Origin of the sequence: Amycolatopsis sp. WAC 04169 (genome assembly GCF_003947535.1) — a bacterium.
Lineage (GTDB): Bacteria > Actinomycetota > Actinomycetes > Mycobacteriales > Pseudonocardiaceae > Amycolatopsis > Amycolatopsis keratiniphila.
Genome location: NZ_QHJI01000015.1, coordinates 169,198 through 219,445, shown reverse-complemented (window position 1 = coordinate 219,445; position 50,248 = coordinate 169,198). Strand labels below are relative to the sequence as shown.

Genomic DNA, 50,248 nt, shown 5'->3' with positions numbered 1-50,248 from the left:
ACAACCACACGAGACTGCACTCCACCATCGGCCACAACACCCCAGCCGAAACCCGAACCAACCACTACCATCAGGCCTCTGCCGCCTGAAACCCCGTGTCCGCCTCACCGGGGCAACTCCACACGCGAGTTGTCCAGCTGATCACGCGTGTCGTCCATCCGCGCACGGCGATAGGTGCCAAGGCGTCCTTGGCACGTCCCGGCGATACGCCCGGGTTGGCACACCGAGCGGGGCCGTGACCCGACTGTGACTCGGCGAGCGCTTGACCCGACTCGTGTTATCGCTAACACTTGCGGCACTCGTCACACGGTACCGGGATTGGGAGACAGGCGATGGCGCGGGAAACCACCGAGAGCAAGCAGGCCAGTCTCACCGACGTGGCCGCGCTCGCGGGTGTTTCGCATATGACGGTTTCGCGCGTCATCAACGGCACCGGCCCGGTCCGCGCCGAGACGCGGGTCCGCGTCAACGCGGCGATCGAGCAGCTGGACTACCGGCCGAACTCGGTCGCCCGCGCGCTGGTCACCGGCCGTTCGGGCACGCTCGGCGTGGTCGCGCTGGAGGCCAACCTCTACGGTCCGGCCAGCACTTTGAGCGGCATCGAGCACGCCGCCCGCGAGGCAGGCTACGCGACGACCATAACCAGCATCAGCCGCCCGGGCCGGTCGTCCATCACCGACGCCGTGGAGCGCCTCCGCCGCCAGGCCGTCGAGGGCATCGTCGTGATCGCGCCGCACGTCACCGCTGCTCGCGCGCTGGAGGCGGCGCCCAGTGACGTGCCGCTCGTCGCGGTCGGCGGTGGTGAGAAGGCGCCGGTCCCGGTGATCTCGGTCGATCAGTACGACGGCGCTCGCCGCGCCACCGAACACCTTCTCGGCCTCGGGCACGACACCGTCTGGCATGTGGCCGGGCCCGAAGACTGGCTGGAGGCGCTCGATCGCGAACGCGGCTGGCGCGAGACCTTGGAACGGCACGGCGCGCCGATCCCGCCCGTCGTCCGCGGTGACTGGAGCGCGCGGTCGGGGTACGCGGCGGGGCGGTCCCTCGTCGGTGAAAAAGGACTGGACGCGGTGTTCGTGGCCAACGATCAGATGGCCCTCGGCTTCCTTCGCGCCTGCACCGAGGCCGGCGTGAACGTGCCGGGGGAGATGCGGATCGTCGGCTTCGACGACGTTCCCGAGGCGGCGTACTACACGCCGCCGCTGACGACGGTGCGCCAGGACTTCGTCGAAGTCGGCAGGCGCACGTTCGACCTGCTCCGCCGCCGGATGAACGGCGGTGAGAGCCGAGACCGCGACCTGGTGGTCCCCGAACTGATCGTGCGGGAGAGCACCGGTCTTTCGTAGTGCCGAGGTCCGTCCCTGCGGCTCAAGGCGCGAATGTTAACGCTAACTCAATTGATCAGTGTGGATCTAGGAGTCGATGTGGCAAGAAAACCGTGGACGGCGATCGTGGCCGGAGTGGCCGGGCTGCTCCTGCTCTCCGCATGCGGCGGTGGTGGCGGGACGGGTGGCGGCGGCGCCCTCACCCTCGGCTTCGCCCAGGTGGGAGCGGAAAGCGGCTGGCGTACGGCGAACACGAAGTCGATCCAGGAGTCGGCGAAGGCGGCCGGGATCGAGCTGAAGTTCTCCGACGCGCAGCAGAAGCAGGAGAACCAGATCGCCGCGATCCGGTCCTACATCCAGCAGAAGGTCAAGGTGATCGCCTTCTCGCCGGTCGTGGAATCCGGCTGGGACACCGTGCTCAAGGAGGCGAAGACGGCGAACATCCCGGTGATCCTCACCGACCGGGCCGTCGACTCGCCGGACAAGTCGCTGTACAAGACCTTCCTCGGTTCGGACTTCGTCGCCGAGGGCAAGAAGGCGGGCGAGTGGCTGGCCAAGGAGTTCGGCTCCGCGGCGGGTGACGTCAGCATCGTGGAGCTGCAGGGCACCACCGGTTCCGCGCCGGCGAACGACCGCAAGAAGGGCTTCGCCGACGTCATCGCGTCGAACCCGAAGTTCAAGGTCGTCGCGTCGCAGACCGGTGAGTTCACCCGCGCCAAGGGCAAGGAGGTCATGGAGGCCTTCCTGAAGTCCCAGCCCAAAATCGACGTGCTCTACGCGCACAACGACGACATGGCCCTCGGCGCCATCGAAGCGATCGAGGCGGCGGGCAAGGTGCCCGGCAAGGACATCAAGATCGTGTCGGTCGACGGCGTCCGCGATGCCCTGCAGGCGCTGGCCGACGGCAAGATCAACCACGTCGTCGAATGCAACCCGCTGCTCGGCCCGCAGCTGATGGACCTGGTGAAGAAGGTCGCCGCCGGCGAGCAGGTGCCGCCGCGCATCGAGACCACCGAGACCGAATTCGACCAGGCCGCGGCGAAGGCCGCGCTGCCGCAACGCCAGTACTGAGCCGATGACGGGAACCCCTGCGACGCTGCGGATGAGCCATATCCGGAAGGAATTCCCCGGCGTGGTCGCCCTCGACGACGTCTCCTTCCGGATGTTCCCCGGCGAGGTGCACGCCCTGATGGGCGAGAACGGTGCCGGCAAGTCCACGCTGATCAAGGTGCTCACCGGCGTTTACGGGGTGGACGCGGGCACCATCGAACTCGACGGCGCCCGGGTCGCGTTCAGCGGCCCGGGCGAGGCACAGCGTTCCGGCGTGAGCACCGTCTACCAGGAAGTGAACCTCTGCCCGAACCTGTCGGTGGCGGAGAACATCTGCCTCGGCAAGGAGCCGCGACGGCGCGGCCGCATCGACTGGCGCGAGACGCGCCGCCGGGCGGCCGCGCTGCTGGCCAGGCTGGACGTCGAAGTGGACGTTTCGGCCGAGCTGGGCAGCTGCTCGATCGCGGTGCAGCAACTGGTCGCGATCGCCAGGGCACTCGACGTCGAGGCGCGGGTGCTCGTGCTCGACGAGCCGACGTCCAGTTTGGACGCGGGCGAGGTCGAGCAACTGCTGAACGTGGTGCGTTCGTTGCGGGATCAGGGGATGGCGATCCTGTTCGTCTCTCATTTCATCGAGCAGGTCTTCGCCGTCGCGGACCGGATGACGGTGCTGCGCAACGGGAAGCTGATCGGGGAGTACCGCACCGAGGAGATCACCCCGGTCGACCTGGTGACCAGGATGATCGGCAAGGAACTCGCGGCGCTCGAAGACATCGAGGACGCCGGGCACAGCCGGTCGGACGTCGCCGGGGCGCCCGTCTTCCTCGAAGCGGGCGACGTCGGCCGCAAGGGCGGTGTCGCGCCGTTCTCGCTCGACATCCGGTCCGGCGAGGTCGTCGGCCTCGCCGGGCTGCTCGGTTCGGGCCGCACCGAACTGGCACGGTTGCTGTTCGGCGCCGATCACGCGGACAGCGGCACGGTGCGGATCGAGGGTGAGCCGGTGTCGCTGAAGACGCCGCGGACCGGCCTCGACCACCGCATCGCGTTCTGCTCGGAGAACCGCAAGACCGAAGGCCTCGTCGAGGAACTCACCGTGCGGGAGAACATCGTGCTCGCGCTGCAGGCCTCGCGAGGCTGGGCCCGGCCGATCCCGCGGCGTCGGCAGGACGAGATCGCCGAGCGCTACATCAAGGCGCTCGACATCCGGCCGGCCAACGCCGAGGCGAAGGTCGGTGACCTTAGCGGCGGCAACCAGCAGAAGGTGCTGCTCGCGCGGTGGCTCATCACCGAACCGCGACTGCTGATCCTCGACGAGCCGACGCGCGGGATCGACATCGGTGCCAAGACGGAGATCCAGCGGCTGGTCGCGCGGCTCTCGGGGGAGGGGATGGCCGTGGTGTTCATCTCCGCCGAACTCGAGGAGGTGCTCCGGCTGAGCCATCGGGTCGTCGTGCTGCGCGACCGCGCGGTGGTCGCCGTGCTGGACAACGAAGCGCTGACCGCGGACCAGGTGATGGCGACGATGGCCGAAGGAGTCGCACGATGACCAAACATCGGTTGTTCTGGCCGGTCGTCGCGCTGCTGGCGCTGCTGCTCGGCGACCTCATCGCGCATCCGGCGTTCTTCGCGATCGAGTTCCGCGACGGGCATCTCTACGGGAACCTGATCGACATCCTCAAGAACGGCGCCCCGCTGATCCTCATCGCGATCGGTATGACGCTGGTGGTGGCGACGCGGGGGATCGACCTGTCCGTCGGCGCCGTCGTCGCGATCAGCGGCGCGCTCGCGTGCCTGCACCTCAGCGGACTCGGCGATCAGAACAGTGTCGGCGGGACGCTCGCGGCGGTCGGGATGGCGCTGGGGCTCGCCCTCGTACTCGGTCTGTGGAACGGCTGGCTCGTGGCGGTGCTCGGCATCCAGCCGATCATCGCGACGCTGATCCTGATGGTCGCGGGCCGCGGCATCGCCCAGCTGATCACCGGCGGCCAGATCATCACCGTCAATTCGCATCCGTACGAATGGATCGGCAGCGGGTTCACCTTCGGCCTGCCCAGTGCGATCCTCATCGCGCTGGCGGTGTTCGCCATCGCCGCCGTGCTGGTCCGCCGGTCGGCGCTGGGGATGCTGGTCGAATCGGTGGGCGGGAACCCGGAGGCGGGCAGGCTCGCCGGGCTCCGGTCGGCGCGGCTGATCTGGCTCACCTACGTCTTCTGCGCGCTCTGCGCCGGCATCGCCGGTCTGATGATCAGCGCGAACGTGCACAGCGCCGACGGCAACAACGCCGGGCAGTTCATCGAACTGGACGCGATCCTCGCCGTCGTCATCGGCGGGACGCAGCTGACCGGTGGCCGGTTCTCGCTCACCGGTTCGGTGATCGGCGCGCTGCTCATCCAGACGTTGACGACCACCGTCTACGCGCTCGGCATCGCGCCCCAGGCGATCATGCTGTTCAAGGCCGTGGTCGTGCTGGCGGTCTGCTTGATGCAGTCGCCGGTGTTCCGCCGGAAGCTCGCCCGGCGGCGGAGAACGGCCCCGCCGTCGCCCGCGGTCCGGCCGGAGAAGGTGGAGGCCGGGGTATGACGACACTCGACCGCATCAAGGGTTACCGTCCGCGGCAACGGCATCTGCCGATCCTGGCGACGATGGCGATGCTCATCGGCGCGTACATCTACGGCGCTTCGAGCTACACGGCGTTCGGGTCCGGGCAGGTCGTGCTCGACCTGTTCATCAACAACGCCTTCCTGCTGGTCGTCGCCGTCGGGATGACGTTCGTGATCCTCACCGGCGGTATCGACCTGTCGGTGGGCTCGGTGGTGGCACTGTCCACTGTGGTCTCGGCGGATCTATTGCAGAACCAGGGCTGGCCGGTGCTCGCGGTGATCCCCGCGGTACTGGCGATCGGCGCGGCGCTCGGCTTCGGCATGGGCGTGCTGGTCCAGGTGTTCGAGATCCAGCCGTTCATCGCGACGCTGATCGGGATGTTCTTCGCCAGGGGGCTCTGCTACACCATCAGCACCCAGGCGTACTCGATCGGCGATCCGACGGTCGCGAGCCTCGCGCAGACGCAGATCCCGCTCGGCGGGGAGCTGCACATCTCGATCGGCGTGGTCGTCGCGCTCGTGGTGGTCGGGGCGGCGGCGTACGTCCTGTACGGGACCAGGTTCGGCCGGACGGTGTACGCGATCGGCGGGAACCCGAAGTCCGCGCTGCTGATGGGCCTGAACGTCGGCCGCACGCGGATCACGGTCTACACGCTCAGCGGGTTCTGCTCGGCGCTCGGCGGGCTGCTCCTGGTGCTGTACAAGTCCTCCGGCGATCCGCTCAACGGTGTGGGGCTGGAGCTCACCGCGATCGCGGCCGTCGTCATCGGCGGCACGCTGCTCACCGGCGGCTCCGGCTACGTCCTCGGGACGGTGCTCGGGATCATGGTGCTGGGCATCATCCAGACCCTGATCACCTTCGACGGCACGCTGAACTCCTGGTGGACCTCGATCATCACCGGTGCGCTGCTGTTCGCCTTCATCGTGCTGCAACGCCTCGTCGGGAGGCGGGCGACGTAAGACGGAACACGCGTGATCGAGGCCGTAACTCGCGTGATTGGAGGCGGACCGGCTTCAATCACGCGAGTTACGGCTCCAAACACGGGTGATCGTGGTTTTCGACCAGGAATGTGAACGCTAACAGTACGGGAGAAGAAGTGAGTACAAGGGAGCCGCTGGTCGTCGGCGTCGACTTCGGGACGCTGTCCGGCCGGGCCGTCGTGGTCCGCGTCCGCGACGGCGCGGAACTGGGCAGCGCGGTTTCGGAGTACCGGCACGGCGTGATCGACCGGATCCTGCCGCAGACTGGCCACGGTCTGCCGCCGGACTGGGCGCTCCAGGTGCCGTCGGACTACGTCGACGTCCTCCGCACCGCCGTGCCAGCGGCCGTCCGTGCCGCCGGGGCGGATCCCGCCGACGTGATCGGCATCGGCACCGATTTCACCGCGTGCACCATGGTGCCGACGACGGCCGACGGCACGCCGCTGTGCGAACTGCCCGAGTTCGCCGAGGACCCGCACGCCTACGTGAAGCTGTGGCGCCACCATTCCGCCCAGCCGCAGGCCGACCGGATCAACGCGCTGGCCCGGAAGCGCGGCGAGTCTTGGCTGCCGCGCTATGGCGGGCTGATCTCTTCCGAGTGGGAGTTCGCCAAGGCACTGGAGGTCTTCGAAGAGGCGCCCGAGGTCTATGCCCGGATGTGCCACTGGGTCGAACTCGCCGACTGGATCGTCTGGCAGCTCACCGGAACCTACGTCCGCAACGCCTGCACCGCCGGCTACAAGGGCATCCTGCAGGACGGCCGCTACCCGAGCGCGGAGTTCCTGGAGGAGTTGGCTCCCGGCTTCGGGTCCTTTGTGGACGACAAGCTCGTGCATCCGCTGGGTGCCCTCGGCGACAAGGCGGGCGGCCTGAGCGCTCAGGCGGCGGAATGGACCGGGCTGCCCGAGGGGATCGCGGTCGCCGTCGGCAACGTCGACGCGCACGTCACCGCGCCCGCCGTCCAGGCGGTGGAGCCGGGGCAGATGGTCGCGATCATGGGCACCTCCACCTGCCACGTGATGAACGGCGCCGAACTGCGCGAGGTGCCGGGGATGTGCGGTGTCGTCGACGGCGGGATCGTGTCCGGGAAATGGGGCTACGAGGCCGGCCAGAGCGGCGTCGGGGACATCTTCGCGTGGTTCGTCGAACACGGCACGCCCGCGTCCTATGTGGACGACGCCAGGGAGGCGGGGATCTCGGTCCACGAACTGCTCACGCGGCTCGCCTCGATACAGGAGATCGGCGAACACGGACTGGTCGCACTCGACTGGCACAGCGGGAACCGGTCGGTGCTGGTCGACCACGAACTGTCCGGCGTCGTCGTCGGGCAGACCCTCGCGACCCGCCCCGAGGACACCTATCGCGCGCTCCTGGAGGCGACCGCGTTCGGTACCCGGACGATCATCGAGACCTTCGAACGCGCCGGGGTGCCGGTCACCGAACTGATCGTCGCCGGTGGCCTGGTCAAGAACCCGCTCCTGATGCAGATCTACGCCGACGTCACGAACCTGCCGCTTTCCGTGGCCGGTTCGGCGCAGAGTCCCGCGCTGGGCTCGGCGATCCATGCCGCGGTCGCCGCCGGGGCGCATGCCGACGTCCCGGCCGCCGCGCTCGCGATGGGTTCGGTCCGCCGGGCGGTCCACCGCCCGATCGCCGAGAACGTCAAGGCCTACAACGACCTTTACGCCGAGTACGCCGCGTTGCACGACTACTTCGGCCGTGGGGCCAACGACGTCATGCACCGGCTCGCCGCCCGGCGCCGTACCGTCCGGAAAGGACTGCACCGATGAGCCTCGCCGTGGAGATCACGGACACCTTCGAAGAACTGCGCGACACCGTCGCCCGCTTGCACAGCGAGCTGACCCGCTACGAGCTGGTCATCTGGACCGCGGGCAACGTGTCGGCGCGGGTCCCCGGGCACGACCTGATGGTGATCAAGCCGTCCGGGGTGTCCTACGACGAGCTGAGTGCCGACACGATGGTCGTCACCGACCTGTACGGCGAAGTCGTCCACGGCGACCTCGCGCCGTCCTCGGACACGGCCGCGCACGCCTACGTCTACCGGCACATGCCGGAGGTCGGCGGGGTCGTGCACACGCATTCGACGTACGCGACCGCGTGGGCCGCGGTCGGGGAACCGATCCCGTGCGTGCTCACGATGATCGCGGACGAGTTCGGCGGCGAGATCCCGGTCGGCCCGTTCGCGTTGATCGGCGACGACTCGATCGGCCGGGGCATCGTCGAGACGCTGCGGTCCAGCCGGTCGCCCGCGGTCCTGATGCGCAACCACGGCCCGTTCACCGTCGGCCGCACCGCACGCGACGCGGTCAAGGCCGCCGTGATGGTCGAGGACGTCGCCAAGACCGTCCACCTCGCTTCCGCGCTGGGCAGGCCGGAACCACTGTCCGAACAGGACGTGGACCGGCTCTACGCGCGCTACCAGAACGTCTACGGCCAGCAGGGAGAGAAGTGAGCACACAACGCAAGACCGAGGTCTGGTTCCTCACCGGGAGCCAGGCGCTGTACGGCGAGGAGACCCTCGAACAGGTCGCTGGCCAGTCGTTGCAGATCCAGCGGATGCTGGCCGACACCGGCCGGATCTCGGCGGAGATCGTCGCGAAGCCGGTGCTGACGGAGCCGTCGGCGATCCGGCGCGTGATGCTGGAGGCGAACGCGGACGACGCGTGTGTCGGGGTGATCGCCTGGATGCACACGTTCTCGCCGGCGAAGATGTGGATCACCGGGCTCGACGCGCTGCGGAAACCCTTGCTGCATCTGCACACCCAGCTCAACGAGGCGCTGCCGTGGCAGTCCATCGACATGGACTTCATGAACCTGAACCAGGCCGCGCACGGTGACCGCGAGTTCGGCTACATCCAGACCCGGCTCGGGGTGCCGCGCAAGACCATCGCCGGGCACGCCGCGGATCCGTCGGTCGCCGACCGGATCGACGCCTGGGTCCGGGCGGCGGTCGGACGCCAGACGATCGGCTCGCTCAAACTCGCGCGGTTCGGCGACAACATGCGCGACGTCGCGGTCACCGACGGGGACAAGGTCGAGGCGGAGCTGAAGTTCGGCGTCTCGGTGAACACCTATGGCGTCAACGAACTCGTCGCGCTGGTCGACGCGGTACCCGACGCCGAGGTCGACGCTCTCGTCGGCGAGTATGCCGAGACGTACGCGCTCGCGCCGGAACTGACGAAGGCGGGTGAGCGGCACGAATCGCTGCGGTACGCGGCCCGGATCGAGCAAGGGCTTCGCACGTTCCTGACGAGCGGCGGTTTCGGCGCGTTCACCACGAACTTCGAGGATCTCGGCGGCCTGCGGCAGCTCCCAGGCCTCGCCGTGCAGCGGCTGATGGCCGACGGCTACGGCTTCGGCGGCGAGGGCGACTGGAAGACGTCCGCGCTGCTGACCGCGGTGAAGGCGATGGGCCGCGATTCCGAGCGCGGGACGTCCTTCATGGAGGACTACACCTACCACTTCGGCCCCGGCGAACCGAAGATCCTCGGCGCGCACATGCTCGAGGTCTGCCCGAGCATCGCCGCCGCCAAGCCCTCGTGCGAGATCCACCCGCTCGGCATCGGCGGCCGTGAGGACCCCGTCCGGCTGGTCTTCGACGCCGCCGCCGGTGACGCCGTGGTGATCGGCCTCGCCGACCTCGGCGACCGGTTCCGGCTGGTGGCCAACGAGGTCGAGGTCGTCGCACCGGACGAACCGCTGCCGAACCTGCCGGTGGCGCGCGCGGTGTGGAAGCCGGCGCCGTCGCTGGCGACGTCCGCCGAGGCGTGGATCACCGCGGGCGGACCGCACCACACGGTGCTCACCCAGGCCGTCGGCGCCGAAACCATCCGGGATTTCGCCACCATGCTCGACGTCGAACTGCTGGTGATCGACCAGTCCACGACGCCCGCCTCGATCGCCGACCGGATGCGCTGGAACCAGGCCTATTACCGGCTCGCACAAGGATTCTGATCGGTCCCCACCGGAAAGAAGGAACAATGAAGTTCACGAAACTGGCCACACTGGCCGTGGCGGTCGGCCTCGGTGCCGCGCTGACGGCCTGCGGTTCGAGTCAGAAGAGTGTTGATCAGCAGGCGGCCGCGGGAGGTGCCGCGGGCGGCCTCGTCGGCGTCACCATGCCGACCAAATCGTCGGAGCGCTGGATCCACGACGGCGACAACATCAAGGTGGCACTGGAGAAGCTGGGTTACCAGGTCGACCTGCAGTACGCCGAGGACGACATCCCCACCCAGGTGAACCAGATCGAGAACCAGATCACCAAGGGCGCGAAGCTGCTCGTGATCGCCTCGATCGACGGCACCGCGATCACCACCCAGCTGCAGGAGGCCGCGGACAAGAAGATCCCGGTCATCGCCTACGACCGGCTGATTCGCAACACGCCGAACGTCGACTACTACGCGACCTTCGACAACTTCAAGGTCGGCGTGCAGCAGGCGACGTCGCTGCTCACCGGGCTCAAGGTGCTCAAAGAGGACGGTTCTCCCGGCGAGGGCAAGGGCCCGTTCAACATCGAGCTCTTCGCGGGTTCGCCGGACGACAACAACGCGACGTTCTTCTTCAACGGCGCCATGTCCGTGCTGAAGCCGTACCTCGACAACGGGACGCTGGTGGTCAAGAGCGGCCAGACCGCGTTCAACGTCGCGGCGATCCTGCGCTGGCAGGCGGCGACCGCGCAGCGGCGGATGGAAGACCTGCTGACCAAGACCTACAGCTCCGGCGACAAGGTGCAGGGCGTGCTCTCGCCGTACGACGGGCTCTCCATCGGCATCCTGTCGGCGCTCAAGAGCAACGGCTACGGAACGCCTGGCCAGCCGTACCCGGTGGTCACCGGCCAGGACGCCGAGGTCGCGTCGGTGAAGTCGATCATCGCGAACGAGCAGTACTCGACCATCTTCAAGGACACCCGCAAACTCGCCGAGACCACGGTCAAGATGGCCGACGCGGTACTCAAGGGCGGCAAGGCAGAGACCAACAACACGACGGACTACAACAACGGCCAGAAGGTCGTCCCGGCGTTCCTGCTGGAGTCGGTGATCCTCAACAAGGGGAACTACCAGAAGGAACTCATCGACTCGGGCTACTACAAAGCGGAACAGCTGAGGTAGTGACGTGACCGACGAAATCCTTCGGATGCGGGGGATCACCAAAACCTTTCCCGGCGTCAAGGCGCTGCAGGACGTCAACCTGTCGGTGCGCCGGGGAGAGATCCACGCGATCTGCGGCGAGAACGGCGCGGGCAAGTCCACGCTGATGAAGGTGCTCTCGGGCGTCTACGCGCACGGCTCGTACGACGGCGAGATCGTCTTCGACGGCGAGCCGTGCGCGTTCTCCGCGATCCGCGACAGCGAACGGCGCGGCATCGTGATCATCCACCAGGAACTGGCGCTGTGCCAGCAGCTGTCCATCGCGGAGAACATCTTTCTCGGCAACGAGAAGGCCCGCGGCGGGCTGATCGACTGGAACCGGACCAATGCCGAGGCGGGCGAGTTGCTGCGGCGCGTCGGCCTGCGGGAGAACCCGGTGACGCCGGTGCTGGACATCGGCGTCGGCAAACAGCAGCTGGTGGAGATCGCCAAGGCACTGTCCAAAGAGGTCAAACTGCTGATCCTGGACGAGCCGACGGCGGCGCTGAACGACGACGATTCGGCGCATCTGCTCGAACTGTTGCGCGGGCTTCGCGACGACGGCGTCACCTGCGTCCTGATCTCGCACAAGCTCAACGAGATCGCGGCGATCGCCGACTCGATCACCATCCTGCGCGACGGCAGGACGATCGAGACGCTGGACGCGAGCACGGTGACCGAAGACCGGATCATCGCCGGGATGGTCGGCCGGAAACTGGAGAACCGGTTCCCGCCGAGGGAACCGCGGATCGGTGACGAGGTCCTCCGGATCGAGGACTGGACCGTGCACAGCCCGACGCAACACGGCCGGGTGGTCGTCGACGGCGCGAGCCTGACCCTGCGGCGCGGCGAGATCGTCGGGCTGGCGGGGCTGATGGGCGCCGGGCGGACCGAACTCGCGATGAGCGTGTTCGGCCGCTCGTACGGCAAGGACATCTCCGGGCGCCTGATCAAGGACGGCAAGGAGATCGAGGTGCGCACGGTCGGCGACGCCGTCGCGAACGGGATCGCCTACGCCACCGAGGATCGCAAACGCTACGGGCTGAACCTCATCGAGGACATCCAGCGCAACGTCTCCGGTGCCGCGTTGGGCAAACTCGCGCGGCGAGGCTGGGTGGACGAGAACGAAGAACACCGTGTCGCCGAAGAATTCCGCAAGAGCATGAACATCAAGGCACCGGACGTGCGCAGCGTGACCGGCACGCTCTCCGGCGGCAACCAGCAGAAGGTCGTGCTGTCCAAATGGATCCTCACCGATCCGGACGTGCTGATCCTCGACGAGCCCACCCGCGGCATCGACGTCGGCGCGAAGTACGAGATCTACACGATCGTCAACCGGCTCGCCGACGAGGGGAAGGCCGTGCTGGTCATCTCGTCCGAGCTGCCGGAACTGCTCGGGCTGTGCGACCGGATCTACACGTTGTCGGCGGGCCGGATCACCGGTGAGGTCGGCCGGGCCGAGGCCACCCAAGAGGTCCTCATGCGGGCGATGACCAGGGAACAGGAGTAAGACATGAGCACCGCCTCCGCCGACACCGTCACCGGTGCCGGTGAACAGCAGGGAGCCGCGCCGGCGAGGGCGCCGCGCCGGATCTCGTTCAACCCGCGCGAGAGCGGCATCTACGTCGCGTTCGCGCTGATCGTCGTGTTGTTCTCGATCCTCACCGGCGGCGCGCTGCTGGAACCGCAGAACATCTCGAACCTGATCGTGCAGAACTCGTACGTGCTGATCCTCGCGATCGGCATGATCCTGATCATCATCGCCGGGCACATCGACCTGTCGGTCGGCTCCGTGGTGGCGCTGACCGGCGCGATCTCGGCCGTGCTGATGGTGAACCTCGGTGTGGCGTGGCCGATCGCGCTGCTCATCACGCTGGCCGTCGGCGCGGTGATCGGGGCGTGGCAAGGGTATTGGGTCGCCTACTTCGGGATTCCCGCCTTCATCGTGACGCTGGCCGGGATGCTGATCTTCCGCGCGCTGACGCTCACCGTGCTCGGGAACCAGGGGATCGGCCCGTTCCCGGACGAGGTGCGCACGCTGGCGAACGGGTTCACCGGCGGCTATCTCGGCAACATCGGCCTCGGCCCGCTCGGCGGCGCCGACGTGGTCAGCCTGCTCGTGGGTGCCCTGGCCATCGCGGGCGCGATCGTCTCGCGGTGGCGCAAGCGGACGGCCCGGCTGAACTACCTGCAAGAGGTCGATCCGCTGCCGATGTTCCTGCTGAAGATCGCCGCGGCGGCCGCCGTCGTGCTGTTCGTGGTGGTGCAGCTGGCGCGGTACAAGAACCTGCCGTGGGTGCTGATCCTGCTCTCGGTGCTGGTGATCGGCTACTCGCTGGTGACGACGCGGGCGGTGTTCGGCCGCCACATCTACGCCATCGGCGGGAACCTCCAGGCCGCGACGCTGTCCGGCGTCAAGGTCAAGAGCGTGACGTTCTGGATCTTCGTGAACATGGGCGTGCTCTCCGCGCTCGCCGGGATCATCGTGGCCGGACGGCTCAACCAGGCCGGGCCGACCGCGGGCAACATGTTCGAGCTCGACGCGATCGCCGCGGCGTTCATCGGCGGCGCCGCGGTGCAGGGCGGGGTCGGCAAGGTGGTCGGCGCGATCACCGGCGGGCTCATCATGGGCGTGATCAACAACGGCATGTCCCTGATCGGCGCGCCGACCGAGAGCGTGAACCTGGTGAAGGGTTTCGTGCTGCTCGCCGCCGTCGCCTACGACATCTGGACCAAACGGCGGGCCCGTACCGCCGCCTGATGGTCGTGAGTGGCGTTTCGGGTTCTAACCCGAAACGCCACTCACGACCAACTCGACCGACTCCTCACCCTCGGCTCTCCTCGCAACGTCGCGAAAGGAAGTGCTGTGCGCAGCAGATCAGTCCGGCTCGGTGTGCTGTCCCTGACCATCGCCGCCGGTGTCCTCGTGCCCGTTCAGACCGCTTCGGGCCAGACACCGGCGACCGACTACAGCCTCGCCGTGGACGCGGCGGGACGTGGTGCCACGATCGATCGTTCGATGTACGGCGTCTTCTTCGAGGACATCAACCGTGCCGCGGACGGCGGGCTGTACGCGGAACTCGTGCAGAACCGCTCCTTCGAGTACGACAAGGCCGACAACGCGTCGTACACCCCGTTGACGTCGTGGGCACCCACATCGGTCGACGGGGGCACCGGCACGGCGACGGTGGCCGACGACGAGGGGCGGCTCAACGAGCGGAACCGGCGCTATCTCAGGCTCGACCTCACGCGTGGCGAGTACGGCGTCGCGAATTCGGGCTACAACTCGGGGCTCCGGGTCGAGAGGGGCAAGCAGTACGACTTCTCGGTGTTCGCCCGGACCGATCGGGCGGCGGGCACCCCGCTCACCGTGGCCGTCACCGATCCGGCGGGGAAGGCGCTCGCCGATCCACTGCGGGTCCAGGTCCGCGGCGACGGCTGGGTGCGCTACACCGGCACCGTCCGGGCGCGGGAGTCGAGCGCGCTGGGCAGGCTCGCGCTGACCGCGTCCGGCGGTGGCACGCTGCGGCTGGACATGGTGTCGCTCTTCCCTCGTGACACCTACAAGAACCGCCCCAACGGCATGCGGGCCGACCTCGCGGAGAAGATCGCGGCGCTCAAGCCCGGTTTCGTCCGCTTCCCCGGCGGCTGCCTGGTCAACACCGGCAGCCACCAGGGCTACGAGGCGCCGAACTGGGAGCGGAAGCGCTCGTACCAGTGGAAGGACACGATCGGCCCGGTCGAGCAGCGGGCCACGAACGCGAACTTCTGGGGCTACAACCAGTCCTACGGCATCGGTTACTACGAATACTTCCAGTTTTCCGAGGACATCGGCGCGATGCCGCTGCCGGTGGTGCCGGCGCTGGTCACCGGCTGCGGGCAGAACAAGGTGACCGACGATCCGGCGTTGCTGCGGCGGCACATCCAGGACACCCTCGACCTGATCGAGTTCGCCAACGGCCCGGTCACCTCGACCTGGGGCAGGAAGCGGGCCGAGATGGGGCATCCGGCGCCGTTCGACCTGACGCATCTCGGCGTCGGCAACGAGGAGAACCTGCCCGACGAGTTCTTCGCCCGGTTCACCGAGTTCCGCAAGGCGATCGCGGCGAAGTACCCGGGGATCACGGTGATCAGCAACTCGGGACCGGACGACACCGGCACGACGTTCGACCGGCTGTGGGACCTGAACCGGAACGCGAAGGTCTCGATGGTCGACGAGCATTACTACAACAGTCCACAGTGGTTCCTGCAGAACAACCAGCGGTACGACTCCTACGACCGCAACGGCCCGAAGGTGTTCCTCGGCGAGTACGCGTCGCTGGACAACAAGTTCGGCAACGCGCTGGCCGAGGCCGCGTACATGACCGGGCTGGAACGCAATGCCGACGTCGTCAAGCTCGCGTCGTACGCGCCGCTGCTGGCGAACACCGACTACGTGCAGTGGAAGCCGGACATGATCTGGTTCGACAACCAGCGCTCGTGGGCGTCGGCCAGTTACGAGACGCAGAAGCTGTTCATGACCAATGTCGGTGACCACGTCGTCCCGAGCAAGGCGTCGGCCACACCGGCCACGGTCGCGCCCATCTCGGGTGCGGTCGGGCTGTCCACCTGGGCGACGAGCGCGGCCTATGACGACGTCAAGGTCACCTCGGCCGACGGCTCGCCACTGTTCTCGGACGACTTCTCCGGCGACGATTCGCGCTGGTCGAAGGTGGCCGGGCGGGGATCGTGGGCGGTATCGAACGGTGCCTACGTCCAGTCGGATCAGGCGGCCGAGAACACCCTCGTGACCGCGGGCGATCCCTCATGGAGCAACTACGACTTCTCGGTGAAGGCGACCAAGACGGGCGGCAAGGAAGGCTTCCTGGTCGCGTTCGGCGTGAAGGACACCGGAAACAACTACTGGTGGAACCTCGGCGGCTGGAACAACACCGTCTCGGCCGTGGAGAAGACCGAAGGCGGCGGCAAGCAGACCCTGCTCCAGAACGACACGAAGATCGAGACCGGCAGGCAGTACGACCTGCGGGTCGAGGTCCGGGGCCGTCAGGTGACGTTGTTCCTCGACGGGCGGAAGTGGGGCTCGTTCACCGACGACAAGGTCGCCGAGCCGTTCCGCCAGGTCGTCACGCGTGACGTCAAGACCGGGGAACTGATGGTCAAGGTGGTCAACGCCCAGGCATCGGCCGCCCGGACCCGTGTCGACCTCGGCGCTCGCGTCCAGCCTGGCGCGACCGCCCGCGTGACGACCTTGCAGGGCTCGCCGGACGACGTCAACACCGCCTTCACCACGCCGATCGCACCGCGCGAATCGCGGTTCTCCGGCGTCTCGAACACCTTCACGTACACCTTCCCGCCGAACTCCGTGACCTTCCTGCGGTTCCCGGCCCGAGTGAGGGGATGACCATGACCATCGACCGTCGTGACCTGTTCAGAGCGGGAGGCGGACTGCTGGCCGCCACCGCCGTCGGAAGCCTGGCGCCGGGCACGGCCCAGGCCGCTGACGCCGCTCCGGCGTCGTTGACCACCCGGAACCCGCTGGTCGAGCAGCGGGCGGATCCCTTTATCACCCGGCCGGTGAACGGGATGTACTACCTGACCGGTTCGGTGCCCGAGTACGACCGCATCGTCGTCCGCGGCGCCGCCACGCTCGACGGCCTGGCCACCGCCAGGGAGACGACGATTTGGCGGCGTCCGCCGTCCGGCAAGATGGGCGGCCACATCTGGGCGCCGGAACTGCACCGGATCGACGGGCGCTGGTATGTCTACTTCGCCGCCGGTGACTCCGACGACGTGTTCCGCATCCGCACCTACGTGCTGGAGTCCACTTCGGACGATCCCCGGGCGGGCACATGGGTGCTGCGCGGACAGATGGTGACGAAATGGGACACCTTCACCCTGGACTCGACGACGTTCGAGCATCGCGGCAAGCGGTACTTCGCCTGGGCGCAGAGCGAACCCGGGATCGCCACCAACAGCAATCTGTACCTCGCCGAGATGGCGTCACCGCTCGCGCTCAAGGGTGATCCCGTCCGGTTGGCGGTGCCGACGCTGCCCTGGGAGATCCAGGGCTTCAAGGTCAACGAAGGGCCGGCGGTGCTCGTCCGCAACGGGCGGGTGTTCATGACGTACTCGGCCAGCGCCACCGACGCCCGCTACTGCATGGGGCTGCTCACCGCCGACGAACGTTCGGACCTGCTGGACCCGCGCTCGTGGACGAAGTCGCCGCAGCCGGTGTTCACCACGAACGAGGCGACCCGGCAGTACGGTCCCGGGCACAACTCGTTCACCGTCGCCGAGGACGGCTCGGATGTCCTCGTGTACCACGCCCGCGACTACCGCGACATCACCGGCGACCCGCTGTACGACCCGAACCGGCACACCCGGATCCAGCGGCTGTACTGGAACGACGACGGGACCCCGAGTTTCGGTGTCCCGGTCGGCAAAGGCGGACCTTGCGTGCGACTGTCCCCGTTGGACGATCCCGCGTTGCACGTGCGGCATTACGAATACCGGCTGACCGCGGATGGCAATGTCCGGGAGCTGGCCGATTCCCAGTTCCGCATCGTCGCGGGGTTCCGTGGCGCGGGCACCGTCGCACTGCAGTCGGTGAACTTCCCGGACCGATATGTCCGGGTCGTCGACGCGACGACCGTCCGGATCGATCCGTACGACGAAAGCGACACCTACGGCCGGGCGGCGAGTTTCACCCAGGTGCCGGGCCTTTCCGACCGGCTGGCGGTGTCGTTCCGTCTCCCGGGTGAACCTGCCACCTATTTGGCCCACGACAAGGGAAGGATCTTGGTCTTCCGTCCCGGTACCGCGGTGCGGGATCGTCAACGGGTCAGCTTCCGGCTCGGCTGAACTCCCTGGGAGGTTGAACGCAGTGCTGCGAACACGCCCCATTGTCCTGGTCCTGGCGATGCTCGCCGGGACCCTCGTCGCGACCGGCTCTCCGGCGGCCGCCGACGTCCAGTCCTATCTCGACGATCCACGAAAAGTCTCCGAAGGCCAGGAGCCGCCGCACGCCCACCTTCGTCCGTACGCGGACGTTTCCGCCGCGGCCCGCCGCGACGAACGCGGCCCCTACACGATGTCGCTCGACGGCAAATGGCGGATCGCCATGGCGGACAACCCCTCTCAGGTGCCGAAGGGGTTCCACGACGACGGATACGACACGTCGGGCTGGCGCGAGGTGTCCGTGCCGCATACCTGGCAGACGGACGGTCTGGACCACCCGATCTTCCGCAACATCGCCACCGAGATCCAGCCCGACGACCCGCCGCGCGTCCCCCGCGACGTGAACCCGACCGGCGCCTACGTCCGCGACTTCACCCTGCCCGCCCAATGGTCGGAACGCGAGACCTTCCTGCGCTTCGAGGGCGTCACGTCGGCGTACTTCGTCTGGGTGAACGGGACGTACATCGGCTACGACCAGGGCGGCTACACGCCGGCGGAGTTCGACATCTCCTCCGCGCTGCGGCCGGGGCCGAACCGGATCGCCGTGCAGGTGCACCGCTGGAGCGCCGGTGCGTACCTGGAAGACGTCGACCAGTGGCGATACTCGGGCATCTTCCGTTCGGTGACCCTGCATTCGACGCCGGGCACGTTCATCCAGGACGTCGGGCTGACGACCGACCTCGACGCGACCTACACCGACGCCACCCTCAAGGCCGCGGTCGAGGTCGCCACCAAACCCGGCGGCACTGCCGGCAAGCACCGCGTCGGGCTCAGCCTGCGCGACGCGGCGGGCAAGGAAATCGGGACGACGAGTGCGGAGGTCGACGCGGGCGGCAAGACCGCGTTGAGCCTGCCCGTCCGGAACCCGGCGAAGTGGACCGACGAGACACCGAACCTGTACACGGTCGTCCTCACGCTGACCGCGCCCGACGGCCGTGTCACGCACATCACCAGCGAGACGACCGGGTTCCGCGAGATCGAGATCCGCGACAAGCAGCTGCTGGTCAATGGGAAACGGGTGCTGTTCAAGGGCGTCAACCGCGCCGAGACCGACCCCGACCACGGCAGGCACGTGCCCCGGCGCGCGCAGGAGCGCGACGTCGCGCTGATGAAGCAGCTCAACGTCAACGCGGTCCGTACTTCGCACTACCCGTCGGATCCCTATTTCTACGAACTGGCCGACCGGCACGGGCTCTGGATCGACGACGAGATCGACATCGAGACCCACAACCACGAGAACTGCGCCCGGTACTGCCAGGCGAACGACCCGGCCTGGCGGGACGCGTTCTTCGACCGCATGATCGGCATGGTCGAACGGGACAAGAACCATCCGAGCGTCTTCCTGTGGGACACCGGTAACGAGGCAGGCCTCGGCGCGCATCACTTCGCGCTGGCGGAATGGCTGGACGCGAACGAGCCGACCCGGCCGATCTACCACCAGTCGAACAGCCCGGACGGTGACGCGCCGTTCGCCGACGTCTGGGGGCCGCGGTATCCGTCGCCGGAGAAGTTCGCCGAGCAGGCGAAGAACACCACGAAACCGCTGATCTTCGGCGAGTACGCGCACGCGATGGGCAACAGCCTCGGCAACTTCCGGGAGTTCTGGGACACGATCCGGGCGAATCCACAGACCCAGGGCGGGTTCATCTGGGACTGGGCGGAACAGAACATCCGGCAGCCGATCCGGCTCACACCCGATTCGTCGGGCAACGACATCTCGGCGCATCTCAGTGGAAAGCCGGAGCTGGTCGACGGTCATCGCGGCAAGGCGCTGGCGTTGTCGGGTCTCGACGACTTCGTCGAGGTCTACCGCGACCGGAAACTCGACATCACCGGGAAGGCGCTCACGTTGGACGCCTGGGTGAAACCGGGCAAGTGGACCGGTGACTTCCGCATCCTCGGCAAGGGCGACCACCAGTACGCGCTCAAGATGAAGACGCAGGACACGCTGGAGTTCTTCATCCACAGTGGAACGTGGCAGGCGGTGCAGGCGAAGGTGCCCGCCGACTTCTACGGGAACTGGCATCGGGTGAGCGGCACCTACGACGGGACGGCTCTGCGGCTGTACCTCGACGGCAAGGAGATCGGGAGCAAGCCGTTCACCGGCGCGATCGATTCGTCCTCGGCGGAGGTCAACATCGGCCGCGACTTCGAGACGTCGTGGAACGACCCGTCGACCATCGGCTGGATGGGCCGCGGAGCCGTCGACGACGTCCGCATCTACGACAAGCCGTTGTCCGCAACGGAGTTGTCCGGCGCGACTCCCGCGGACGGGGCCGTGCTGGCACTGGACTTCGACAGCGTCACGGAGCGGGGAAGTCACCTGTCCTATGGCTCCAGTCTGTCCGGTGTGGACGGTCTGATCGGCTCGGACCGTTCGCTGCAACCGGAAACCACGCAGATGGCTTGGGCGCATCAGCCGCTGCGATTCGCCTACTCGGGCGGCACGCTCTCGGTGACCAACGAGCGGCAGTTCAAGGGTACCGACGAGCTGAACCTGCGGTGGCGGATCCAGGAAGGCTCTCGGCTGGTTGCCCGGGGCGAGCAGCCGTTGCGGGTCGCCGCGGCATCGACCGGAAAGGCCGCCGTTCCGGTGCCGCCGAATCCCGCGGACCGCGAACGGTTCCTGACCGTCGAAGCGGTGACGACCCAGGGCGAGCCGATGCTCGCGCGGGGACACGTCCTGGCGCACGACCAGTTCTCCCTGGGTGGGAAGCGGATTCCCGGCCTGGACAGGACACCGCTCGACGGGAAGTCCGTCGGAGTCGTCGAGGACGCTGCTTCGGTGACGGCGTCGGCCGCCGGCGTCACGTACCGGGTCGACAAGGCCGGTGGCACGCTGACGTCGATCCGGTACCAGGGCAAGGAACTGCTGAGCGGCGGACCGAAGCTCGACGCGTGGCGGGCGCCGATCAGCAACGAGACCTTCGCCTGGGGTCGGGCCGAGGGCGAGGACTGGCGCAAGGCCGGGCTCGACCGGCTGAAGACCACGGTCACCGGTGTCCGGGTCGAGAAGGACGGCTCGCGCGGTGTTCGGGTGATCGTCGACAGCCGGGTCGCGGCGCCGGACGTCACCGGAGCGTGGTTCGACCAGACGATGACCTACGCCGTCGACCGGACCGGGACGCTGAGCCTCGGCAATCAGGTGGTTCCGCAGGGGAGTGTGCGCACTCTGCCGTATCTGCCGCGGATCGGTGTCTCGTTGGCGGTTCCGGACCGATATGACCGGTTCGCCTGGTATGGACGGAAAGCCGAGAGCTACGTCGACCGCAAGGACGGGACGCCGATCGGCGTGCAGTCGAGCACCGTGGACGAACAGTACGTCGAGTACCACCGGCCGCAGGACCACGGCAACCACACCGACAGCCGGTGGGCGCTGCTCACCGACGGCCGGACCGGTGGCCTGCTGGTCGGGGGCGCGAGCGACGTCAGCGTGACCCCGTTCGACGATCTCGACCGGGCGGCGTACCCGTTCCAGTTGCAGCGCAACAAGGGCTGGTTCACGCTGCACGCCGATCACGCGGTGACCGGGGTCGGTGACACGCCCAACCCGGTGCGGGAACGCAGTCAGGTGCAGCCGGACAGCACATACGAGTACACGCTGTCGTTGCGTCCGTTGACGTCGCAGGAGGCGCGGGCGGGGCTGCCGACCGGCGGCTGACCTCTTCGGGTCTCGTAAGCGGGTCGTGAAGGCCTCCTTGCCTACTCTGAAGGTAGGGAAGGAGGCCTTCACCACTGCCCGGCTAGCGGAACAATTTGTAATTGAGGACGAGGTAGCCGGAATTCGTGGCGATCGTTCACGCGAGACCCCGGGTGATCCGGTCGTAGGACCAAGCGGTGTCGAAACACGTACGGGCGGCCGCTGTCCGGGTGATGTCGGGCCGGGGCCGGACTCTTCGTCCCGGTAGTCGCTAGTCTTGATCTTCGACTGCGAGGGAGACTGAATTCATGGCGGAATGGGCCGATCTGGTCGCGTTCGTACGGCACGAATATCGGGTGGTGAAGGACGAACCGGACGAAATTCGCATCCGGTTGTCCTACGGTGACGACGACTACGAGGAGCGGGCTCAGACCGTGGTCATCGCGCGGGAGATCTTCGACCGCCGCGAGGATTGGGTGCAGATCGCGACGCCGTTCGCGCGGGTCAGCGAGGTCGACCTGACGACCGTGCTGACCGAGATCGGCAACACCATCGTCGTCGGGGGACTGGTGGTGATGGGGGAGCACCTGGTGTTGCGCCATTCCCTGCCGCTGGTGAATCTCGACATCAACGAGTTCACCGATCCGCTCGAACTCGTCGCGGGTTCGGCGGAGCTGCTGGAACAGCAGTTCACCGGACGCGACGACTACTGATCCCCGGGATCTCCTCGAAGGAGGTCACGCGTTCGCATTCCTCTTCGGTGAGCTTGTCGATGGATGCCCGGTACGCCTGCGCTTGGGCCGTGCCGGGCAGTTCTCCGCCGAGGAGGAGCGGAAGCCCGAGTTCGAAACCGCAGCGGGCCCGTGCCCCATGGCGGTGCCGGGCGCGGGCGACCGCGGTGGCGACGCGGAGCCCGTGCTCGGTGCCCGGTGGCGTCGCGGGACGGTCGGTTTCGATGGCCGCGTACCGGAATCCGTCGGCCTGATCGCATTTCTCGCAGCCGGCGGGACCCGAGCCGAGCCGGCTGCCGCAGTCGGCGCAGGTCAACCTGTCGTAAGCGGCGTCGACCACCCGCCACTCGAACACGGAAGTGTCGGTGACGACCGACTCGGCGAGGCCGGTTTCCTCCGTAGTCCCGGCGGTGACACCGTATTCCGCGAGGAACAGCCGCCAGCGGTCTTCGATACTCGCTTCGACGGCCGCCAAGGCCTCGGCGGGACGCCCGCCGCGTGGAAGAGCGGTCATGGACGGGATTCTATTTCGGCCGGATCAGGGTGTCCGCGTCGATGCAGAGGCGACCGTCGTGGGGGACGACCGTCAGCTCATGGGTTTCCGTGGGGGAGGGGCGGCCGTCACGGTAATGCAAGGTGATCCGGACCCGGACGGTGGTCGCGGAGGTGGCCGACGCGCTGTGCACGTCCACCGCGCTGATCCTGCCCCAATGGGCTTCGTAGTCGCGCTGGCCGCGGCGTTGGAGGTTCGGGCCGATCAGCGGCCAGCCGGCCTCGGTGTCCGGCATCAGACGGTAATAGGCGGTGACGAACTGGGCGATGTCCTCGTTCGTGGCAGGCCGGGGCACGGTCGACGTCGTGCTGGTGGTCGGGCTCGGCTCGACCACGGCGGGAATCGGCGTCCCCGCGTTCTGGGCGGACCCCGCGAAATGGACGCCCACGAAAATGGCCGCCAGCAACGAACCCGAGACCCCGAGGATCAAGAACACCAGCCAGGCGTTGACCTGTGAGTGCCGCACGTTGTAGACGTTCGTCGTGCCGGTGGTCTTCGGGCCGTCGCCGTCGCGGCGGGTGAGTACCTGCGAGATACCGCTGATCAGCCCGGTCGCGAGGGTGAACGCGACCACCAGACCCCAAGCCAGGAAGTTGGTCTTGAGATCGGTCGCGAAATTGATCGCGGTGCCGAGAGCGGCGGCGATGCAGGCGCCGAGCAAGGACCAGAACCATATCGAACCCGCCCGGTTCAAGATCTTCTCCTTTGCCGCAGCCGTCGGCTTACAACTCGCGCCGCGGGGAGGCCTTGTTACGACAGGCGGCATCCGTGGCCCTATCGTGATCGGTCTACCGGGTGGGGGCGAATGACAACTTCTCGATGGGGCGGCCTCGCGGCCCTGCTGGCGGGATTCTTCGTGCTCCTGCTCGACACGACGATCGTCGCCGTGGCGAGCCCGAGCATCCAAGCCGACCTCGGCGGCGATGTCGCCGCGCTGTTCTGGGTGACGGCGGGCTACCTGCTCGCGTTCTCGGTCCCGTTGCTGGTCGCCGGCAGGCTCGGCGATCTCTTCGATCCCAAGCGTGTCTACCTTTTCGGTATGGGAGGCTTCGCCGTCGCCTCCGCGCTGTGCGGGCTCGCGCCGTCGATCGGCTGGCTTATCGCGTTCCGGATTCTGCAAGGCTTGGCGGCGGCCGCGATGTCGCCTCAACCGCTCACGCTGATCCGTCGGCTGTTCGCCGACGACGAGAGAGGGCGCGCTTTCGGTATTTGGGGCTCGGTGGCGGCCGCCGCCACCCTGCTCGGCCCTGTACTGGGCGGACTGCTGACGGCGAGCCTTGACTGGCGCTGGATCTTCTGGGTCAACGTGCCGCTCTGCGCCGTGGCCGTCGTCGTGGGTGTTCGCCTGATTCCGGGAAGCCGAGGAGGCGCCGCCCGTTTCGACCTGCTCGGCGCCGCGCTGAGCACGGCGGGTTTGAGCCTTCTCGTCTGGGCTCTGCTGTCCTGGTGCCCGCTCTCGCTGCCTGCCGCCGCGCTCGCCGTCGTACTGCTGGTCGGTTTCTGGTTCCAAGAACGCAGGCAAGGTGCGGACGCGCTCGCGCCCTTGCGCCTCTATCGCTCGCCCGGCTACTTGACCGCGAGTCTCGCAATGGCGTCACTCGGCGCGACAGTGCTCGCGATGGCGCTTCCCACGATGCTCTACATCCAAGAAATGCGAGGCTTCGGGCCGATCGAGGCAGCGATGGTCCTCGCACCAGACGCCATTGTCGCGATCCTCCTGTCGCCACCGGCGGGCCGCTGGGTCGACCGAGTGGGTGGGCGTCGACCGGCGATCCTCGGCATGAGCCTGCTCGCGACGAGCCTGCTGCTCATCGGGCTGGTGGTGGTGCTGAACCTGAATCCGTGGTGGATCTCCGTGGGCGCCGCGCTCCTCGGTGCCGCCAACGCGATGGCTTGGTCACCGCTTTCGGCCATCGCGATGGCGTCTGTCGACCCGGATGCCGCGGGCGGCGCTTCGGGTCTGTTCAACACGGTGAGGCAGGTGGGTGCGGTGGGCGGGGTTGCGGCGACCGGGGCGATTCTGGCGGGGCTGGAGGGGCGGCCGGGGTTGGGTTTTGTCATGGTGTTCGGGTTTGTGGGGCTGGTCGCGGTCGGTGGGGTTGTGGCGGCGTTTCGGCTCCCGAGGGTTGTTCGTGTTGAGGTCGGCTGATTTTCAGTTTTCTGGGGTTGGCGTTAGGTCTGGTGCTGTCGCGGGGGCTGTGAAGGGAGAGCGATCGAGCCGGCTGCAGTGGGCTGATTCGAATTGACCTTTTGTGAGGAAGACGCTGGCTGGTGATGGGTCGAGGCCTTCGGTGAACGCGGAGGTGACAGAACCGGGTGCGGTGCACTGCTATAAATCACCCTTCAGTGGTAAATGCGGCCTTTGGCTGTTGCTTAAAATTACGAACACATGTTCGATGGTTGCGGTATTATTGAGGGGTGTCCGAGACCTTCCTCCCCGAACTGCCGCAGGAGCTGTGGCGCGCCGGCAAGCTGGAGCTTGCCCATGGTGTGCAGCAGTCCTTGCAGGTGATTCGCATGGCGACCGCGGCGTTGTCGCGGTTTCTGGCGGAGATCGAGTCCCGGGGCGTCAAAGACTTGTACGGGCATGGCAGTACGGCTAGTTGGTTCGCGGAGATGGCCGGGCTGTCGCGGGGCGAAGCGGGCGCGGTGGTGAAACGGGCCGTTGCCCTAAACCCCACCCGGGCCTTGGATGGCACGGAGGTTCCGCCTGTCGCGCCCGCCACTGCGGCGGTTGCCGCTCAGGGATTGGTCGGGGATGAACGGATCGATCAGATCCTGGACATTTTGAAACGGCTCCCTGCCGACACCTCCGCTGAAGATCGGGCCAGTGCGGAGAAGATCCTGGCCGAGCTTGCCCCGAACGCCGGACCCCGGCAACTCTCCAACGCCGAGACGAAACTGATGGGTTGGCTCAATCCCGACGGCAACGAGCCGAAGGATCCCGAGCCCAAGGAACCACGTCGAGAGATCACCCTGGAACGCCGCAAAGACGGGTTCTGGAAACTCACCGGCCTCCTCGACGACGAGACCGGCGCCCGCACCGCCGCCGCTTTGGAGGCGCATGCCCAGCCACGGCCCGTCGACGAGTTCGGCCAAGCGGACCTGCGGATGAAGTGCGAACGCATGGGCGACGCCTGGGCCGAACTCCTCGACCTGGCCATCGCGTGCCCCGATCAGCCCGGCACCAGTGGCTACCGGACGTTGGTGCACGTCACCGTCGGACTCGAGGAACTCAAATCCGGTCTCGGCACCGCCTGCCTCGACTTCGTCGGCACGATGACCGCCCGCGAAGCGCGGCTGGCCGCCTGCGATTGCCTGATGTTGCCGGTGGTGATGGGCACCTCGGGTGAACCCTTGGATATGGGACGGCTGAGACGGTTCGTCACACCCGGCCAAAGACGTGCGCTGAACATCCGAGACGGTGGCTGCGCCTTCCCGGGATGTCATCGGAAGCCCAAGAACTGCCACGCTCACCATATCGAGCACTGGGCAGACGGCGGACCCACCGACCTCCGGAACCTGGTGCTGCTCTGCGGTTTCCATCATCGGTTGATTCATCACGGTGACTGGGAAGTACGCATGGCAGCCGACGGACTACCAGAGTTCATCCCACCTCAATACCGTGATCCGCTCCGAAAACCCCGGCGCAACACCCTGCATCACGTCTGAACCCCGAGGAGCCCGCCAGCCACCCCAGGCGACGGGCCCCTCGTCATGCCCACAGTCGGGCAAGGTCGGTGACCGTGTGGATTTCGGGTCATCCAACGCACCAAAATCCACACAGTCCGCCGCCACGGCGACGAAGGCCACCATCTTCAGGAAGACTCGGGCGATTCGCCCTGCGAGGCAGACGCAGGTCCCCAGCGTGGCCACTCGTCCACCAAACCCGAATCCGCCGCTCACAGCCGGCAGGACCGATTCGGTGCTGACCCACAATCCAGCCTAAACCGCCGAATCCCACCAGTTCAGTACCCGAGTCCCATACAACGTCAGCCACTTCGAAGGCTCACCCGCCGCAACATCGACCTCGAACCACACCCGCCCGGAGTGCCGGTGGGCCTGAAGCCAGGTCCCGTCCGGCTGCCGCGCGGCACGGATGAGCTCGACGGCTTCGGCCATCCGCGGGTCCGGCGCCGTGCCGTCGTGCAGCGCGGCCTCGCGGAAGTAGTCGGCCGCGTTCAGCACGTCGTAGAACCAGCGGAACGGGTAAGCGAACACCGTGGTCCACGGCGCGATGACCGAACCGGTCGACAGCCGCCGGAACAAGCCGCGCTCCAGCAGGTATTCCTCACCCGAGTGCCGCGAGGCATGTGAAGCCGAGGTGCCGCCCGTCGCGATGTCGAAGGCGAGCAGACCCTTGAGCGAGTTCAGCGTCGAATGCACGGACGAACGCCGCGATCCCGAGACCCATTCGCAGTTCCAGCCACCGTCGGGCTGCTGGTGTTCCGGGAACCACGAGGCGAGCGAGGTGACGTCGGCGCCGAGCCACAGGCCGTTCGCGAGGGTCCACGCGTTGATGCAGCAGTCGACCTCGCCGCCCCAGTACGGGAGATCGTCGTACTCCCATCGGCTGTTCTCAGCGAGGAGTTCGGCGGTCCCGCGCAGGACACCTGCGTCCATGCCCCACTCGCGCAGGGTGTTCAGCGACCACGTCGTCGCCGTCCACGGCTGCCCGTCCTCCTGGCCGGTGAATCCGGCGGGGAAGAACGCGCCGCCCGCCCACTGGCCGTCCGGGTCCTGGTGGGCGAGCAGACGCGCGCCGAAGCCTTCGGTCTCGATCCGTGCCCGCGTCGCCTCCCACACCTCGGGCGGTTCGTGCGCGAGGTCGCGTTCCACCTGCCAGCGCAGGGCGGGATCGGAGTCGAGCAGCCACGGGATCATGCCCAGACCTTAGGCCTGATGCAGCCGCGCGAGCGCCTCCGAACCTTGGGCCAGCAGCGTGACATCGGCGCCGACAAGGACGAACGAGGCACCGGCGTCGAGGTAGCGCTGAGCCTGCGCAGGGTCGAACGCGTTGACTCCCACTGGTTTTCCCTGAGCGAGGACGGCCTCGAAGGTGCGCAAGACGGCGGCCGTGACATCGGGATGCGTCTGCTTCCCCAGCAGGCCCATCGAGGCGGCCAGGTCGGACGGTCCGACGAACACCCCGTCGACGCCGTCGACCGCGGCGATCTCGGCGGCGGCTGCGACCCCCGCCGTCGACTCGATCTGGACGAACAGCGACGTGAACTCCTCGGCCTTCGCGAGGTAGTCCTCGACTCGGTTCCAGCGCGCGGACCGGGAGAGCGCACTGCCGACACCACGCACGCCTCGCGGCGGATAGCGGACGGCCCGCACGACAGCCTCCGCCTCCTCCGCGCTGTCGACCATGGGCACCAACAGGTTCTGCGCGCCAAGGTCGAGCAGCTGCTTCAGCGCGACCGCGTCGCCGGACGGAGCGCGCACCACCGGAGTGATCGGATAGGCGGCGATCGTCTGCAGCAACGACTGCACGGTCTCCAGCCCGGCGGGGGAGTGCTCGGTGTCGACGAGCAGCCAGTCGAGCCCGGAGCCCGCGCAGATCTCGGCGACGACCGGGCTGCCCGACGTGACCCACATGCCGATCCGCGGCCGCTCACCCAGCCGCTCCCGGAACGGCGGGTCTAGACGAAGCGGCATGTGATCGCCCCCAAATCCCGGTAGTCGGCGGTCACGGTGTCACCTGGATGCACCCACATCGGCCGCGTGAACGACCCGGCCAGCACGATGTCGCCCGGATCGAGCTTGTCACCGTGCTGGGCGAGTTTGTTCGCCAGCCAGGCGACACCGTTCGCGGGATGGTTCAGCACCGCGGCGGCGACTCCGGACTCCTCGATGGTCTCGTTGCGGTACAGCAGCGCCGAGACCCAGCGCAGGTCTACGGCGTCTACGGCGACCGGGTTGCCGCCGTAGACCATCCCGCCCATGGCCGCGTTGTCGCTGATCGTGTCCACGATGGTCCGGCCCGCCATCTCGATGCGCGACGACAGGATCTCCAGCGCCGGCACGACGTATTCGGTCGCCCGTAACACGTCGAACACCGTGGTGTCCGGTCCGGCGAGGGAATCACGGAGCACGAAGGCCAGCTCGACCTCGATGCGCACGTTCGAGAACCGGCTGTGCTCGATCACGGAGCCGTTCTCGAACACCATGTCCGCGAAGATGGCGCCGTAGTCGGGTTCGGTGATCCCGGTGGCGGCCTGCATGACCTTCGAAGTGAGCCCGATCTTGCGGCCGACCGGACGACGGCCGGCCGCGATGCCCCGCCGCCGCCATTCGTTCTGCACGGCGTACGAGTCCTCGACGGTCATGTCCGGATACCGCGCCGTCAGCAGCGGGATCGTCTCCCGCGCCTCCTCCGCGGCCGCCAGTTCGTCGGCGATCGCGGTGATCGTTTCCTGTTCGAGCATGTCCCCGCCTCAGAGCTGGTTGCCGAGTTTGTACTCGCCTTGTTTCCAGGCCGGCAGTTCGCCTTCGTCGTCACCCTTGCGGGTGTAGGAGAAGCCGTCGGCGCCGATTGTGACCTCGAGTTCGCTGTCGTCGGTCCGCGCTACGACCGGCTGCGGCTTGCCGTCGAGGTCGAGCACCAACGAAGCGTCGGTGTACCAGGAAGGGACCACCGGCGTGCCCCACCAGTCGCGACGCTGGTTGTCGTGCACGTCCCAGGTGACGACCGGGTTGTCCGGATCGCCGGTGTAGTAGTCCTGCGTGTAGATCTCGACGCGGTGCCCGTCGGGGTCGCGCAGGTAGAGGTAGAACGCGTTCGACACGCCGTGCCTGCCGGGGCCGCGTTCGATGTGGTCCGACATCCGGAGCGAGCCGAGTTTGTCGCAAATGGACAGGATGTTGTGCTTCTCGTGCGTGGCGAAGGCGACGTGGTGCATCCGCGGCCCGTCGCCGCCGGTCATCGCGGTGTCGTGCACGGTGGGCTTGCGGCGCATCCAGGCCGCGTAGGTGGTGCCCTGCTCGTCCTGGATGTCTTCGGTGACCCGGAAGTTGAGGTCTTCCATGTGCTTCACCGCGAGCGGGACGTCCGGGGTGACCTGGTTGAAGTGGTCGAGCCGCACCAGTGCGCCCGGGACGTGCAGGTCGTAGCGCCAGCTGAGTCTGTCGACGTGCTCGACGTCGTGGAAGAACTCGAGCGGGAAGCCGAGCGGGTCCTGCACCCGCACCGAGTCGCCGATGCCCCGGGTGTAGCCGTCCGCGCGACGTTCGACCCGGCAGCCCAGCTCCGTGTAGAACGCGACGGCCTTGTCCAGATCCTCGGGCGACCGCACCCGGTACGAGAACGCCGCGACCGCCGCGACCGGTCCCTGGCGCAGCACGAGGTTGTGGTGGATGAACTCGTCGATCGTGCGGAGGCTGACCGTGGTCTCGTCCTCTTCGGTCACCGTCAGGCCGAGCACGTCGGCGTAGAAGGCACGCGACCGCGCCAGATCGGTGACGACGAGTTCCATGTACGCGCAGCGCAGGACGTCCGGCGGCGGCGATTTCGGAGTGGGGATCGGCTTCATTGCTTCATCCTTTGTGGACAGTGGAGGGTGGGCTCAGCCCTTGCCGAAGGCGGGGTTGTGCACCTCGCCGAGATTGATGTGCACCGCCTGCTGGTCGGTGTAGAAGTCGATCGAGCGGTAGCCGCCCTCGTGCCCCAGCCCGGACGCCTTCACCCCGCCGAAGGGTGTGCGCAGATCGCGGACGTTGTTCGAGTTGAGCCACACCATGCCCGCCTCGACGGCCTGCGCGAAGTTGTGCGCCCGCTTGAGGTCGTTGGTCCAGACGTACGCCGCGAGCCCGTACTTCGTGTTGTTCGCGAGCGCCAGTGCTTCGTCTTCACTGTCGAACGGGGTGATCGCGACGACCGGGCCGAAGATCTCCTCCTGGAAGATCCGGGCGTCCGGTTTGACGTCGGCGAACACCGTCGGCGCCACGTAGTTCCCGGTCGGGAAGCCGTCCGGACGGCCGCCCCCGGCGACCAGCCTGCCCTCGGTCTTGCCGATCTCGATGTACTTCATGACCTTGTCGTAGTGCTCGGGGTGCACGAGCGCGCCGACCTCGGTCGCGGGATCGCTCGGGTCGCCGACCTTGACCCGCTTGGCCTGCGCGGCGTACCGCTCGACGAACTCGTCGTAGATCGCGCGCTCGACCAGGATCCGGCTGCCCGCGGTGCAGCGTTCGCCGTTGAGCGAGAACACGCCGAAGATCGTCGCGTCGATCGCGGTCTCCAGGTCGGCGTCGGCGAAGACGATGGCGGGCGACTTGCCGCCCAGCTCCATCGAGAGTCCTTTGAGGAACGGCGCCGCGTTGCCGAAGATGAGGCTGCCGGTGCCGCTCTCGCCGGTGAACGAGATCAGCGGGACGTCCGGGTGCTTCACGAGCGCGTCGCCGGCGTCCTCACCGAAGCCGTTGACGAGGTTGAACACCCCGGCAGGCAGCCCGGCCTCCTCGAAGATCTCCGCCCACAGCGACGCGGAAAGCGGGGTGAACTCCGCGGGCTTGAGCACCACGGTGTTGCCGGTCGCCAGCGCGGGTGCGAGCTTCCACGACTCCAGCATGAACGGCGTGTTCCACGGCGTGATCAGCCCGGCGACACCGATCGGCTTGCGGTTGACGTAGTTCACCTGGCGGCCGGGCACCTTGTAGGTGTCGTCGGCCTGCGCGACGATCAGGTCGGCGAAGAACCGGAAGTTCTCCGCGGCCCGTCGTGCCTGGCCCAGCGCCTGCGAGATCGGCAGGCCCGAGTCGAAACTCTCCAGCGCGGCCAGCCGCTTGTCCCGCGACTCGACGAGATCGGCGATGCGGTTGAGCACACGCGAACGCTCACGCGGCAGCAGCTTCGGCCAGGGGCCTTCGGTGAACGCCTTCCGCGCGGCGGCGACGGCGCGATCGATGTCGGCCTTCTTGCCCGCGGCGGCCTGGACGTAGACCTCGTTGGTGACCGGGTCGATCACGTCGAAGACGGCGCCGTCGGCCGAATCGACGAGTTCGCCGCCGATGTAGTGCCGGATCCGCTCCGGGACACCGTCCGGGATCGGCCGGGGGGTCGTGCTGGTCAAGATTCCTCCTCAGTCAGCGCTTGGCGCGCTCTCGAGCGTCCAAAAAGGCCTGCATGGTGGCCCAGCGGTGATTGCGCGCGGCGAATTCGATGTCGAGCGGGTCGGCTTTCTCGGAGATCAGCCGGAGGATCTCTTCGTGCTCCTCGACCGACCGGTGCGCGCGGTCGGGGACGAACGCGAACGTGGAGTCGCGCAGCCCGGACAGCCGGGTCCAGCCCTGGTGCACGAGGTCGAGGATCTGCGGGTTGGGGCAGCATTCGAAAAGCAGCGAGTGGAACTGCTGGTTCAGCGCGGTGAACTCGTGCGCGTCGAAATGGTCCAGGAGGGCGATCATGCGCTCGTTCACCCGCCGCGCCCGCGCGATGTTCTCTTCGGACAGCTGCGGTGCGGACAGCGCGGTGGCGACGCCTTCGACGACGCCGAGCGTCTGCATCGCGTGGACGTACTCGTTCTGGTCCACCATCGCGACACGCGCGCCGACGTTGCGTTCGAAGGTCACCAGCCGTTCGGCCTCCAGTCGCCGGATCGCCTCGCGCACCGGGACGACGCTCATGTCGAGCGCGCCGGCGATCTCGGCGAGCACCAGCCGGTAGCCGGGTCCGTACTCGTGCCGGGCGATCCGCTCACGCAGCCACTCGTAGGCGAGTTCGGACTTGCTGGTCGTCTTCATTGCTTCTTCTGCCATGCCTCATACCTTTCCCGCCACAACGGGTTCAGCGGGAAGAGCCCCTCGATCGGGCGGCCCTGTCCGACCTGCTCGGCGATCCAGGAGTCTTCGTCCTCCTGGACGAGCGCCGCGTCGGCGATCTCCTCGGCCAGCGACGGCGGGATGACCACCACGCCGTCGTCGTCACCGACGATGATGTCGCCGGGCAGCACGGTCGCCCCGCCGCAGGCGACCGCGACGTCGGTGTCCCACGGCACGTGCTTGCGCCCGAGAACCGCCGGATGCGCGCCTTGGGAGAACACCGGGAGCCCGGTCGCGGCGACGGCGTCGAAGTCGCGGACCCCGCCGTCGGTGATCACCCCGGCGGCGCCGAGGTAGCGCGCCCGCAACGCCAGAATGTCGCCGAGCGTGCCGGAACCCTTGTCGCCACGGGCTTCGATGACGATCACCTCGCCGGCGCCGACCGAGTCGAAGAGGCGCTTCTGGGCGTTGTAGCCGCCGCCGTGGGTTTTGAAGAGGTCCTCGCGGTTCGGGACGAAACGCAGGGTCCGTGCCGTGCCGACGACCTTCGACCCGGGCAGATTCGGGCGCACACCGTCGATCGCGACGTTGTTCAGCCCGCGTTTGCGCAGCTGGGCGGACAGACCCGCGACGGGCGCACGCAGCAACTTGGCGCGGAGCTCCTCGCTGAGTGAGGGAGCCTTCTCTTCGGCAGGTTCCTCGACGGGAGTTCCCCAAGCTTCGGCGCGCTGCTTGTCGTCGACCTCGGGCAGGCTGCCGATGTCCGAAAAGGCCCGGATGCCCTGGGAAACGGTGGTGTGGAGCCGTCCGCTGCTCAGCGAGGTGCCGGGAACGTCCACTTCGACCACGACGACGTCGCCGGGGGAGACCACGGTCGATCCGGCCGGGGTGCCGGTGAGGATGACGTCGCCCGGTTCGAGCGTGAAGTGCTGGGAGAGATCGGAAACGAACTGCCGCAGCGGGAAGATGAGCCCGGCCGTGGTGTCCTCCTGCACCAGATCGCCGTTCACCCAGGTGCGGATGCGCAGCGACGACGGGTCGACGTCGCGTGCGTCGATGAGGCCGGGGCCGATCGGGGTGTAGCCGTCGCCGCCCTTGGACCGGACGTTGGAGCCCTTGTCCGCGGTGCGCAGGTCGTAGAGGCCGAAGTCGTTCGCGGCGGTGACCGCGGCGACGTGGTCCCACGCCTGGTCCGGCTTGACCCAGCGGGCCGTGGTGCCGATGACCAGCGCGATCTCGCCTTCGAAGGCCAGCAGTTCGGTGCCGGCCGGGCGTTCGACGGTGCCGCCGGACGGGCCGATCGAGCTCGACGGCTTGAAGAAGTACGACGGGTTCGCCGGACGCCGTCCGCGCTGCTCCGCGCGTGACGCGTAGCTGAGATGGACGGCGATGATCTTGCCCGGCCGGGTGCCCAGCGGACCGGAGCCGCGGCCCGACGGCGAGGTTGCCTCGTAAGTACCCATATTCCCCTGAATCCTCGACCCTTGCTTCGTATCTAATAACGTATATGATTCCGTGCCACAGTGGCAAGGTGGCCGACGACAAAGGAGTCCACGTGTCGAACCCAGCCCAGGATGAACGCATATCCGGCCGGACCGCCCCACCGTCCTCCGACCGGCGCCGGGTCGCCTTCGCGACCGTCGTCGGTACCACCGTCGAGTGGTACGACTTCTTCGTTTACGCGTCCGCGGCCGGTCTCGTCTTCGGCAAGCTGTTCTTCTCCGGCCTCGGGGCGAACAGCACGCTCGTTTCCTTCGCCACGGTGGGCGTGAGCTTCCTGTTCCGGCCGCTCGGCGCGTTCCTCGCCGGGCATTTCGGCGACAAGTACGGCCGCCGTGTGGTCCTGGTGCTCACCCTGATCCTGATGGGCGCCGCGACCACGCTGATCGGGGTGCTCCCGACGTTCGACCAGATCGGGGTCCTCGCGCCGGTGCTGCTCATCCTGCTGCGGATCCTGCAGGGGATCTCGGCGGGCGGGGAATGGGGCGGCGCCGTTCTGATGGCCGTCGAGCACGCGCCCTCGAAGCGACGGGGGCTCTTCGGCGCCTCACCGCAGATCGGCGTCCCGCTCGGGCTGCTGCTGGCTTCCGGTGTGCTCGCGCTGACCAGCCTGCTCGTCCCCGGGCAGGCGTTCCTCGATTGGGGCTGGCGGATCCCGTTCCTGCTCAGCGTCGGGCTGATCCTGGTCGGCCACTACGTGCGGCGCCGGGTCGAGGAGAGCCCGGTCTTCCGGGAGATCGCCGAACGCCGTGAGCAGACCCGGACCCCGATCATCCAGCTGTTCCGCAAGCACGCCGTGCTCGTCGTGGTGGCCGCGGTGGTGTTCGCGGGCAACAACGCGGTCGGCTACATGACCACCGGCGGCTACATCCAGAACTACGCGACCAACCCGAAGGGCCCGCTCGGGCTCGACCGCGGCCCGGTGCTCTGGGCGGTGACCGCGTCCGCGGCGACCTGGCTGATCTCGACGTGGGCGGCTGGCGCGGTGTCCGACCGGATCGGCAGGCGGCGCACCTACGTCGTCGGCTGGATCGCCCAGCTCGCCGGCATCGCGGTGCTCTTTCCCTTGGTGGACACCGGGAACATCGTGTTACTGGCGCTGGGATTGATCATCCTGAGTGTCGGGCTCGGGTTCACCTACGGTCAGCAGGCGGCGTTCTACGCGGAGCTGTTCCCCGCGTCCATCCGGTTCTCCGGCGTCTCGATCTCGTATGCGCTGGGCGCGATCCTCGGGGGCGCGTTCGCGCCGACGATCGCCACCGCGCTGGTCGACGCGACCGGCACTTCGGTGTCCGTCGCCGTCTACCTGGGTGGGATGACCGTCATCGGCCTCATCGCCACGTTGTTGCTGCGTGACCGGTCGGGAATCCCGCTCGGGCCCGACCATGAAGCCGAGCAGGCGGTCAGCCCGCTGCGCTTCTCCAAGTGATCCCGCCGTCCGTGACGCTCACCCGCCGAGAGCGTCACGGACGGCCTTCGCCGCTGCCTTGAGCCGCTCCGCGAGCTCGGCGGGGGTACGCGCGCTCGACAGATAGACGACCGCGAGGGCCGCCGGAGCGTGCCCGCGCAGGGGGAGTGGCACGGCCACCGAGCTGAGGTTCTCGATCACCTCGCCATGGCTGTCCGCGTAGCCGCGGTCGACGACTTCCGCGATTCCCGCCGGCCGGTTCTCTTCCGGAAGCTGGGAAAGGATCGCGCGGCCGGGGGCGCCCGCGGTGAACGGATGCCTGGACCCCGGGCGCTGCGCGACGGACGCGACGGCGTGCCGGGGTTCCACGCTGACCAGGGTCACGCATTCCTCGCGGTCCATCACCGCCACGAAACACGTCATGCCGAGTTCGTTCGCGACCGCCGTCAGTTCGGGCAGCGCCGCGGCCTGCAGATCGTGTTTGATCCCCGCCGCCAGCGCGGCCAGCCGGGCGCCGAGTTCGTATTTCCCGGCGGGTTCCCGGGTGAGGAGACCGTGCTCTTCGAGGGTGCGGATGAGCCGGTACGCGATCGAACGGTGCACACCGAGCCGTTCGGCGATCCGGTCGACGCTGAGCGGTTCTTGGGCGTCGGCAAGGACTTCGAGGACGCGGATGCCGCGGCTGAGCGTCTGGGACGTGCTCGCGGTCTTGCGGGAGTCCGAAACCATCGTATACGATCCATTTCGATAGTTGAACTGGCTGTTCGATTATAGAACAGGAACAGACGATGATGTCACGCGAAACCAGTTTTCCGCCGGGATCGAGCCTCTATCGGCCACCCGCTCAGTTCTTCCGAGGCTGTCTCGGCCGGTTCGCGACGGGGGTGGCCGTCGTGACCTTCGACGCCGCGACGAAACGGCACGGCCTGACGGTGAACTCCTTCACCGCGGTTTCGATGGATCCGCCGCTCGTCCTCATTTCGATCCAGCGCACGGTGAAGAGCCACGACCTGCTGGCCGACCGTCCCTTCGCGGTCAACGTCCTCGGCGCCGAGCAGGAGGCGCTGGCGATGAACTTCGCCGGCCGTCCGACTCCCGAAGGCGCGCCGACGTGGGTCGAAGGCGGGCACGCGCCGCGGCTCGCCGGCGTCCTGAGCTGGTTCGACTGCACGCCGTGGGCCGCCTATGACGGTGGCGACCACACCTTGTTCCTCGGCGAGGTGCGGGAGTTCGACTACCGCTCCGGCGACGCTCTCGGCTTCGTCGACGGGCGGTTCTCGATGATCCACGAATCCGCGCAAGGCCACGAATCCCTGTTCTGACAACGACGTCCACCCGAGAAGGAGCACGACATGGGAGCCCGTACCGGACAGCAGTACCTCGACAAGCTCAACGCGATGACACCGGAGCTGTACGTGGACGGCGAGAAGGTGACCGCCAAGGTCGCCGAACATCCGGCGTTCCGCAACAACGCGCTGACCTACGCGAAGCTGTTCGACCTCCAGCACGACCCGGCGCACCGTGACGTCCTGACCTACGAGTCGCCGTCGACGGGGGAGCGGGTCGGCATGTCGTTCCTGGTGCCGCGCAACGAGGAAGACCTCAAGCGCCGCCGCGCCGCGTTCTCCGTGTGGGCCGAGTACTCGAACGGGTTCCTGGGCCGCACCGGCGACTACATGAACTCGTCGCTCACGGCCCTGTCGGCCGCGAAGAAGTTCTTCTCCCAGGCCGATCCCGTCTACGGCGAGCGCATCGAGAAGTACTACGAGATGGCGCGCGAGAACGATCTGCTCGCGACGCACACCCTCATCCCGCCGCAGGTCAACCGTTCGGTGTCGGGCAGTCAGCAGGGCGGTGGCAACCTGTCGGCGAAGGTGGTCGAGGAACGGGAGGACGGCATCGTCGTCCGCGGTGCCCGGATGCTCGCCACGATCGCGCCGATCGCCGACGAACTCCTGGTCTTCCCGTCGACCGTCCTGCGCGGAACCCCCGAGGACGCCCCGTATTCCTACGCTTTCGCCGTCCCGAACGACGCGCCCGGGCTGAAGTACTTCTGCCGCGCCGGGCTCGACCACGGCCGCTCGACCTTCGACGAACCGCTGGCCTCCCGCTTCGAGGAGATGGACGCGGTCGTGGTCTTCGACGACGTCTTCGTCCCGAACGAGCGCGTCTTCCTGCTGGGGCATCCGGAACTGTGCAACGCCTGGTACTCCGAGACCGGCGCCGGCGCGCTGATGACCCACCAGGTCGTCACCCGCACCCTGGCCAAGACGGAGTTCTACCTCGGTCTCGCCAGTGAGATCGCCGCCGCGATCGGGATCGGCGGCTTCCAGCACATCCAGCAGGATCTGTCGGAGCTGATCTCCTACGTCGAGATCGAGAAGGCCGTGCTGCGCGCGGCGGAGGCCGACGGCAAGCTCAGCGAGGACGGCGTCTTCCTGCCCAAGTGGGAGGTCCTGAACGCCGCCCGGAACTGGTACCCCACGAAGGTCTCGCCGCGCCTGACCGAGATCATCCGCAAGTTCTCCGCCTCCGGCCTCATGGCGCTGCCGGGTGAGGCGGACTTCGAGGCGGAGGGCCGTCCCGCCATCGACACCTACCTCCAGTCGGCCACCCTGCCGGCCAAGGACCGCGCGCGGCTGTTCAAGCTGGCGTTCGACGCGTCGGTCTCGAGCTTCGCCGGGCGGGAGTCGCTGTACGAGTACTTCTTCTTCGGCGACCCGGTGCGGATGGCCGGCGCCCAGGTGAACGCGTACCCGAGGGAGGCGCTGCAGGAACGGGTCCGGGAACTCTTGGCACGCGAAGACGGCTGAGTGCGGATTTCGCCGAAATCGCCGTGAATTCGAACGGATAGCGACAGTCGGAAAGCGTCCGTCATCCACCGGGTGACGGACGCTTTTTCACGTCGTGCGGCAGGTGAGTATGTATCGACCATGATGTGTCCTGCTTTTGTCCAAATTCTTGTTGTCACGAATCCGTGAGCGGGTTACGACGTTCGAGCTAATCTCCGCATTGACCGTTCAAGTCCGCCATGACCGTGCGCAAAAATCCAGGTGCTCTGCTCGGCGAAGGCCAGGACGAAGCGAGGCGGCAGGGGGAGACATGATCGAAACCATGCAGTGCGCGGGTGCGGACTTCTGCGAAGAGCTTTCGGGTTCGGCTGACACCTCCTTCGCCCGTTTCTACGAAGGCGACCCACCGTCCCGGCTAATACATTCGACGGAAAACTTGACGCTGCTGGCCGATATGTCGCCGCTCGTACTCGGGCATCTCCTGCTCCTGCCCTCGAATCACCACTTGTCGTTCGCCCAGGTGCTTTCCCTCCATCAGGACGAGGTGCGCGGCCTTCTCGACGAGTTCATGCCGCTGTACCGGGAGACCTTCGGCGAGCCGCTGATCCTCGAACACGGTTCGAGCGCCGGACAGGAGAGCCACGCGTGCATCACGCACGCGCATCTGCACTTTCTCCCCGTCGACGGTGACGCCGTGGACGATCTCCTGATCGGCGACGGCCTGTTCCACCGGGATCTGGATTCGCTCGGGGAACTCACGCTCGCGCCTTGGCCGTCTTCGGCTTATTTCCTCCGTGTGTACCGGGGGAAAGTCCGGGTTTACCTGCCGACCGGCGCGCAGAAAAGGCAGTATCTCCGCTCGATCGTCGGCGCCGTGCTGGCGATCGAGGATCCGGAATGGGACTACGCGGTGGTGATGCGGAAAAGGGATCTTCGCGAAACCCTGCGAATGGTGGATTACTGGCCCGGGAAACTCAGTGGCGACGAGGTGGAGCTGTCCTGTGGTGAGTGAGAAATTCTCGGACGAACCGACGAGACTGGCCACGGCGATCGTGCCGTTGTTCGCCCGGCAGGCAAGCGAGTTCGTCCCGGTTTCGTTCCCGGACGGTGGCCGGGTGGACCTGACCGCGGGAGCCGACGCCCAAGACGACTGCGCGGTCTTCCGGCTGGCAGGCGAGCACGACCTCGTGGTGGGCTCCGATTACGTCCGCGGGCCCAAGTTCAGGCTTTACGAGATGGGACACCTCGACGAATACGACCTGGGGTACTACCTCGTCGCCGCGAATCTGAGCGACATCGCGGCGATGGGCGCGAAGCCGATCGGGCTGCTTTCGGTCGTGCGGTATCCGGCCGAAATGGACGACGCGCTGTTCGGTCTCGTCATGCGCGGCATCCGCGACGCGTGCGCCGCCTTCGGCTGCCTCAACGTGGGTGGCGACATCGGCGGCGCGGAACGCCTGATCCTCTCGGCGTCGGCTCTCGGGGTGTGCCCGGCGGGCCGGGCGCTGCTGCGGTCCGGCGCGAAACCCGGTGACGTCGTCTGCCTCACGGCACCGACCGGGCCCGCCGGAGCGGCGATGGCGTACCTGCGCTCCGGCGTGCCGGATCTGGTCATCGACAGCTTGGTGCCGTCGTTGCTTTCCGCCTGGAAACGTCCGGTGGCCAGAGTGGACGAGGGGCTCGCCCTCGGCGCCAGCGGGGTGGTCACGAGTTGTCTGGACACCTCGGACGGGCTGAAGGCGGCCTTGCTGAGCATCGCCGAGTCGAGCGGAGTCGGGATCGACGTCGACGAGCGGTCCATTCCCGTCCCCAAGGCGGTGGCCGCCGTGGCCGCGCACGTGGATGTGGAGCCGCTGAGCCTGGTCATGGGCGACTCGGTCGACTTCGAACTCGTCTTCACCGTGCCGCCCACCCAGGTGGACGACCTCGCCGAAACGCTGAGCTTCCACCGGATCGGCGTGGTCACCGAGCGGCCAGAGGTGGTCTTGACCGGGAAGAACGGCGAGCGGGCGGACCTGCCGGGCGAGGCGTGGCGGCACCAGCGCGACGGAAAGGCATGAGCCGGAAGGCGGCCAAGATCGCGGACAAGGCGATCCTGCTGTCGGCGACGCTCTTCCTGGCGGGCAAGGCGTACAACGTACCGGCGAAGGCCTTCTGGGACGGCCTCCTGAACGACCGCTCGTACCTGCTGCTGGTCGCGCTCGTCACGGCCGGGGTGTTCGGTGCTTTCGCACCGTTCGAAAGCTGGCAACGACGGGCCTTCGTGGACCGCAACGTCATGATGCGGCGTCGCGTGTTGTCCACGTTCGGCAGATTGCTCGAGATCAGCGCGAAGATCGATCCGCCGCTGGACACCGGCGACCTGGCGCTCCATGTGTGGCGGAAGACGCGCACACTGAGGCATCCGATCCACGGGGTCCTGAAACGACTGTCCTCCTACCGGATGTCGTCCTTTCCGGCGACGCGGAGTTTCGCGCCGGTGCGGGGCATCGGCGCCGTGGGACTGTGCTGGCAGCACGATCGCGAGGTGACGTTCGATGTCGCACCGTTGGCGGCCCGCCTCACCGACGAGGCGAAGTTCGACGACCACGTGGCCCGCTACGGTGCGGAATCGGTGATGAACCTGGGATGGGAGGCGTTCCAGGCCCTCAAGCATCGGACCGCGCTGTTCGTCACGCCGATCAGAAGCGGGCGCAACAAGTTCGTCGGCTGCGTGAGCGTCGACGCCGGTCGCGGCTACGAGGTGCTCGACCGGCGGGAACTGCTGGAGGAGATGACCAATCTGGGCATGGCCATCGGTCGCGAGGACTTCGAATGCACCTGAACGACGCGAAGCTGCGCGCCTTGGTGTCGAGTACACGCCGAGCCTACGACGAGAACGCCGCGGTGTACGTGCGGGCCACCGGCACGCTCGACCTGTTTCCCGGTCTGGACCACGAACTGGACCGTTTCTTCGATGCGCTGCCCGGAAGTTCGGTGCTGGACCTCGGTTGTGGCGCCGGCCGGGACGCCGAATATCTGATCGGACGCGGCGCGGCCGTGATGGCGGCCGACCTCAGTGAGGAATTGCTCCGGCACACCCGAAGTCGTTGCGCGGTGGACGGTGCGGTGCTTTGCGATCTCTTGGCCCTGCCGATAGCCGCCGGAGTGTTCGACGGTGTCTGGGCTTGTGCCAGCATCGTGCACTTACCGAGCGAGGCGCACCCGCGCGTCTTCTCCGAAATCCATCGGGTGCTCGCGCCCGGCGGTGTCACGGCGATCAGCCTCAAGGAAGGGGAGGGCGAAGGATGGGCGCGCAGTGTCCGGATGCCATCGCCGCGATGGTTTTCGTTGCGTAGACCGGAAGCCGTGGTGGACGAATTGGCCGCCGCCGGCTTCGTCTCGGCCCGGGTTTTGCCGAGCGGACGCGGCAGCTGGTTCGTCGTGGAGGCGAGGAAAGGGCTACCGGCCGAGCCATTCGTCGGGGTTGGTCCCCGGTAGTACATGACGGATACCGCCTCGCGGATCCGCCACGTCGCCCTCGTAGCGGGGGATCAGGTGGATGTGCAGGTGGTCGATCGTCCGGCCCGCCGCCTGCCCTTCGTTCACACCGATGGTGTAGCCGTCCGGCTGGAACTGGTCCTGGATCCGGCGCCAGGCCTGCTTGATCAGCGCATAGACTTCGGCGTGCTCGCTCGCCGTGAGCGAGAAGTAGGACTCCACGTGTCTTTTCGGGACGACCTCGACATGTCCCTTGGCGGCGGGGAAGTTGTCCCACCGAACGTAGATCTCGTTTCCGTCGACCAGTACGTCATTCACCGATGCGTCATCGAAATGACAAAAGAGGCAATCGGTGTTCACCGGTTCGGCTACGTTTTCCTTCGCCATCGCCGGTCTCATAACCAATACTCCTCGTCATTGATCGATCACTTGAAGTCATACCCATGGTCAACTTAGCTTCGTCGCAGACAAAGCAGAAGCGTACTCGCACTAACGGTTGATCTCTAATCCTCTGTCGCGACACGCCGAGGTCATCAGCCGCAGTACCTGCTCGACGGTGAGGTCGGTGGTGTCGATTCTGATGGCGTCCTCGGCGGGGACCAACGGCGACGTCGCCCGGGACATATCGGCCTCGTCCCGGCGGATCACGTCGTCGAGAACGTGTTCGTAGGATGCCGACCGCTCTTGCCGTACGCGCCGCAGGGCCCGGACTTCTGGCTTCGCGGTCAAGTAGAACTTCACGGTCGCGGCGGGAAAGATGGTGGTGCCGATGTCCCGGCCCTCGATGACGCAGCGAGGCTGTGCGCCGGCCCAAAGCCTGATGAGGCTGGTGACCCGCTGGCGGACCTCCGCGATCTTGGCGACCGCCGAAACGGCGACGTTGACCCGGGTGGCGCGCAGGTTGTCCGGGGCGTAGCGGTCGGAAGTCAGCAGGCTCGCGGAACGGCTCGCCGTGATCAATTCGTCGCAGAGGCAGGTGACTTTCGTGGCGTTGTCGACCGGAATGCGACGCTGAAGTGCTTCGAAAGCGATGATGCGATAAGTCCTGCCGCTTTCGAGATAGCGCAGGTCGAACGATTTCGACAGTGCCAGACAGGTGGTGGTCTTGCCCGCCGCCGCCGGGCCGTCCACCGCCACGACGGTGCCGGGACCTTGTTCGGGCATGATTTTCCCTTGCTGGTGGGTGAAGCCGGACTATGGGGAGCAGGGCGCAGACGCTATCACGCGGGACGTGCGCCGTGGGGCGCGTATGCGAGTTGCCTCGGAGCAGCGAAGATGCCGGGAATCGTGCCCTGGCAACGGATTGCGGCCTCCGGATGAAGGTGAACGTGGTCGCCGCGGCCACGCTCCGGCATGGCCTCTCACTCGTCCAGGGCATCGCGGGGGCACCGGTTTGTGTTTGGAGTACGCGGAAAACCTGCTGTGGCAGTGGAGATTCCCTTTCGGGGGTGCAAGTTTCATCCGAATTTCGCACCTTCGGGTGGGCGAGCGGTTATCGCGAGCCACTTCACATCGCGTTTTCACCCGATTGTTGACGATAGGCGAAATTCTTGACGAGAATCCGTAACGAACGCCACGGGACGGACGTCGTCAACGGTGACCACCCTTGCCGGACTCGCGTCGGAGTGAGACCGCCCCGGGGTGCGCGAGTCCCGGCGCCGGGTACGCAGGGGGAGACACGCCCGGGATCCTGCGAACTTGATTCATTCCAGAAAATGGGCCAGACTGCGGCCGTGCCCACGACCCAGGAGTTCGAGCGGATGCTGCGCGGGGCCTCCCTGCGCGTGACGCGTCCCAGGGTGGCCGTGCTGACAGCGGTACGCGACCACCCGCACGCCGACACCGACTCGATCATCGGTGCCGTGCGTACGGAGCTCGGCGAGGTCTCTCACCAGGCCATTTACGACGTGTTGCGGGCACTGACCGCCGCGGGTCTCGTACGGCGGATCCAGCCGTCGGGGTCCGTGGCACGCTACGAGTCCCGGGTCGGGGACAACCACCACCACGTCGTGTGCCGAACCTGTGGTGCCATCGCCGACGTCGACTGCGCCGTCGGTCCCGCACCCTGTTTGACCGCGTCGAACGACCAAGGCTTCCTGATCGAAGAAGCCGAGGTCATCTACTGGGGCCTGTGCCCCGACTGTGCGATCGAACCCCGTTCTTGAGCCCTGCAGTTCTGATTCCCGGAAGGATTCCCGTGTCTGACAGCCCGGACGCCGTCATCGGCGAAATGAACGAAGAGAGCGCGGGCGGCTGCCCCGTCTCGTCGGGCCGCCGCAACCACCCCACCGAAGGCGCGGGCAACCGCGACTGGTGGCCGAACCAGCTCAACCTGAAGATCCTCCGGAAGCACTCCGCCGCTTCGGACCCCATGGACGCCGGGTTCGACTACGCCGCCGAGTTCAAGACCCTCGACCTCAATGAACTCGCCAAGGACGTCGACGCCGTCCTGACGACTTCGCAGGACTGGTGGCCCGCCGACTTCGGCCACTACGGCGGCTTCATGATCCGCATGGCGTGGCACAGCGCCGGCACCTACCGGATCGAGGACGGCCGCGGTGGCGCGGGCGCGGGCATGCAGCGCTTCGCCCCGCTCAACAGCTGGCCGGACAACGGCAACCTCGACAAGGCCCGCCGCCTGCTCTGGCCGGTCAAGAAGAAGTACGGCCGCAAGATCTCGTGGGCCGACCTGATGATCTTCACCGGCAACCGCGCGCTGGAGACCATGGGCTTCAAGACCTTCGGCTTCGCCGGTGGCCGCGCCGACGTCTGGGAGCCGGACGAGGACGTGTACTGGGGCCCCGAGCGCACCTGGCTCGGCGACGAGCGCTACAGCGGTGACCGTCAGCTCGAAGGCCCGCTGGCCGCCGTGCAGATGGGTCTCATCTACGTGAACCCGGAAGGCCCGAACGGCAACCCGGACCCGCTGGCCGCGGCCCGCGACATCCGCGAGACCTTCGGCCGGATGGCGATGAACGACGAGGAGACCGTCGCGCTGATCGCCGGCGGCCACAGCTTCGGCAAGACCCACGGCGCGGCCGACCCGGACAAGTACGTCGGGGCCGAGCCCGAGGGCGCTTCGATCGAGGAGCAGGGCCTCGGCTGGAAGAACAGCTTCGGCAGCGGCAAGGGACGCGACGCGATCACCAGTGGCCTCGAGGTCACCTGGACGCCGACCCCGACCCAGTGGAGCAACTGGTTCTTCCACAACCTCTTCGAGTACGAGTGGGAGCTGACCAAGAGCCCGGCGGGCGCCCACCAGTGGACGCCGAAGGACGGCAAGGCCAAGAACACCGTCCCGGATCCCGAGGACGGCAAGCTCAACCGCGCGCCCGGCATGCTCACCACCGACCTGGCGCTGCGTTTCGACCCGGTCTACGAGCAGATCTCGCGCCGGTTCTACGAGAACCCGGACCAGTTCGCGGACGCCTTCGCCCGCGCCTGGTTCAAGCTGACCCACCGCGACATGGGCCCGATCCAGCGTTACCTCGGCCCGCTGGTGCCGCAGGAGACGCTGATCTGGCAGGACCCGGTGCCCGCCGTCGACCACGAGCTGATCGACGACGCGGACATCGCCTCCCTCAAGGAGAAGCTGCTCGCTTCGGGCCTGTCGGTCTCGCAGCTGGTCTCGACCGCGTGGGCGTCGGCCTCGACCTTCCGTGGCAGCGACAAGCGCGGTGGCGCGAACGGTGCCCGCATCCGCCTCGAGCCGCAGCGTGACTGGGAGGTCAACGACCCGCAGACGCTGTCTCAGGTGCTGCGGACCCTCGAAGGTGTCCAGGAGGCCTTCAACGGCGCCCAGACCGGCGGCAAGAAGGTCTCGCTCGCCGACCTGATCGTGCTGGGCGGCGTCGCCGCCGTCGAGCAGGCGGCCAAGGACGCCGGCCACGAGGTCACCGTGCCGTTCACGCCGGGCCGCACCGACGCGACGGCGGAGCAGACCGACGTCGAGTCGTTCGCGCCGCTGGAGCCGACCGTGGACGGGTTCCGCAACTACCGGGGCAAGGGCCACCGTCTCCCGACGGAGTACCTGCTCATCGACCGCGCGAACCTGCTGAACCTGAGCGCGCCCGAGATGACCGTCCTCGTCGGCGGTCTCCGTGTCCTCGGCGCCAACGCCCAGCAGTCCCAGCACGGCGTGTTCACCGAGAAGCCGGGGGCGCTGACCAACGACTTCTTCACGAACCTGCTCGACATGGGCGTGCAGTGGACGGCCACGTCCGCCGACGCGGAGGTCTTCGAAGGCCGCGACTCCGCGACCGGCGAGGTCAAGTGGACCGGTACCCGGGCCGACCTCGTGTTCGGGTCGAACTCCGAGCTTCGCGCGGTGGCGGAGGTCTACGCCAGCGACGACGCCAAGGAGAAGTTCGTCCGCGACTTCGTGGCGGCGTGGGACAAGGTCATGAACCTCGACCGGTACGACCTGGTCTGAAATTGATCCGAACGTCCGGGCCCGTCGCTTCCGCGGCGGGCCCGGACGTTTTCACTGGTGCTGCAGATCCGGTTCCGGATAGTCGCCCGCCTTGCGTTCCAGCGCTGTCGTGAGGACACCGAGCGCGATCATGCCGACGCCGAGGCCCAGATGCAGCCAGTTGTCGGCGACGTTGAACGGCAGGAAATTCCCCGGGCTGCTCTGCGGGATCGCCAAGCCGATGAGCCACAGGAGCAGATAGATCCCGCCGCCGACCATGAGGAAGACTCGGGAAGCGGCGCGTTTGCGCGCGGCGAGCACGCCCACGACGCCGAACAGCAGGTGCACCAGGTTGTGCAGGATCGACACCGCGAAAACGCCGAACAACCGGGCTCCGGAATGGTGTCCGGCGAACTCCAGGCCGTCGTAGCCGGTGGTGATGCCCGGGATGAAGCCGAGGACGCCGACAAGCAGGAAGGCCGCGCCGACGACGAGCGCGGCCACCTGCGGCGGGCGCCGCGCGGCGCTCTTGCGCTGCTCCGCCGAGTGGGAGCCACGCGCCGTGTCTTCTCGTTCCATGGCGGCCGGATACCCCGGCTGCGTCGGCGTAATCCTCCGGCGCGCGTCCGGCCATCGGGTCGTCCAGACTGAAGTGTGTCCGGGTTTCGAGCGGGTGAGCGGGAGGACGGGTGCCGGATCTGCTGGCGGCGGGTGGCTGGGGCCTCCTGGCCGGATCGGCCTTGCTGCTCGGCGCCATGGTCGGTTTCCTGATCCGGATACCCGGCAGGGCCGTCGCGGGCGTCATGGCTTTCGGAAGCGGCGTGCTGATCTCAGCCGTCTCCTTCGAGCTGATTGCCGAAGCACACGAAAAGGGCGGTTTCCTGCCGACCGCGCTCGGTGCGCTCGGCGGTGCCCTGGTCTACACCCTCGCGAACGTCGGACTCGCCCGGCGAGGTGCCCGTCACCGCAAACGCTCGGGCGACCAGCAGCCGTCCGAAGCCGATCAGGCAGGCTCCGGCACCGCCATCGCGCTCGGCGCCCTGCTCGACGGCGTCCCCGAATCGATGGTGATCGGCACCAGCCTGCTCGGCGGCGGAAGTGTCAGCGTCGTGACCGTGGCCGCCGTGTTCATCAGCAACGTCCCGGAAGGGTTGTCCAGTGCGGCTGGGATGAAGCGGGCGGGCCGGAGCCCGCGCTATGTCTTCGCGCTCTGGGGCGGAATCGCCGTGATCAGCGGTGTGGCGGCGTTGCTGGGCTACGGCGTTCTCGGCGAAGCGTCCGGTGCCGGCCTCGCGGTGATCACCGCGATCGCGGGCGGCGCGATCCTCGCCATGATCGCCGACACGATGATCCCCGAGGCGTTCGAAGACGCTCAGTTGTGGACCGGGTTGATCACGGTGACGGGTTTCCTCACCGCGTTCGGTCTTTCCCGCCTCGGGTGATCATCGGCCTGCCGGTCAGACCTCGCCGGAAGCCAGCAGGGTCAGCAGTTCGGCGTGCCCGGCCTGGGTGATCAGGCTGGCGGCGTCGAAGTAGATGCGCTCGTTGGTGATCCGGTCCTCGTCGAAGAAGAACACCGCGATGATCGGCACCCGGAACGCCTTGCCGGTCGGCGGACGGCCGTAGAACTCGCCGAGGTTGGTGCCGAGGAGGTCGAATTCGACGATGACCGACTCGTCGGCGAAGTGGTAGCGGACGTTGTCGTGCCGCTGGTCCGGGAACGCCGTGCGGGTCATGCGGTAGTACGCCATGACCTCTTCGTCGCCGTCGAAGATCTGCCCGGTCGCCATGATCTCGTAGTGCGGATGGCCGTTGAAGGTGCCCAGTGTCCGGTCGAACTCGTGGGCCACCTCGGTGTCCATGTGCTCTTCGATGATCTTGTGGCGGCGCTCGCGCAGGTCTTCGCTGATCACTGGTCCTCCGGCTCGTTCCTGGTCGCGATCCGGAGCCTACCGCCCGCGGCCTCGTCGTCGGTGCCGTAGAGCAGGCTGCCGCACGAGCGCGACAGACAGGTCATGGCCTCGATCTTGTGGCCGGGGAAATCGCCGATCCTCACCGGAACGGGGGAGAGCGCGATCGAACCGTCGGAGCGGAGCACGCCCGCTTCGTACACGGCCGAATCGAACGGCCCTTCGTCACCGGGGTCGGAGGCGGCCGAGACCAGGACGCGGTCGTCCGCGGTGATCTCGACGTCCGAGGTGTGCCGGACGTCCGTGGCCGGGTACGGGACCCGGAACGGGATCGACTTCGGCTTCTTGAAGGACAGCTTCGAGACCGAGAACTCCGCGGAGTACAGCGTCGCGGGCCGGGCGTCCTGACCGCGGTCCGCCCAGATCGCGAACAAACGGTCATTCACCTTTTTCAGTGCGAAGCCCTCGTAATTGTCCTTCGGGTCGCCTTTCGGGGCCTGGAAAGTTCCGAGCACTTTCAGGTTCCGGTCCTTCACCTTGAAGTGAAAGCCCTTGCCGTCGCTGGCCAGTGCGACGAATTCGCCGGTCTTCCCCGGCACCGGTTCGGCCGCTTCCAGGTCGACCGGGAGTTCGCCCGGCCAGTCGATCGGGTCCACCTTGGACACTTTGCCGTGTTCGAGCCGGACCCGGACCGCCCGGTTCTCACCGGGCTTCTTGTTGTCGCGCAGGACAAGCGCGTCGATCCGGTGGTCGTCCTTGTCGAGGACGGCGATGCCGCTGGCGCCGGAGGTCATGCCGGTGCCGATGGATTCCCAGCCGTCCCCGGCGAGTGCCGCCGATGGCAGGAGCAGGGGAATGGTCAGTGCCGGAAGGATCGCGAGGGAGGTGAATTTCATGTCGTGCCCGTTCAGCCGCAGGAGAGGGTGCCGGCGCGGAGCGCGTGGCCGCTTTCGTTCCCGTCGTCGGCCCAGACCACCTGCTTGGTCCCGGAGGCGCACGCGGCCGAAATCGCGAAGCCTTCGTTGTTGTAGTCCGGCATGCCGCTCGGACGGTCGTACGTGGCCGTGACGGCGAACGCGCCCTGCGCGTTGACGGCGAGCGTCGCCGAATCACCGCCGCAGTTGTTGTCGCAGACCGCCCACAGCTTGCCGGTGGAAGCCTCGTATTCGAGTTCCATGATCGAGTCGAGCCCGCTCGCGAAACTCGCGACCCGGGTGTACTTCCCGCCCGCCTGGTCGAGCGCGTAGGCGTAGATCATCCCGTTGCTCTCGAGGCCGACGAGGTAGAGGCCGGTCCCGTGGCCGGGGTAGCTGCCCGGGTTGTACGGCGCCTTCGTGCGCTGGTCGACGAACCCCTTGGCGGTGAGGGCGCTGTCCGGGATCCACGAGACGGCTTCGAGGCCGTCGTTGGCCGAGACCTTCGGCAAATCCGCGGTCAGATCCCATTCGGCCTTCGCGCTGAGGGTCTTGGCCGTACCGGAGACGTCGTACCGGAGCACCTTGAGCGAGCTCGTCTTGCTGTTGTCGCCGTCGCGTTCGGTGGCCGCGACCACGCCGTCCGGGGTGGCCACGACGGCTTCGGCGTCGGGGTCGCCGTTGCCCCCGCGGTAGCGCAGCTGCTTGCCCGACGACCAGCCGTTGGCGGTGTCCGGCTGCCATTTCGAGCCGTTGCGCACGAGGCGGTACAGGGTGCCGGGGCCGTTCTTGACCGCCCAGAGGACGTCGGGGCCGCCGAACGACAGGCCGCTCATGTTGCCGCCGAGGACGTTCGAACCGTCGGCGTTCGTGACGGCGGAACCGCCCGGCCACGGGCTGTTCGCCGTCGTGGTCGCGGTGGCGGCGGTGGCGGGCAGGGCCAGCAGGGCGGCGGCGACGGTGGCCACCGCGGCGGGTCGGATCCGGCGAGGTGATCGGGGCATTCGCGCTCCTTCGGGCGGACGAAGTGGGTCGCGGCGTGTCGTCATAAGTTAAGTAAGTTTCCTTACGAATACAAGATATCGCC

At 67.5% G+C, this 50,248-nt stretch carries 43 protein-coding genes; 27 read left to right on the top strand and 16 right to left on the bottom strand.

What is annotated here, in order from left to right:
* Positions 1-332: 332 nt before the first annotated feature.
* The 15 genes from DMC61_RS37310 (at position 333) to DMC61_RS37240 (ending at position 22,413) form a co-directional block, all read left to right on the top strand.
* A complete protein-coding gene (locus DMC61_RS37310) occupies positions 333-1,346 on the top strand; it encodes a LacI family DNA-binding transcriptional regulator (RefSeq protein WP_125695214.1) in 1,014 nt (337 codons plus the stop codon).
* 78 nt (positions 1,347-1,424) lie between these two features.
* Positions 1,425-2,396: an ABC transporter substrate-binding protein gene (locus DMC61_RS37305; RefSeq protein WP_016334656.1), complete on the top strand. Its 972-nt coding sequence runs from the start codon at positions 1,425-1,427 to the stop codon at positions 2,394-2,396.
* A 4-nt stretch (positions 2,397-2,400) separates the two neighbouring features.
* The gene (locus DMC61_RS37300) at positions 2,401-3,921 is read left to right on the top strand and encodes a sugar ABC transporter ATP-binding protein (protein ID WP_125695213.1); all 1,521 of its coding nucleotides are present in this window, start codon (positions 2,401-2,403) and stop codon (positions 3,919-3,921) included.
* Positions 3,918-4,955, top strand: a complete 1,038-nt coding sequence (locus DMC61_RS37295; RefSeq protein ID WP_125695212.1) for an ABC transporter permease — start codon at positions 3,918-3,920, stop codon at positions 4,953-4,955. The genes DMC61_RS37300 and DMC61_RS37295 overlap by 4 nt, the downstream gene beginning before the upstream one ends.
* Entirely contained in the window at positions 4,952-5,935 is a 984-nt protein-coding gene (gene yjfF / locus DMC61_RS37290) for a galactofuranose ABC transporter, permease protein YjfF (protein WP_125695211.1), read from the top strand. The genes DMC61_RS37295 and yjfF overlap by 4 nt, the downstream gene beginning before the upstream one ends.
* 137 nt (positions 5,936-6,072) lie before the next feature.
* Positions 6,073-7,746, top strand: coding sequence for a ribulokinase (gene araB / locus DMC61_RS37285; RefSeq protein ID WP_125695210.1), 1,674 nt, complete (start codon positions 6,073-6,075; stop codon positions 7,744-7,746).
* The gene (locus DMC61_RS37280; RefSeq protein WP_016334651.1) at positions 7,743-8,429 is read left to right on the top strand and encodes an L-ribulose-5-phosphate 4-epimerase; all 687 of its coding nucleotides are present in this window, start codon (positions 7,743-7,745) and stop codon (positions 8,427-8,429) included. The genes araB and DMC61_RS37280 overlap by 4 nt, the downstream gene beginning before the upstream one ends.
* Complete coding sequence (gene araA / locus DMC61_RS37275; RefSeq protein WP_125695209.1) at positions 8,426-9,931, top strand: L-arabinose isomerase; 1,506 nt, start codon at positions 8,426-8,428, stop codon at positions 9,929-9,931. The genes DMC61_RS37280 and araA overlap by 4 nt, the downstream gene beginning before the upstream one ends.
* 26 nt (positions 9,932-9,957) lie before the next feature.
* The gene (gene chvE / locus DMC61_RS37270) at positions 9,958-11,085 is read left to right on the top strand and encodes a multiple monosaccharide ABC transporter substrate-binding protein (RefSeq protein WP_125695208.1); all 1,128 of its coding nucleotides are present in this window, start codon (positions 9,958-9,960) and stop codon (positions 11,083-11,085) included.
* A 4-nt stretch (positions 11,086-11,089) separates the two neighbouring features.
* Positions 11,090-12,613 (top strand): multiple monosaccharide ABC transporter ATP-binding protein, encoded by a 1,524-nt coding sequence (mmsA, locus tag DMC61_RS37265; protein ID WP_199750191.1) that lies wholly within the window; start codon positions 11,090-11,092, stop codon positions 12,611-12,613.
* A gap of 3 nt (positions 12,614-12,616) precedes the next feature.
* Complete coding sequence (gene mmsB / locus DMC61_RS37260; RefSeq protein WP_072026946.1) at positions 12,617-13,864, top strand: multiple monosaccharide ABC transporter permease; 1,248 nt, start codon at positions 12,617-12,619, stop codon at positions 13,862-13,864.
* A gap of 105 nt (positions 13,865-13,969) precedes the next feature.
* Entirely contained in the window at positions 13,970-16,504 is a 2,535-nt protein-coding gene (locus tag DMC61_RS37255; RefSeq protein WP_125695207.1) for an alpha-L-arabinofuranosidase C-terminal domain-containing protein, read from the top strand.
* 2 nt (positions 16,505-16,506) lie between these two features.
* A complete protein-coding gene (locus DMC61_RS37250) occupies positions 16,507-17,964 on the top strand; it encodes a family 43 glycosylhydrolase (protein ID WP_233595074.1) in 1,458 nt (485 codons plus the stop codon).
* Between the two features lie 22 nt (positions 17,965-17,986).
* Positions 17,987-21,721, top strand: coding sequence for a glycoside hydrolase family 2 TIM barrel-domain containing protein (locus DMC61_RS37245; RefSeq protein WP_125695205.1), 3,735 nt, complete (start codon positions 17,987-17,989; stop codon positions 21,719-21,721).
* 287 nt (positions 21,722-22,008) lie between these two features.
* Complete coding sequence (locus tag DMC61_RS37240; RefSeq protein ID WP_016334642.1) at positions 22,009-22,413, top strand: hypothetical protein; 405 nt, start codon at positions 22,009-22,011, stop codon at positions 22,411-22,413.
* On the opposite strand, the gene DMC61_RS37235 is transcribed toward DMC61_RS37240, so the two are convergent.
* Both DMC61_RS37235 and DMC61_RS37230 read right to left on the bottom strand, forming a co-directional pair.
* Complete coding sequence (locus tag DMC61_RS37235) at positions 22,391-22,945, bottom strand: hypothetical protein (protein WP_125695204.1); 555 nt, start codon at positions 22,943-22,945, stop codon at positions 22,391-22,393. The two genes, DMC61_RS37240 and DMC61_RS37235, sit on opposite strands and share 23 nt — an antisense overlap.
* Before the next feature lie 10 nt (positions 22,946-22,955).
* Complete coding sequence (locus DMC61_RS37230) at positions 22,956-23,678, bottom strand: serine/threonine protein kinase (protein WP_125695203.1); 723 nt, start codon at positions 23,676-23,678, stop codon at positions 22,956-22,958.
* A gap of 111 nt (positions 23,679-23,789) precedes the next feature.
* On the opposite strand from DMC61_RS37230, the gene DMC61_RS37225 reads away from it, so the two are divergent.
* Both DMC61_RS37225 and DMC61_RS37220 read left to right on the top strand, forming a co-directional pair.
* Positions 23,790-25,133, top strand: a complete 1,344-nt coding sequence (locus DMC61_RS37225; RefSeq protein ID WP_125695202.1) for an MFS transporter — start codon at positions 23,790-23,792, stop codon at positions 25,131-25,133.
* A 269-nt stretch (positions 25,134-25,402) separates the two neighbouring features.
* On the top strand, positions 25,403-26,656 hold the full coding sequence (locus tag DMC61_RS37220) for an HNH endonuclease signature motif containing protein (protein WP_125695201.1): 1,254 nt from the start codon (positions 25,403-25,405) through the stop codon (positions 26,654-26,656).
* Positions 26,657-26,929: 273 nt separating this feature from the next.
* On the opposite strand, the gene DMC61_RS37215 is transcribed toward DMC61_RS37220, so the two are convergent.
* Genes DMC61_RS37215 through DMC61_RS37185 form a run of 7 tightly spaced genes read right to left on the bottom strand, consistent with a single transcriptional unit; the run spans position 26,930 to position 34,209 of the window.
* Positions 26,930-27,868: a squalene cyclase gene (locus tag DMC61_RS37215; protein WP_125695200.1), complete on the bottom strand. Its 939-nt coding sequence runs from the start codon at positions 27,866-27,868 to the stop codon at positions 26,930-26,932.
* Positions 27,869-27,877: 9 nt separating this feature from the next.
* Entirely contained in the window at positions 27,878-28,645 is a 768-nt protein-coding gene (locus DMC61_RS37210) for an HpcH/HpaI aldolase/citrate lyase family protein (protein ID WP_125695199.1), read from the bottom strand.
* Complete coding sequence (hpaH, locus tag DMC61_RS37205) at positions 28,630-29,415, bottom strand: 2-oxo-hept-4-ene-1,7-dioate hydratase (protein ID WP_125695198.1); 786 nt, start codon at positions 29,413-29,415, stop codon at positions 28,630-28,632. The genes DMC61_RS37210 and hpaH overlap by 16 nt, the downstream gene beginning before the upstream one ends.
* 9 nt (positions 29,416-29,424) lie before the next feature.
* Positions 29,425-30,519 (bottom strand): 3,4-dihydroxyphenylacetate 2,3-dioxygenase, encoded by a 1,095-nt coding sequence (gene hpaD, locus DMC61_RS37200; RefSeq protein WP_125695197.1) that lies wholly within the window; start codon positions 30,517-30,519, stop codon positions 29,425-29,427.
* A gap of 33 nt (positions 30,520-30,552) precedes the next feature.
* Complete coding sequence (gene hpaE, locus DMC61_RS37195; protein WP_016334632.1) at positions 30,553-32,058, bottom strand: 5-carboxymethyl-2-hydroxymuconate semialdehyde dehydrogenase; 1,506 nt, start codon at positions 32,056-32,058, stop codon at positions 30,553-30,555.
* A gap of 13 nt (positions 32,059-32,071) precedes the next feature.
* Complete coding sequence (locus tag DMC61_RS37190) at positions 32,072-32,743, bottom strand: GntR family transcriptional regulator (protein ID WP_125695196.1); 672 nt, start codon at positions 32,741-32,743, stop codon at positions 32,072-32,074.
* Entirely contained in the window at positions 32,725-34,209 is a 1,485-nt protein-coding gene (locus DMC61_RS37185; RefSeq protein WP_125695195.1) for a fumarylacetoacetate hydrolase family protein, read from the bottom strand. Before DMC61_RS37185 ends, DMC61_RS37190 begins: the two co-directional genes overlap by 19 nt.
* A 92-nt stretch (positions 34,210-34,301) precedes the next feature.
* Between DMC61_RS37185 and DMC61_RS37180 the strand changes: the two genes are divergently transcribed.
* Positions 34,302-35,675 carry an MFS transporter gene (locus tag DMC61_RS37180; protein WP_125695194.1) on the top strand — a complete coding sequence of 458 codons (1,374 nt, stop codon included), beginning with the start codon at positions 34,302-34,304 and terminating at the stop codon, positions 35,673-35,675.
* An 18-nt stretch (positions 35,676-35,693) separates the two neighbouring features.
* Here the strand turns inward: DMC61_RS37180 and DMC61_RS37175 are convergent, their stop codons facing one another.
* On the bottom strand, positions 35,694-36,383 hold the full coding sequence (locus DMC61_RS37175) for an IclR family transcriptional regulator (protein ID WP_125695193.1): 690 nt from the start codon (positions 36,381-36,383) through the stop codon (positions 35,694-35,696).
* A gap of 59 nt (positions 36,384-36,442) precedes the next feature.
* Here DMC61_RS37175 and DMC61_RS37170 point away from each other — a divergent pair, with 59 nt between their 5' ends.
* From DMC61_RS37170 to DMC61_RS37150, 6 genes are all read left to right on the top strand, one after another.
* Positions 36,443-36,976, top strand: coding sequence for a flavin reductase family protein (locus tag DMC61_RS37170; RefSeq protein ID WP_125695192.1), 534 nt, complete (start codon positions 36,443-36,445; stop codon positions 36,974-36,976).
* Between the two features lie 30 nt (positions 36,977-37,006).
* Positions 37,007-38,467 (top strand): 4-hydroxyphenylacetate 3-monooxygenase, oxygenase component, encoded by a 1,461-nt coding sequence (gene hpaB, locus DMC61_RS37165; RefSeq protein ID WP_125695191.1) that lies wholly within the window; start codon positions 37,007-37,009, stop codon positions 38,465-38,467.
* 289 nt (positions 38,468-38,756) lie between these two features.
* A complete protein-coding gene (locus tag DMC61_RS37160) occupies positions 38,757-39,458 on the top strand; it encodes a hypothetical protein (protein WP_125695190.1) in 702 nt (233 codons plus the stop codon).
* A complete protein-coding gene (thiL, locus tag DMC61_RS37155) occupies positions 39,451-40,506 on the top strand; it encodes a thiamine-phosphate kinase (RefSeq protein ID WP_233595073.1) in 1,056 nt (351 codons plus the stop codon). Before DMC61_RS37160 ends, thiL begins: the two co-directional genes overlap by 8 nt.
* A complete protein-coding gene (locus tag DMC61_RS41275) occupies positions 40,503-41,270 on the top strand; it encodes a hypothetical protein (protein WP_158634161.1) in 768 nt (255 codons plus the stop codon). Before thiL ends, DMC61_RS41275 begins: the two co-directional genes overlap by 4 nt.
* Complete coding sequence (locus tag DMC61_RS37150; protein WP_158634160.1) at positions 41,261-41,926, top strand: class I SAM-dependent methyltransferase; 666 nt, start codon at positions 41,261-41,263, stop codon at positions 41,924-41,926. The genes DMC61_RS41275 and DMC61_RS37150 overlap by 10 nt, the downstream gene beginning before the upstream one ends.
* On the opposite strand, the gene DMC61_RS37145 is transcribed toward DMC61_RS37150, so the two are convergent.
* The gene (locus DMC61_RS37145; protein ID WP_228708625.1) at positions 41,888-42,313 is read right to left on the bottom strand and encodes an HIT family protein; all 426 of its coding nucleotides are present in this window, start codon (positions 42,311-42,313) and stop codon (positions 41,888-41,890) included. The genes DMC61_RS37150 and DMC61_RS37145 overlap by 39 nt on opposite strands.
* Before the next feature lie 102 nt (positions 42,314-42,415).
* Complete coding sequence (gene cmk / locus DMC61_RS37140) at positions 42,416-43,063, bottom strand: (d)CMP kinase (protein WP_158634159.1); 648 nt, start codon at positions 43,061-43,063, stop codon at positions 42,416-42,418.
* A 596-nt stretch (positions 43,064-43,659) separates the two neighbouring features.
* Here cmk and DMC61_RS37135 point away from each other — a divergent pair.
* Together DMC61_RS37135 and katG are read left to right on the top strand one after the other, a co-directional pair.
* Positions 43,660-44,091 carry a Fur family transcriptional regulator gene (locus DMC61_RS37135; protein WP_063271825.1) on the top strand — a complete coding sequence of 144 codons (432 nt, stop codon included), beginning with the start codon at positions 43,660-43,662 and terminating at the stop codon, positions 44,089-44,091.
* Between the two features lie 32 nt (positions 44,092-44,123).
* Positions 44,124-46,358 (top strand): catalase/peroxidase HPI, encoded by a 2,235-nt coding sequence (gene katG, locus DMC61_RS37130; protein ID WP_125695185.1) that lies wholly within the window; start codon positions 44,124-44,126, stop codon positions 46,356-46,358.
* 51 nt (positions 46,359-46,409) lie between these two features.
* On the opposite strand, the gene DMC61_RS37125 is transcribed toward katG, so the two are convergent.
* On the bottom strand, positions 46,410-46,916 hold the full coding sequence (locus tag DMC61_RS37125; RefSeq protein ID WP_125695184.1) for a DUF4383 domain-containing protein: 507 nt from the start codon (positions 46,914-46,916) through the stop codon (positions 46,410-46,412).
* Positions 46,917-47,026: 110 nt separating this feature from the next.
* On the opposite strand from DMC61_RS37125, the gene DMC61_RS37120 reads away from it, so the two are divergent.
* Positions 47,027-47,779, top strand: a complete 753-nt coding sequence (locus DMC61_RS37120) for a ZIP family metal transporter (RefSeq protein ID WP_063271800.1) — start codon at positions 47,027-47,029, stop codon at positions 47,777-47,779.
* Positions 47,780-47,794: 15 nt separating this feature from the next.
* On the opposite strand, the gene DMC61_RS37115 is transcribed toward DMC61_RS37120, so the two are convergent.
* Genes DMC61_RS37115 through DMC61_RS37105 form a run of 3 tightly spaced genes read right to left on the bottom strand, consistent with a single transcriptional unit; the run spans position 47,795 to position 50,165 of the window.
* Positions 47,795-48,250, bottom strand: a complete 456-nt coding sequence (locus tag DMC61_RS37115; RefSeq protein WP_016334614.1) for an ester cyclase — start codon at positions 48,248-48,250, stop codon at positions 47,795-47,797.
* Positions 48,247-49,143: a hypothetical protein gene (locus tag DMC61_RS37110; protein ID WP_125695183.1), complete on the bottom strand. Its 897-nt coding sequence runs from the start codon at positions 49,141-49,143 to the stop codon at positions 48,247-48,249. The genes DMC61_RS37115 and DMC61_RS37110 overlap by 4 nt, the downstream gene beginning before the upstream one ends.
* An 11-nt stretch (positions 49,144-49,154) precedes the next feature.
* On the bottom strand, positions 49,155-50,165 hold the full coding sequence (locus DMC61_RS37105; protein WP_125695182.1) for a hypothetical protein: 1,011 nt from the start codon (positions 50,163-50,165) through the stop codon (positions 49,155-49,157).
* Positions 50,166-50,248 lie beyond the last annotated feature (83 nt).

Bases quoted from the DNA above. Each gene is read 5' to 3' on its own strand.
- hpaD (WP_125695197.1), bottom strand. From the start codon at position 30,519: ATGAAGCCGATCCCCACTCCGAAATCGCCGCCGCCGGACGTCCTGCGC.
- DMC61_RS37225 (WP_125695202.1), top strand. From the start codon at position 23,790: ATGACAACTTCTCGATGGGGCGGCCTCGCGGCCCTGCTGGCGGGATTC.
- DMC61_RS37235 (WP_125695204.1), bottom strand. From the start codon at position 22,945: ATGACCGCTCTTCCACGCGGCGGGCGTCCCGCCGAGGCCTTGGCGGCC.
- DMC61_RS41275 (WP_158634161.1), top strand. From the start codon at position 40,503: ATGAGCCGGAAGGCGGCCAAGATCGCGGACAAGGCGATCCTGCTGTCG.
- DMC61_RS37150 (WP_158634160.1), top strand. From the start codon at position 41,261: ATGCACCTGAACGACGCGAAGCTGCGCGCCTTGGTGTCGAGTACACGC.
- DMC61_RS37190 (WP_125695196.1), bottom strand. From the start codon at position 32,743: ATGGCAGAAGAAGCAATGAAGACGACCAGCAAGTCCGAACTCGCCTAC.
- DMC61_RS37185 (WP_125695195.1), bottom strand. From the start codon at position 34,209: ATGGGTACTTACGAGGCAACCTCGCCGTCGGGCCGCGGCTCCGGTCCG.
- chvE (WP_125695208.1), top strand. From the start codon at position 9,958: ATGAAGTTCACGAAACTGGCCACACTGGCCGTGGCGGTCGGCCTCGGT.
- DMC61_RS37250 (WP_233595074.1), top strand. From the start codon at position 16,507: ATGACCATCGACCGTCGTGACCTGTTCAGAGCGGGAGGCGGACTGCTG.
- DMC61_RS37310 (WP_125695214.1), top strand. From the start codon at position 333: ATGGCGCGGGAAACCACCGAGAGCAAGCAGGCCAGTCTCACCGACGTG.
- DMC61_RS37110 (WP_125695183.1), bottom strand. From the start codon at position 49,143: ATGAAATTCACCTCCCTCGCGATCCTTCCGGCACTGACCATTCCCCTG.
- DMC61_RS37125 (WP_125695184.1), bottom strand. From the start codon at position 46,916: ATGGAACGAGAAGACACGGCGCGTGGCTCCCACTCGGCGGAGCAGCGC.
- hpaH (WP_125695198.1), bottom strand. From the start codon at position 29,415: ATGCTCGAACAGGAAACGATCACCGCGATCGCCGACGAACTGGCGGCC.
- DMC61_RS37215 (WP_125695200.1), bottom strand. From the start codon at position 27,868: ATGATCCCGTGGCTGCTCGACTCCGATCCCGCCCTGCGCTGGCAGGTG.
- DMC61_RS37295 (WP_125695212.1), top strand. From the start codon at position 3,918: ATGACCAAACATCGGTTGTTCTGGCCGGTCGTCGCGCTGCTGGCGCTG.
- DMC61_RS37280 (WP_016334651.1), top strand. From the start codon at position 7,743: ATGAGCCTCGCCGTGGAGATCACGGACACCTTCGAAGAACTGCGCGAC.
- mmsB (WP_072026946.1), top strand. From the start codon at position 12,617: ATGAGCACCGCCTCCGCCGACACCGTCACCGGTGCCGGTGAACAGCAG.
- yjfF (WP_125695211.1), top strand. From the start codon at position 4,952: ATGACGACACTCGACCGCATCAAGGGTTACCGTCCGCGGCAACGGCAT.
- hpaB (WP_125695191.1), top strand. From the start codon at position 37,007: ATGGGAGCCCGTACCGGACAGCAGTACCTCGACAAGCTCAACGCGATG.
- DMC61_RS37300 (WP_125695213.1), top strand. From the start codon at position 2,401: ATGACGGGAACCCCTGCGACGCTGCGGATGAGCCATATCCGGAAGGAA.
- DMC61_RS37240 (WP_016334642.1), top strand. From the start codon at position 22,009: ATGGCGGAATGGGCCGATCTGGTCGCGTTCGTACGGCACGAATATCGG.
- DMC61_RS37170 (WP_125695192.1), top strand. From the start codon at position 36,443: ATGATGTCACGCGAAACCAGTTTTCCGCCGGGATCGAGCCTCTATCGG.
- DMC61_RS37175 (WP_125695193.1), bottom strand. From the start codon at position 36,383: ATGGTTTCGGACTCCCGCAAGACCGCGAGCACGTCCCAGACGCTCAGC.
- DMC61_RS37160 (WP_125695190.1), top strand. From the start codon at position 38,757: ATGATCGAAACCATGCAGTGCGCGGGTGCGGACTTCTGCGAAGAGCTT.
- DMC61_RS37210 (WP_125695199.1), bottom strand. From the start codon at position 28,645: ATGCCGCTTCGTCTAGACCCGCCGTTCCGGGAGCGGCTGGGTGAGCGG.
- DMC61_RS37105 (WP_125695182.1), bottom strand. From the start codon at position 50,165: ATGCCCCGATCACCTCGCCGGATCCGACCCGCCGCGGTGGCCACCGTC.
- DMC61_RS37145 (WP_228708625.1), bottom strand. From the start codon at position 42,313: ATGGCGAAGGAAAACGTAGCCGAACCGGTGAACACCGATTGCCTCTTT.